Raw genomic sequence first — 54,884 nt, forward strand, 5'->3', positions numbered from 1 at the left:
GCGGGTCAAGCCGCCGGTGCTGCTGATCCATGGCGACCAGGACCCGATGGTGCCCTTTGAAAGCATGGGGATCGCGGGCGATGCGCTGCAAAAGGCGGGCTTTACCGTCTATGGCCATGTGATGAAGAACACCGGGCATGGCATTTCGCCCGACGGTCTGTCGGTGGCGCTGGCCTTTCTGAAGGAACGGTTCGCCGCGGGGTTGTAAGACTGGGGCCGGTTTCGCCCTTGGTTTCCCTGCGCTGCTATGCGCCATAGCCCGCGGGGGCGCGGCCGCCGCCGGACGGGTCAGGCCCAGATCGTGGGATCGGCGATCTCGATGGAGTTTCCGGCCGGATCGCGGAAATACAGCGACCGGCCACCTTGCGGCCAGATGAAATCGGCCTCGATCTCGACCCCCGACGCTTCCAGATGCGCGCGCCAGGCGTCGAACGTGCCCGGTTCCGCCGCCATGCAGAAATGCCCCGGACCGTCGCAGCCATGCGGCGGAACCGGCAGGCGGGCGTCGGGCCTGGGCGGCTCGCGCGTGGCGCTGGCGCAAAACACCAGCAGAACCTGCGCCCCGCAGCGAAAGAAGACGTGGCGGCCGGGCGCGCGGGCGATCTCGGCCAAGCCGATGACGCTGGTCCAGAACCGTGCGGCCTGGTCCAGGTCCTGGGCGTAAAGCGCCGATTCCAGCGTTCCGATCAGTTTGGGCGGTGTCGACATGCCGCCATCTTGCCTGCATTTGCGCGATGGGACCAGCCCGGCTTGACCTTGACCCCGGCCCGCGCGACAGCTTGCAGGTCGAAACAGGAACGGGCGGGAACGGCATGGCGTGGATCTATCTGGCCGTAGCGGGGCTTTTCGAGGTGGTCTGGGCCTTTTCCATGAAGCAATCCGACGGCTTTACCCGGCCGTGGCCGACCGCGATCACGATTGTCGGCATGGCCGCAAGCGTCTGGTTCCTGGCGCTGTCCATGAAGGTGCTGCCGCTTGGCACCGCCTATGTGATCTGGACCGGCATCGGCGCGATCGGCGCCTTTGCGCTGGGATTGGCGCTGCTTGGCGAATCGGCCGATCCGCTGCGGCTGCTCGCGGCCGGGCTGATCGTGGCCGGGCTGGTGCTGATGAAAATCGCCGCGCCGCAATGAGTTGTCATGCGCCTGTCATTGGCCGCGGCTATTTGTGCGCCCAGCATATATTCGGGGACTTGTCAGCCCGGTGCCGCGATATATAGTCGTTGCCATCTCTGACCCGTCCTGGGCAAGGCGGAGCGAGGGGCCGATGCTGGACGACCATGGCGAATTTCGAACCCAGTTCGTGCGCGAGCCTTCTTTCTTGCGCCACCATCCGGCATTGGTGCTGAACGCTGACTTCCGGCCGCTCAGCTATTATCCGCTGTCGCTATGGCCCTGGCAGGAGGCGGTGAAGGCGGTGGTCCTGGACCGGGTCCAGATCATCGCCGAATATGACGAGGTGGTGCGCAGTCAGCATCATGCCATACGCATCCCCTCGGTCGTGGTGCTGAAGGATTACATCAAACCCCAGAAGCGCGTGGCCTTCACGCGCTTCAATCTTTTTCTGCGGGACGAATTCTGCTGCCAGTATTGCGGGGCCAAGGGGGAGCTGACCTTTGACCATGTCGTGCCCCGCTCGCGCGGTGGGGGGACAAGCTGGGAAAACGTCGTCGCGGCCTGTTCGCCCTGCAACCTGAAAAAAGCCAACAAGTCGCTGCGCCATTCCGGGATGAAGCTGCGCCGGCCGCCGCTGCGGCCAACGCCCCAGGAAATGCATGCCATCGGCAGGCGCTTCCCGCCCAACCATCTGCATGAAAGCTGGATGGATTTCCTGTATTGGGATACGGAATTGATTGCCGATTGACCGGCCGATCGGGACCGGGCGGCCGGCCCGCCGGCCCCGATTTCCGCCGTCCGCGCCGGAAAATCGTCCAGGATGATCCCGTTGTGGCCAGATCGCGGCTTTCGGCAAAGTGTTGATAAATAATGGTTTCGCCAAATTTCCGCGGCGTCGCGCCGCTGAAAGGACCATGGTTCATTGCAGCGGACGCCGATGCCGGTTAAAGAAACCGTCAGGTTTGCGTGATGACATCAAGCCTGTTCATGCGCCGATTCGCATTCGGTCCGGCGCTGCGACCATCGCCCGCGCGCTTGGTGTTTTCCGCGTTTCGCGGCCATGCAGGGCGATCAACGAAAAGACAAGAAAGGATCTCGCATGTGGACACGTATTCAGACCGTGATTGACGGAAATACCGTTTCCGGTGACTGGACGATCTGCCGCAATGAGCTGCCGGTCGGGCGCGTCAGCCATGATCCCCAGCAAGCCGGGGTTCCGGCCTGGGCCTGGGCGCTGCTGGAAGACCCCAGCGCCGCCGGACGGGCCTGGACCGAGGAAGCTGCACTTTCCGCAATCAAGGCCAGCGCCGAAAAAGCCGGCGACGCGGCCGCCTGAACGCTGAAAAGGGGCGGCGATTGCGCCCCTTGGACCCTTTTCCCGCGCCCCCCGTCCAGGTGGCGCCGGAAGCCTAGCTTCGGTGATCGCGCATGGTCAGATGCGCGATCGCGGCAGCCACCAGCGCCAGAAGCCCAAGCGCGAACAGCGGAATGCCAGCCGCGCTGGCCGCCCAGACCGTCAGCCCTCCGGCCAGGATCACCACAAGGATCAGGATCAGGAAATGCGGCAATGGCATGGCGTCCTCCTGTCTTTCAATATGGACGCTCTGGCGACGGGGGAAAAGGCCCGGCCGCGCTTTTGCGCGCCGTCTTGCCCATGGACGCGGCGCCGGCACCGATCAGCCCGTTCGTTCTGGCAAATGTTCGCGGAATGTTCTAATCTGGCTGGATGAGCCTGCCGCCTCGAAATCCCGATGAGATTCTGCGCGCCCGCGGCGCCGACACCCGCCCGGCCGCGCGGTTCGAACCCTATGCGACCGAGCGCGAGGCCGACGGCTGGGACATTCCCGAAGAACAGGGATTGCTGCGCACCGAGGTCACGCCCGAACGCGCGCGCTCGATCATCACGCGCAACCGCTCGCCCGACATATCGTTCGACCGCTCGATCAACCCCTATCGCGGCTGCGAACATGGCTGCATCTATTGCTTCGCCCGGCCGAGCCATGCCTATCTGGGCCTGTCGCCGGGGCTGGATTTCGAAACCCGCATCACCGCCAAGCCCAACGCGCCCGAGCTGCTGGCGGCCGAGATCGGGCGGCGCGGCTATGCGGTCGCGCCCATCGCCTTTGGCACCAACACCGACCCCTACCAGCCGGTCGAGGCCAAGCTGGGCATCATGCGCGGCTGCTTGCAGGTGCTGCATGACTGGAACCACCCGGTCGGGCTGGTGACGCGCGGTGCGACGGTCATGCGCGATGTCGATCTTCTGGGGGCCATGGCGGCCAGGGGACAGGCGATGGCCGGGGTCTCGATCACCACGCTGGACGTGGAACTGGCACGGCAGATGGAGCCGCGCGCCCCGGCCCCCGCAACCCGGCTGCGCATGATCCAGGCACTTGCCGATGCCGGAGTGCCGGTGCGGGTCATGGTCGCGCCGGTGATCCCGGTGCTGACCGAACACGAGATGGAGCGGATCATGCAGGCCGCCCGCGATGCCGGGGCGCGGGCCGCCAGCATGATCCCCATCCGCCTGCCGCTAGAGGTCGCGCCCTTGTTCCGCGACTGGCTGGAACGCCACCATCCCGGCAAGGCGGCGCATGTCATGGCGCGCGTGCAGGCGATGCGCGGCGGGCGCGACAACGACCCGCGCTTTGGCAGCCGGATGCAGGGCGAGGGGCACGAGGCAGACCTGCTGCACCAGCGCTTTCGCCTGGCACGCAAGCGGCTGGGCCTTGACGGCCCGGTCGAGGCGCTGGATTGCAGCCGCTTTGCCCCGCCGCCCAAAGCAGGGGACCAGCTTTCGCTGTTTTGATTATTCGCCCGGCCCCATGGCCTGGGCGATGCGCGCCGAAATCCGCTCGGGCGAGGGGCGGGGGCCGCGCGGCGCGGCGACCAGCGCATCGCGCATGGCGGCCAGATGCGCGGGCGTGGTGCCGCAGCAGCCGCCGATGATGCGCACGCCCAGGTCACGCGCCAGCACGGCGAATTCCGCCATCACCTCGGGCGTGGCGTCATAGATCAGCCCGCCGTCCTGATAGCGCGGCACCCCGGCATTGGGCTTGGCGATCAGCGGACGCTCGTTGCCCGAGGCGGCGAACCCGGCCACGGCCAGCAGCAGCTCGGCCGGGCCGGTGCCGCAATTGGCGCCATAGGCCAGCGGCGGATGCGGCAGCCGCTCGACCAGCGCCGCCAGTTGCGGGGGCGTCACCCCCATCATGCTGCGCCCGCCCGGCTCGAAACTCATCATCCCGCACCAGGGCAGGCCCGCGGCCTGGGCGGCGCGCGAGGCGGCGCGCATCTCTTCGGCGGCGCTGATCGTCTCGACCCACAGCAGGTCGGCGCCGCCCTCTTTCAGCGCCTGTGCCTGCTGGGTGAACATGGCGGTGGCCTCGGCCTCGGTCAGCCGGCCCATGGGGGCCATGATCTCGCCGATGGGGCCGACCGAGCCGGCGACGACCACGGCGCGGCCGGCATCGGTCGCCGCCTCGCGCGCCAGCCGGGCTGCGGCGCGGTTCAGCGCGGCCACCCGGTCCTGCGCCTTGGCCAGCCGCAGCCGGCTGGCATTGGCGCCGAAGCTGTTGGTCAGGATGATGTCGGCGCCCGCGGCGATCATCTGCCGGTGCAGCGCCCGCACCCGGTCGGGATGGGTTTCGCACCACAGGTCCGGCGGCTGGCCCGGTGCCAGGCCCATGTTGTAAAGATTGGTCCCGGTCGCGCCATCGGCCAAGAGCCAGGGGCGTTCGCCGAGCATCCTCGACAGTTGGTCAGGCATGGCGTTTCCCGTTTTGCGGCAGGACGGGGGAAGCATAGCCCATCATGCCGGGAAGTCATTGAAGCATTCGCAAAACGCCGCGTTTCAGCGCGAGCGGATCATGCCCATGATGTCCTTGGTGCGTTCGACGATCGGCCGGGCGATGGCCTCGGCCTGGCCGGCGCCGCGGCCCAGGATGCGGTCGATCTCGGCCGGGTCGGCCATGAACTCGGTCATCCGCCGGGTGATCGGGGCCAAGGCCTCGACCGCGACCTCGGCCAGGGCCGGCTTGAAGGCGCCGAAGCCCTGGCCCTCGAACCGGGCCAGCACCTGGTCGGCCGTCTCGCCCGACAGCGCGGCATGGATGTTGACCAGGTTCCTGGCCTCTGGCCGGTCCTTCAGCCCCTCCATCGACCCCGGCAGCGGCTCGGCATCGGTGCGCGCCTTGCGGATCTTTTGCGCGATGGCATCGGCATCGTCGGTCAGGTTGATGCGGCTGGCATCCGAAGGGTCGGATTTCGACATCTTCCTGGACCCGTCGCGCAGGGACATGACGCGGGTCGCGGTGCCCTCGATCATCGGTTCGGTGATCGGGAAGAAATCGACGCCATAATCGTGGTTGAACTTGGCGGCGATGTCGCGGGTCAGTTCCAGGTGCTGCTTCTGATCCTCGCCCACCGGGACGGCGGTGGCGTGATAGGCCAGGATGTCGGCGGCCATCAGCGACGGATATGCCAACAGGCCCAGGCTGGAATTTTCGCTGTTCTTGCCGGCCTTGTCCTTGAACTGGGTCATGCGATACATCCAGCCCACCCGCGCCACGGTGTTGAAAAGCCAGGCCAGTTCGGCGTGTTGCGCGACCTGGCTTTGGTTGAACAGGACCGAGAGTTCGGGGTCCACGCCCGAGGCCATGAAGGCCGCCGCGACCTCGCGGGTGTTGTGGCGCAGCTTTTCGGGCTCCTGCCAGACGGTGATCGCGTGCAGGTCCACGACGCAATAGATCGTCTCGGCCCCCTTGCCCTGATAGTCGGCAAAACGTTTCAGCGCGCCCAGATAGTTCCCCAAGGTCAGCCCGCCCGAGGGCTGGATGCCGGAAAAGATGCGCTTGGCGAAGCTCGTGGTCATGGCACTACCTGCTTGGAAAATCCCGGTGGCTGGCTTACCTCTTGGCCCGTTCGGGCGCAACAGCCCACTGGAAAGGAGCCCTGATGCGTCCCGGCTATGATGAATCGCCCCTGAACCCCGTGCCCGCCGTGGTCTGGTTGATCGCCCTGCCGATGATCGCCAGCGAGGCGGTGTTCGGCCTGGCCCAGATGGGCTTTGTCAGCGGCGGGCAGGGGGCGGGGCTGGCCATGCGCCAGATCGCGGTCGAGCGCACCGCCTATATCCCCGAACTGGTGCTGCGGCTGTGGCAGATGCGGACCGTCCTTTTCGACCAAGGCTGGCGTATCCTGACCTATCCCTTCGTGCATCTGTCGCTGACCCACGCGCTGTTCGTGATCGTCTTTACCCTGGCCCTGGGCAACCTGATCGCCAGCCAATTCCGGCCCTGGGCGGTCGTGGCGCTGTTCTTTGGTTCGGCCATCGGCGGCGCGCTGGTCTATACGCTGGCCGCCGGGCTTTTGCCGCAGGTCCGGTTCCAGGCGCTGATCGGCGGCTATCCGGCGGTCTATGGCTTTGTCGGCGCCTTTACCTTCCTGCTTTGGACCCGGCTCGGGCAAGAGAACGCGAACCGGCTGCGCGCCTTCACCCTGATCGGCATGCTGCTGGCCTTTCAACTGGTCTTTGCCATCCTGTTCCAGGACGGCAGCCTGACCTGGATCGCCGAGATCTCCGGGTTTTGCTGCGGCTTTCTGTTGTCCTTCGTCTTGGTGCCGGGCGGGATCGGCCGGGTGATGCGCCAGATCCGTCAGCGCTGACGGCGCAGGCCCGCCCGCAGGTCCGAGGGGCGGAAGGCGCCAAGCGCCAAGGCCGCCCCGCCATAGGTTGCAAGCCCGCCCAGGACCAGCGCGGCCAGCGCCAGATAGCGGGTGCCGGGCTGTTCCAGCGCCGGCCCCAGGACCAGAATCAGCCCCCAGACCGCCGCGCCCATGATGGCGGCCGCGGCGCAGATGCGGGGCAGCCGGTGGCGCAGCCGCGCGTCCAGCGCGGCCGCCTCGCCAAAGGCGCGGGTGCCGCGCCATAGCTGCGCGGCCATGGTCCAGCCGGCGATGGTGGTGCCCCAGGCGGCGGCGGAAAAGCCGATAAAGGGCGCAAGACCCAGCGCCACCGCCGCATTGACCACCATCGACCAGACGGCAAAGCGGAACGGGGTGCGGGTATCCTCGCGCGCGAAATACAAGGGTTGCAGCACCTTTTGCAGCACGAATGCCGGCAGGCCCAGCCCATAGATCGCCAGCGCCAGCGCCGTCGGGCCCACATCGGCGGTCAGAAAGGCGCCGCGCCGGAACAGCACCGAGATCAGCGGATAGGCCGCGATCACCAGCGCCACGGCCGCCGGCACGGTCAGGAACAGGGCAAATTCCGCGGCGCGGTTATAGGCGTGGCGGCCGCCATCCGTGTCGCCGTTCTTCAGCCGGCGCGAGATGTCGGGCAGCAGCACGATGCCGATGGCGATGCCCACGACCCCCAGCGGCAATTGGTAAAGCCGGTCGGCATTGGTCAGCCAGGCGATGGCGCCGTCGAAGAACGAGCCGACCTGGCGGCCGACCAGCAGGTTGACCTGAACCACGCCGCCCGCCAGCACCGCGGGCGCCGCCACCGCCAGCAGCCGGCGCATGTCCGGCGACAGCCGCGGCCGGCGCAGCCGCAGCGCAAAGCCCATGCGCTTGGCCGCCCACCAGACCGCGGCAAGCTGGGCAATGCCGGAAACCGGGGTGGACCAGGCCATCGCCAGTCCCATGTCCCAGCCCCGCCAATCGGCCAGCAGCATGGCCGCGATCAGGATGAAGTTCATCAGCACCGGCGCGGCCGCCGCCGCCATGAAGCGCCCGCCCGCGTTCAGCAGCCCCGACAAAAGCGCGGTCAACGAGATGAACAGGATATAGGGAAAGCAGATGCGGCCATAGATCACCGCAAGCTGGAACCGCTCGTCACCCTGAAAACCCGCGGCCTGCATCAGCACCAGCCAGGGCATCGCCAGATGCGCAATCAGCGAGACGACCAGCACCACCGAGAACAGGCCCGAAAACGCCTCTTCGGCAAAGCCGCGCGGGTTTTCGCCGCTTTCCAGCCGCTTGGCGAACATCGGCACGAAGGCGGTGTTGAACGCCCCTTCGGCAAAGAAGCGGCGGAACATGTTGGGCAGGGTGAAGGCGACGATATAGGCCTGTGCCACCGGGCCGGTGCCCAGATAGGCGGCGATCATCACGTCGCGCACGAAGCCGACCACCCGGCTGGCCAGCGTCCATGCCCCGACCGAAAGGAAGCCGCGTATCAGTCTGATCGGTTGCATTCGCGTTCCTCAGTAGGCTGCGCCCAGCGGACGCTCGGCCCGTTCGGCGCGTTGGGCGCCGTCCTTGATCGCCTGGCGCAGCTTTTTCTCCAGCGTCTCGCGGCGGCCCGGCTGGTGCAGCTTCAGCCCGAACATGTCCTTGACGTAAAAGGTATCCACCACCTGCGCGCCAAAGGTGGCGATCACGGCGCTGGCGATCTGGATATGGTTCTCGGCCAGGGTCCGGGTCAGGTCGTAAAGCAGGCCGGGGCGGTCGCGGGTATCGACCTCGATCACCGTATAGACGTCGGATGCCTCGTTGTCGAAGGTGACATGGGTCGGAAAGCGAAAGGCCGCCTCGCGCTTTTTCGGCTTGTCGCGGCCGGCCAGGGCGTCGCGCGCGACGATCTCGCCGGCCAATGTGCGCTGGATCATGCTGCGCAGCCGCGGCAGCCGGTCGGCGGCATAGGGGTGGCCGTCCGCATCCTGCAACCAGAAGACCGCGGTGGCGAAGCCGTCCTTGGTGGTATAGGTGCGGGCATCGACGATATTGGCCCCGACCAGCGCCAAGGCGCCGGCCATGCGCGAAAAGATGCCGGGATGGTCGGCCAGCACAAAGGCGGTGCGGGTCGCATCGCGGTCGGTATCGGGATGCAGGTCGGTGCGGATCTGGTCGTCGGTCAGGTCCTTGAGCATCTGCGCAAAGACATATTGCGTATCCGTCGGCAGGCCCGGCCAGTAATTGTCGTAATGCCGCGCCAGTTCGGCCTTGATCGCCCTGGGCTCCCAGCCCTTGGCGGTCAGCAGGTGGCGCAGCGAGCGCTTGGCCTCGCCGATGCGCTTGTCGCGGTTCAGCTCTTCCAGGCCGTTTTCCAGCGCCTGCCGCGTTTCCTGGTGCAGCTTGCGCAGCAGCATCGCCTTCCAGTTGTTCCAGGTGCCGGGGCCGACGCCGCGGATGTCGCAGACGGTCAGCACCAGCAGCATGTCCAGCCGCTTGGTGGTCTTGACCGCCTTGGCAAAGGCGCGCAGCGTGCGCGGATCGGCGATGTCGCGCTTTTGCGCCACGTCCGACATCAGCAGGTGGTTGCGCACCAGCCACTCGATGGTCTCGATCTCGTCCGCGGGCAGGCCGAAGCGGGTGCAGACCCGCCGCGCCAGCCGCGCGCCCAGGATCGAATGGTCCTCGGCCCGGCCCTTGCCGATGTCATGCAGCAGCACCGCCAGGTAGATCACCCGCCGGTTCACCTTGCCCTTCATGATCTTGCTGACCACGGGCAGGTCCTCGGCATCCTCGCCGCGCTCGATGGCGGCAAGGGCTGCGACGCATTGGATCAGGTGCTCGTCCACCGTGTAATGGTGATAGACATTGAACTGCATCATCGCCACCACCGGCGCGAACTCGGGGATAAAGGCGCCCAGCACCCCCAATTCGTTCATCCGCCGCAGCGAGCGTTCGGGGTTGCCGTGCTTCAGCAGCAGGTCCAGGAAGATGCGCACCGCCTCGGGGTCGGACCGCATGCGGTCGTCGATCCGGTCCAGATTGGCCGCGACGGCGCGCATCGCGTCGGGATGGATCAGGATGCCGGTGCGCAACGCCTCTTCGAACAGGCGCAGGATGTTCAGCGGGTCGGACAGGAATTGCGCCTCGTCGCCATAGGTCAGCCGCCCGCGATCCACGCGAAAGCCGGCGCGGACCCGGCGGCGGCGCTGGAACAGGATGTTCATGATCGGCGCGCGATACAGGTGCCGGGCCTCCAGCGCGACAAGGAATACCCGCGTCAACTCGCCGACCTTGGTCGCGTGCAGGAAATAATCCTGCATGAAGATTTCGACCGCGCGCCGCCCGCCAAGGTCGCGATAGCCCATGCGGCCCGCCACCTCGACCTGCATGTCGAAGGTCAGCTTGTCGACCGGCCGGCCGGCGATCAGGTGCAGGTGGCAGCGCACCGCCCACAGGAAATCCTCGGCCTGCCAGAAGGTCAGGTGTTCCTCGCGGGTAAAGAATCCCAGGTCGACCAGTTCGACCGCGCGATCGACGCGGTGGATGTATTTCGCGATCCAGTACAGGGTTTGCAGGTCGCGCAACCCGCCCTTGCCCTCCTTGACGTTCGGCTCCAGCACATAGCGCTGGCCGCCTTGGCGGCGGTGGCGCTCGGTGCGCTCGGCCAGCTTGGCCTCGATGAATTCCGGCACGGTGCGGTCGAACAGTTCGGACCAAAGCTGGTCGCGCAGGATTTCCGCCGTCGCGGCATGGCCGCAGATCAGCCGGTGCTCCAGCAGGCTGGTGCGGATGGTGATGTCCCCGCCGCCCAGCCGCAGGCAGTCATCGACCGAGCGGGTGGACTGGCCCACCTTCAGCTTCAGGTCCCACAGCATGTAAAGCACGGATTCGGCCACGCTTTCGGCCCAGCCGCTGGTCTTCCACGGCGTCAGGAACAGCAGGTCCACATCGGATTGCGGCGCCATCTCGGCCCGGCCGTAGCCGCCGATGGCCAGCACCGCCAACCGCTCGGCATCGGTGGGATTGGGCAGCGGATGCAGGATGGTGGTGGCGACGTGATGGATGGCGATGACGGTGGCGTCGGTCAGGCTGGCGATGGCGCGCACCGTCTCGCGCGCGGCGCGGGGATGGGACATGAAGCCCGCGACGATGTCGGCCATGGCGGCGCGGCGCGCCTCGGCCAGGATGGCCACGGTGCGGGCGCGGATCTCGCGCGGGCCGGCGATGCCGTCCAGCGCCTGGGTCAGCGCCGGCAGAAAGGTTTCTGGGGTGAACAGCGAATGCGCCCCAGGCAGGGCCGGGGCGCTTTGCGGCAGGCTGTCGATGTCCTTGGCGCCCAAGATCAGAACCCGAAGCCGCCGAAGCTGCGCGGCGCCGGGTCCAGCACGACGACCTGCCCGCCGCGCACCGTGGCCACGGCCAGCGCGCGTTCGTTGGTGCCGTCGCGCTTAAGCCGGAATGCGCCCGAGATCCCGGCGAAACCGGCATTCTGCGTCAGCCCCGACGTGGTCAGCGCATTGGACTTGCCCGCCCGCACCAGTGCCGCGATGGCCGCGACCCCGTCATAGGCCAGCGAACCCAGCTCATGCGGCGTTTCGCCATACGCGGCGCGATAGCGCTGGTCGAACTGCGCCTTCATCGTGGTGTCGGGAATGGCGAACCAGCCGCCCTGCACGCCGCGCAGCTGCAACCGGGCCGAGGGCTGGTCCCAGCGCGTCAACCCCATCAGCTGCACCTGGGCCGAGGTCACGCCGGCATCGGCCAGGCTGTCGGTCAGATAGGGCAGCACCGCGCCCTGGTTTGCGGTCATGAACACCGCATCGACATTGCCCGACAGGGCCGCCTGGGTGATGTTGGGCAGGACGCCGTCGATGCCGGTCTTGGACAGCGGATGGACGGCGGTGCCGACCAGGGTGGCGCCATTCCTGCGGATCGCGCGCTCGATCGCGCGGGCGCCGACCTGGCCGGCGGTGTCGTCTTCGGCCACCATCATGATGCGGCGCTTGCCGTGTCCGACGCCATATCTCACCAGCCGGTCGGCCACGTTGTCGAAGGTATTGCCCAGCACGAAGACATTGCCGCCGGCGATGTCGGTATTGTTCGAGAATGACAGAACGTTCACGCCCTGCGACGCCATGGCGTTGCCCACCGCATTGGTGCTGTCGGCGAAAAGCGGGCCCAGGATGATGCGGGCGCCCTCGGCCACGGCCTGGTTGGCCATGACGGCCGCGGTTGCCGGATCCGAGCCGGATTCGTAGACGCGCAGGTCGATCCTGGCGCCGCGCGCATCCGCCGCCGCCATCCTGGCCGAATTGCTCAGCGAACGCGCCAGCCAGTCCAGGTCGGCGGCCCCGGTCCCCCCCGGCACCAGCAGCGCCACCTGGACCGGCTGCGCGGGGTCGATGCTCTGGCCGGTCTCGGGGCCGGTCGCTCCCATCCCGGCCGGCTGGCAGGCGGCAAGCGTCAGGGCGGAAAGCACGGCGCCGATGCGCGCAAGCGGGCGGCGCAGGTCAAAGGCGCCGCGGATCGTGTTCAGGACGGTCATGGCTTGATTCCCTGTTGGATCTAGGCTGGGGGTTTGATGGGGCAGGTTATTGGCATATTGGGGACATGGCAACTTGCCCCGGCAGCGAGAAAGGAACCGGCGATGGAGGATGGCGCAAGCAGCGGCGTGACCGGCGCCCGGCCGCTGGCCCTGAGCGTTTCGGCCGCGCCGCCCCAGCCGGGGCTTTACCTGGTGGCGACCCCGATCGGCACGGCGCGCGACATCACGCTGCGGGCGCTGGACGTGCTGAACGCGGCCGACGTGCTTGCGGCCGAGGATACCCGCAACCTGCGCCACCTGATGGATATTCATGGCATCCCGCTGCGCGGGCGGCGCATCCTTGCCTATCACGACCATAATGCCGACCGGCAGCGCCCGGCGATCATGGCTGTGCTGGCGCAGGGCAAATCCCTGGCCTATGCCTCGGATGCGGGCACGCCGCTGGTGGCCGATCCGGGGTACCGGCTGGCGCGGGACGCCGCCGAGGCAGGCTTCCCGGTCAGGGCGCTGCCCGGCCCGTCGGCCGCCCTGGCGGCGCTGTCGGTGTCGGGATTGCCAAGCGACAGGTTCCTGTTCGTGGGCTTTCCGCCGGCCGCGGCCGGGGCGCGCAGGACATGGATCGAAAGCTGGCGGCAGGTGGATGCGACGGTGATCGTCTTTGAAAGCCCCAGGCGCGTTAAGCAATTGTTGGAGAATTTGTGCGAGCTTGAGGCGAATCGGGTTACAGTGATTTGCAGGGAGCTGACGAAGAAATTCGAAGAGGTGATGCGCGGAACCGCTGCGGAACTGCTGGAACGGTTGCCAGAGGGCGGATTTCGCGGCGAGATCGTCGTGCTGTTCGGTCGGCCTGAACCGGTTGTGCCGGATGAAAACGGCTTGCGCGATGCCCTTGCGGCGTTGCTCGACGAACGTCCGGTCAAGGAGGCGGCAGCCGAAGTCGCGGCCCGCTTCCGGCGGCCCCGACGCGAGATCTATGCGCTGGCCTTGGCGATGAAAAAGGAACGGGAATGAAGTTCGAGCGGATTTCACAGGGGACAGCAGTCCCGGTCGCCACCGGACGGTCGCAGCGGGGCGCGGTGGCCTATTCGTCGGGCCGTTTCGCCGAGGAATCGGTGGCGCGGGAATATCGCCGCCGCGGCTACGAGGTAATGGCCGAGCGCTGGCGCGGCCGCGGCGGCGAGATCGACCTGATCCTGTTCAAGGACGACGAATATGCCTTTGTCGAGGTCAAGAAATCGCAAAGCCACGACCGCGCGGCAGAGCGGATCGGCCCGCGGCAGGTCCGGCGCATCTGCAATGCGGCGCTGGAATATTGCGGCCGTCTTCCGGCGGGGCTGCTGACCGCGATGCGCTTTGACGCGGCTCTCGTCGATCAGTTCGGACGGGTCGAGATCCTTGAGAATGCCTTTGGAGCGAACTGAAACCGCGGGTTCGGACAATGGATCGCCGGCCAGGTTCTGCAGCATCCGCCCACGTGGCTTCGAGGCGGAAGCAGGCTGAAAATCCCAGCCCTGCTGCGGAATGGCGGGCTTGCGTTTCCGGGGGGCGGGCATCCGGGCCATGCGATTCTTTCGGGCGGTGCAAGGCTCATCATCCTCGCGGCGCCCTGTCCGGCCGGAAGCCCTGCATGGCCTACCGGCCCAGGACTACCGCTTGCAAAGCCGTCCCGCGCGGGCGACAAAGCCCACCGACACAGTCCGGGGATGAGAGATGAGTCTTTACGTGGCCCTGCAAATGGACCCGATCGAGCAGGTTTCGATCGATGGCGACAGCACGTTCCGGCTGGGACTGGAGGCCGAGGCCCGCGGCCACCGGCTGTTTCAGTACACCGCCGACCGGCTAAGCTATTGCGAAGGCCGGGTCACGGCGCGCGGCCGTCCGGTCAGCCTGCGCCGCGAAGCGGGCGATCACGTAAGCTTCGGCGACTGGGCCGAGGTCGATCTGGCCGAGTTCGACGTGGTCTGGCTGCGCCAGGACCCGCCCTTTGACATGGGCTATATCACCACCACCCATCTGCTGGACCGGGTGCATCCGTCGACCTATGTGGTCAACGACCCGTTCTGGGTGCGCAACAGCCCCGAAAAGCTGCTTGTGCTGGATTTTCCCGACCTTACGCCGCCGACACTGATCACCCGTGACCTGGGCCAGATCCGCGCCTTTCGCGAAAGGCACGGCGATTTCATCCTGAAGCCGCTTTACGGCAATGGCGGGGTCGGCATCTTCCACATGCGGCCCGACGATCCGAACCTGTCTTCGCTGGTCGAGACCTTTCTGGCCAACAGCCGCGAGCCGATCATCGCGCAGAAATACCTGCCCGCCGTGGTCCGCGGCGACAAGCGCATCATCCTGGTCGATGGCGAGCCGGTCGGCGCGATCAACCGGGTGCCCGCCCAGGGCGAGGCGCGCTCGAACATGCATGTGGGCGGCCGCCCCGAGAAGATCGGCCTGACCGAGCGCGAATACGAGATCTGCGCCCGGATCGGCCCGACCTTGCGCGAAAAGGGCCTGATTTTCACCGGCATCGATGTGATCGACGGCTGGCTGACCGAGATCAACGTGACTTCGCCCACCGGCATCCAGGAGCTTGAGCGTTTCGACGGCATCAATGCAGCGGCGCTGATCTGGGATGCCATCGAGCGCCGGTTGGCCGAACGGGGTTAGCGGCCTGTTAGGCCGGAACCGGCGAATCGGAGCCCCGGTGGTTGTGCGGCCCGGCGAGGTTGCGGATGACACCCGACCCCGGCGGCTTTGCAGTGGCGATGCCGCGACGTCGCCGCCGGGCTGGGTTGCGGCTTTGCTGGCTCTCGGGCGGGCAGGCCCGTTGACCGGCACGGCAGCCGGGCGTCGGCAAGGCGAACCGGCATTTGGGCGAAGGGGCGGCCGCCGAGCGCGATCACGCCGTGCCGCCGCCGCCCAGACGCGAACGGACCGGCAGTTCCTATCCTAATTTTCTGTTGCGCAGATGCGGAGACACCCCCTCTGTCGAGGGAGCGTCGAGGCGCCCGCATGGGCGATTCCCGTCGATCAGCCGGTTCGCAAGAATGCGTCAATCCGGCCGGCCGAAGGGCAGGCGATAGGACAGCGCCTCGGCCAGGTGCGGCTGGCGGATGTCGGCGGCGCCGTCCAGGTCGGCAATGGTCCGCGCGCTGCGCAGGATGCGGTGATAGCCGCGCGGGGTCAGGCCCAGCCGGTCGGCCGCCAGCGCCAGCAGCGACCGGCATTCGCCGTCTAGCGGCGCGATCTCTTCCAGCAGCCGACCCGAGGCGTCGGCATTCACCCGCGCGGTTGCATGGCCGGCAAAGCGTGCGGCTTGCAGCGCGCGGGCGGCGGCGACGCGGGCGGCCACGCTGGCCGAGCTTTCGCCGGTCGCCGGCAGGCCCAGGTCCTCGATCGAAACCTGCGGCACCTCGATGCGCAGGTCGAAACGGTCCATCATCGGCCCCGAGATGCGGCCCAGATAGTCCGCCCCGCAGCGCGGCGCCTTGGAGCAGGCGCGGGCGGCGTCCGCAATCTCGCCGCAGCGGCAGGGATTGGCGGCCGCGACCAGCAGGAAGCGCGCCGGATAGCGGATATGGGCATTGGCGCGCGAGACGTGGATTTCCCCCGTCTCGATCGGTTCGCGCAGCGCGTCTATGACCCGGCGTTCGAATTCCGGCAACTCGTCCAGGAACAGCACGCCGTTATGCGCCAGGCTTGCCTGGCCGGGCCGGGCGTTGCGCCCGCCCCCGACCATGGCCGCCATCGACGCCGTATGATGCGGCTGGCAAAAGGGCGCCATGCGCGAAATGCCGCCTTCGGCCATAAGCCCGGCGACGGAATGAATGATCGAGGTCTCCAGCGCCTCTTGCGGGTCCAGCGGCGGCAGGATGCCGGGCAGGCGGGTCGCCAGCATGGACTTGCTGGCGCCGGGGGGGCCGACCATCAGCAGGTGATGCCGGCCGGCGGCGGCGATTTCCAGCGCCCGGCGGGCGCGTTCCTGACCCTTGACCTCGGCCAGGTCGGCTTCGAACACGGTCGCGGCCAGTTCGCCCGGCGCGGCGCGGGCCAGGGGCGCGCGGTCGGTCAGGTGATCGACCGCTTCGCGCAGGGTGCGCGGCGCAAAGACCGGCACCGCGCCGACCCAGGCTGCCTCGGCGGCGCAGGCGCGAGGCACCAGCAGGGCGCGGCTTTCCTCGGCTGCGGCCATGGCGGCGGGCAGGGCGCCCGCGACCGGCGACAGCCGCCCGTCCAGCGCCAGTTCCCCCAAGGCCACCACCCGTTCCAGCGCCTCGGCCGGGACGATTTCAAGCGCGGCCAGCACCGCGAGCGCGATGGGCAGGTCGAAATGCGAACCCTCCTTGGGCAGGTCGGCGGGCGACAGGTTCACCGTCACCCGCCGCGAGGGCATGGCGATGGACAGCGCGCCGAAGGCGGCCTTGACCCGCTCGCGCGCCTCGCTGACCGATTTGTCGGGCAGCCCGACGATGCCGAATCCCGGTAGTCCCGGCGAGACCGAACATTGCACCTCGACCAGCCGCGCCTCGACCCCGTCGAAGGCTACGGTATAGGCAATTGCCGCCATCGGTTCTCTCCGTGTCCGGCTTTCTGGATAAACTGCCGCATCTTAAAGAAGGGTTAACGGGCGCGGCTTGCTTGTTCCGCGCGGCACTTGCGCCTATGTGCAGGGCGAAGGACAAGGGGGCCAAAGGAAGCGACCATGCAAGGCAGCCGCATATTGCTGATCGTCGGCGGGGGCATCGCCGCGTTCAAGATCCCCGAGCTGATCCGCATGATCCGGCGCGAGGGCGGCGCGGTCGTGCCGGTGCTGACGCAGGGGGGGGCGCAATTCGTCACCCCGCTTACGCTTTCCGCCCTGGCCGAGGCGCCCTGCCATACCGAACTGTTCGATCTGACCCGCGAATCCGAAATGGGCCATATCCGGCTGTCGCGCGCCGCCGACCTGGTGGTGGTCGCGCCGGCCACGGCCGACCTTTTGGCGCGGATGGCGGCGGGGATGGCGGACGATCTGGCCACCACGCTGCTGCTTGCCACCGACAAGCCGGTGCTGGCGGCCCCGGCGATGAATGTGCGCATGTGGCAGCACCCGGCCACGCAGCGCAACCTGGACACGCTGGAAAACGACGGCATCCGCCTGGTCGGCCCGGACGAAGGCGACATGGCCTGCGGCGAATACGGCCCCGGCCGCATGGCCGAGCCCGAGGCGATCCTGGCGGCGATCCGTGCGGCACTTGGCCGCGACAAGCCGCTGCGCCTGCCGCCCGAGGCCGCGATCTCGTTGCCGGCGCGGCGGCTGGCCGGGCGGCATGTGATCGTCACCTCGGGCCCGACGCATGAGCCGATCGACCCGGTGCGCTATATCGCCAACCGCTCCAGCGGGGCGCAGGGCGCGGCCATCGCGGGCGCGCTGCGCGACCTGGGCGCGCGAGTCAGTTTCGTGACCGGCCCGGCCCAGGTGCCGCCCCCCGAAGGCGTCGAGGTGATTGCCGTGCAGACCGCGCGCGAGATGCGCGCGGCGGTCGAGGCCGCCTTGCCCGCCGACGCCGCCGTCATGGCCGCGGCGGTTGCGGATTGGCATGTCGCCAATGCCAGGGCGGGCAAGATCAAGAAAGACGGATCCGGGGCGCTGCCCGAACTGCAATTCGCCGAAAATCCCGACATCCTGGCCTGGATCAGCCAGCTTGGCCAGGATCGGCCGGCGCTGGTCGTGGGCTTTGCCGCCGAAACCGACGATGTGCTGGACAATGCCGCGCGCAAGCGCCAGCGCAAAGGCTGCGACTGGATCATCGCCAATGACGTCAGCCCCGAAACAGGGATCATGGGTGGGACAGAGAATGCGGTGACGCTGGTTTCCGGCGTCGGCGCGGAAAGCTGGCCGCGCCTGTCCAAGGCCGAGGTGGCGCGCCGGCTGGCCGCCCGCATCGCCGAGGCGCTGAACGGCGAAGGGCCGGCCGAGGCGCGGCCATGAGCCGGGTCTATCTGGACTGGAACGCCACCACGCCCCTGCGCGCCGAGGCGCGCGAGGCGATGCTGGCGGCGATGGAACTGGTCGGCAACCCTTCTTCGGTCCATGCCGAGGGGCGGGCGGCCAAATCCGCGATGGAACGCGCGCGCGAAGACATTGCCGCGGCGCTTGGCGCCGAGGGCGCGGACGTGATCTTTACCTCGGGCGCGACCGAGGCGGCGGCGCTGGTGCTTCAGGACCGTGGGCTGGCCTGTTCGCCGGTCGAGCATCCGGCCGTCCTGGCGTGGTGCGACCCGTTCTTGCCGGCCGATGCGGCGGGGTGCGTCACCGTGCCCGATCCCGGCCGGTCGGTGCTGCAACTGGCCAATTCCGAAACCGGCGTCATCCAGGATCTGCCCAAGGGGCTGGCGGTCAGCGACCTGACGCAAGCCTTCGGCAAGATCCCCCTGGCCTTCAACTGGCTGGGGATCGAGGCCGGCTTTGTCAGCGCCCACAAGCTGGGCGGGCCGCGCGGCATCGGCGCGCTGGTGGTCCGCCGCGGCACCGAGGTCGCGGCCCGCATCCGGGGCGGCGGGCAAGAGCAGGGGCGCCGCGCCGGGACCGAGAACCTGATCGGCATCATGGGCTTTGCGGCGGTCGCGAAAGCGGCGCAGAATGACCTGGATCAAGGAATTGGGGAAAAAGTGTCGCAACTTCGCGATTCCCTGATGGCCGCTCTGGAATCCCAGACAGAAATGGTTACATTTCCGGGGCGCGAGGCCCGCCGCCTGCCCAACACATTGTCGATCCTGACGCCGGGATGGCGCGGAGAGACGCAGGTGATGCAGATGGATCTGGCCGGATTTGCCGTCTCGGCAGGCTCGGCCTGTTCGTCGGGCAAGGTCCGGCCCAGTTCCGTTCTGACGGCCATGGGAATCGCGCCGGAATTGGCGGGCGACGCGATCCGCGTCTCGATCGGCCCGGCGACGGAGCCTCGGGACGTGATGCGTTTTGCGGATGCATGGCTGGCGGCGCATGGGCGCTGGCGGCAAAGGAATGATTGGCGGGCGACCGCGGGAAGGGTTTGAGATGACTGTAGAGATCGGCGAGACTATCGAAGTTCGCGAGGGCGTGGACCGCGAGACCGTCGAGACCGTCCAGAACATGGGGTCCTACAAATACGGCTGGGACACCGATATCGAGATGGAATATGCCCCCAAGGGCATCAACGAAGATATCGTCCGCCTGATTTCGGAAAAGAACGAAGAGCCGGAATGGATGACCGAATGGCGCTTGCAGGCGTTCCGCCGCTGGCAGACCATGACCGAACCGAAATGGGCGATGCTGAACTATCCTGAAATCGACTATCAGGACCAGTATTACTATGCCCGCCCCAAAAGCATGCAGGTCAAGCCCAAGTCGCTGGACGAGGTCGATCCCAAGCTGCTGGCGACCTATGAAAAGCTGGGCATCCCGCTGAAGGAACAGATGATCCTGGCCGGGATCGAGGGCGCCGAGGGCGCGCCCGCCGAAGGGCGCAAGGTCGCGGTGGATGCGGTCTTCGACAGCGTCAGCGTCGGCACCACCTTCAAGGACGAACTGGCCAAGGCCGGGGTCATCTTCTGCTCGATCTCGGAAGCCATCCGCGAACATCCCGAGCTGGTGCGGAAATATCTGGGCTCGGTCGTGCCGCAGACCGACAACTTCTTCGCCACGCTGAACTCGGCGGTGTTTTCGGACGGCAGCTTTGTCTATGTGCCGCCGGGGGTGCATTGCCCGATGGAGCTTTCGACCTATTTCCGCATGAATGCCGAGAATACCGGCCAGTTCGAGCGGACGTTGATCATCGCCGACAAGGGCTCCTACGTCAGCTACCTGGAAGGCTGCACCGCGCCCAAGCGCGACGTGGCGCAACTGCATGCGGCGGTGGTGGAAATCGTCGTGCTGGAGGATGCCGAGGTCAAGTATTCCACGGTGCAGAACTGGTTCCCCGGCGACGAGGAAGGCAGGGGCGGCATCTACAACTTCGTCACCAAGCGCGCCGATTGCCGCGAGGCGCGGGCCAAGGTGATGTGGACCCAGGTGGAAACCGGCAGCGCAATCACCTGGAAATACCCGTCCTGCATCCTGCGCGGCGACGAGAGCCAGGGCGAGTTCTATTCCATCGCCATCGCCAACAACTACCAGCAGGCCGATACCGGCACCAAGATGATCCATCTTGGCAAGAACACCCGCTCGCGTATCGTGTCCAAGGGGATTTCTGCGGGACAGGCGCAGAATACCTATCGCGGCATGGTGACGATGCACCCGCGCGCCAAGAACAGCCGCAACTATACGCAATGCGACAGCCTGCTGATCGGCGACAAATGCGGCGCCCATACCGTGCCCTATATCGAGGTCAAGAACACCTCGAGCCGCGTGGAACACGAGGCGACCACCAGCAAGGTCGACGACGACCAGCTGTTCTATTGCCGCTCGCGCGGGATGGACGAGGAAGAGGCCGTGGCCCTGGTGGTGAACGGCTTCTGCCGCGAGGTCTTGCAGGCCCTGCCGATGGAATTTGCCATGGAGGCGCAGTCTCTGGTCGCCATCAGCCTGGAAGGGTCGGTCGGATGATCGTCACCACCACCCCCGGCATCGAGGGCCGCCGCATCACCGCCTATCACGGCGTGGTGACGGGCGAGACCATCATCGGCGCCAATATCTTTCGCGACATCTTCGCCGGGATTCGCGACATCGTGGGCGGCCGCTCGGGCGCCTATGAATCCGCGCTGGCCTCGGCCCGCGAAACCGCCTTGTCCGAGATGCAGGACCGCGCCCGCCAGATGGGCGGCAATGCCGTGGTCGGCATCGATCTGGACTATGAAGTCATCAACAACATGCTGATGGTGTCCGCCTCGGGCACCGCCGTAAGTGTCGAATAGGAACGAACCATGCTGGAAATCAAGAATCTGCACGTCAAGCTTGAGGATGAGGACAAGCAGATCCTCAAAGGCGTCGATCTGACCGTCCCGGCTGGCGAGGTCCATGCCATCATGGGGCCGAACGGCTCGGGCAAATCCACGCTGTCCTATGTGCTGTCGGGCCGCGACGGCTATGCCGTCACCGCGGGCGAGGCGGCGCTGGACGGCCAGAGCCTGCTGGAAATGGAGCCCGAGCAGCGCGCGGCCGCCGGCCTGTTCCTGGCCTTTCAATACCCGGTCGAGATCCCCGGCGTCGGCAACATGACCTTCCTGCGCACCGCCGTGAACGCGCAGCGCAAGGCCCGCGGCGAGGAAGAACTGTCCGCGGCCGAGTTCCTGAAGCTGATCCGCCAAAAGGCGGCGACGCTGAAGATCGACAGCGAGATGCTGAAGCGCGCGGTCAATGTCGGCTTCTCGGGCGGCGAGAAAAAGCGTAACGAAATCCTGCAAATGGCCATGCTGGAGCCCAGCATGTGCATCCTGGACGAAACCGATTCCGGCCTGGACGTGGACGCGATGCGGCTGGTCGCCGATGGCGTGAACGCGCTGCGCAGGCCCGACCGCTCGTTCCTGGTCATCACCCATTACCAGCGGCTTCTGGACCATATCCGCCCCGATGTGGTGCATATCATGGCCGACGGCCGCATCGTGCGCAGCGGCGGCCCCGAACTGGCGCTGGAAGTGGAGCAGAACGGCTATGGCGATCTGCTGGCGGAGGTCGGGTAATGGCGGACACGGCTGTTCTTGTCGCGCAGGTGCCGACGGTCGAGGGCAAGGTTCGCCCCGGCCAGGCGGCGCTGGCGGCGCATCTTGACGCGTTGGACCTGCCGCGCGGCGGCTTTAGCCGCGCCGCGCGCCAGGATGCGGCGCAGCGGCTGGAGGCCATGGGCCTGCCCGGCGCGCGCGACGAATACTGGCGCTATACCGATCCGGCGCCCTTCAATGCCGCGCGGCCCGAGCCGCTGGAATTCGCGGCGGATGACGCGACGCTTTTCACCGCGATCGACCGGCTGCACCTGGTTTTCGTGGACGGGCGTTTCGACGCCGCCGCCTCGGATCCGCTGACGGCCGAAGGGGTCGAGATCGAAAGCCTTGCCGCGGCCGATGCCGGGGACGATCACTGGGCCTCGGGGCTTTACGGCCGGCTGGAAGCCGCCGGGCAGGTGCCGGTCAAGCGTCCCTTTGCGGCGCTGAACACGCTGGCCGCCGCCGACGGGCTGCTGATCCGCGTGACCGGCCAAGTGGCGCGGCCGGTCCATATCACCTATCGCCGCTCGGCGCTTGATGCGGATGTCCATCTGCATCACGTCGTCAAGCTGGAAGAGGGGGCCGAACTGACATTGCTGGAAAGCGGCGTGCTGGGTGCCCGCTCGAACGTGGTGATCGAGGCCGATCTGGCGCGCGGCGCCCGCCTGCACCATCTCAGCGCCAAGCGCGCCAAGGATCCCAAGCTGGGACTGGGCCATATTTTCGCCCGTGTCGGCGCCGAGGCGCTGTTCAAGTCCTTCACGCTTTCGGTCAACGGCGCGATGATGCGCAACGAGGCGGTGATCGACATTGCCGGCGACGATGCCGTGGCCCATATCGCCGCAGCGGTGCTGGGCGATGGCAATATCGGCCGCTTCCATCATGACGATACTGTCTTCGTCATCCATGGCGCCGAGCGTTGCGAAAGCCGGCAGGTGTTCAAGAAAGTGCTGAAGAACGGGGCCGAGGGCATCTTCCAGGGCAAGATCCTGGTCAAGCCCGGCGCGCAAAAGACCGACGGCTACCAGATCAGCCAGGGGCTTTTGCTGGACGAGGGCAGCCAGTTCCTGGCCAAGCCGGAACTCGAGATCTATGCCGACGACGTGAAATGCTCGCATGGCTCGACCACCGGGGCGCTGGATGAAACCGCGCTGTTCTACCTGCGCTCGCGCGGGGTGCCCAGGGAACGGGCCATCGTGCTTTTGGTGCTGTCCTTCCTGGCGGATGCGCTGGACGAGATCGAGGATACGCGGCTGCGCGAAGACATCCTCGGCCGGCTGGAAGACTGGCTGACCGAACGCGCGGGCAATCCGGGCAAGGCATGAGCCAGACCGGCATCGTTCCCCGCATCCTGGAAAGCTGGTGGGCGCCGGGCAGGGTGGTCGCATCCCTGCGCAGCATGCCCGACCGGGCGCTGATCGCGGTCCTGATGGCGGCGATGCTGATCTTTCTGATCGCGCAGGCGCCCGGCCATGCCCGCGCCGCGCAACTCCAGCCCGAGGTGCCGCTGGCCGCGCGCATGGGCGGTGCGATCCTGGGGGTCATGTTCATGATGCCGCTGATGGCCTATGCGGTGGCGGCGCTGGTCTCGGCGCTGTCGCGGCTGACGCCCTGGCCGGTCGCGCCGCTCGATTCGCGGCTGGCGCTGTTCTGGGCGCTGCTGGCCGCGGCGCCGGCCATGCTGTTGGCCGGGCTGACGGCGGGGCTTGTGGGGCCCGGCGCGCCCCTGGCCCTGACCCGTGCGGTGGCGGGCCTGGGCTTCCTGGTGATATGGGGCGCGGGTTTGCGCGCATTGGCAGGGACGCGATGAAGGCCGGCGATCTTGGCGAGATGATGGTCCTGACCCTGCGCGATCCCGATCGGGCGCTGGACGTGCTGCGCGGGCTGGACCTGCCGATGGCGGCGCGCTGGATGGTGCTGCTGCTGGCCGTCACCCTGTCGACCCTGCTGGCCGGGCTGTCGCTGCTGCTGTTCCCGATCGAGGTGGACAACCCCGTCTCGCGCATGCTGTCCGAACCGCTGACGCTGGCCGGCATCCAGTTCGGCGCCATGGTGATGTCGGCGCTGTTCGTGGCCCAGATCGGCCGGCTGTTCGGCGGCCAGGGCGATTTTCCCGATGCGCTTTTGGCCATCGGCTGGGTCGAGCTGATGCTGGTCGGCTTGCAGGCGGTGCAGGTCGTCATGATGGTCGTGTTCCCCGCCACGGCCACGCTGCTGTCCATGGTGGCATTCGGACTGTTCCTTTACCTTGCCGTCACCATGACCAAGGCCCTGCACGGCTTTACCAGCACGCCCAAGGTGGTCCTGGGCCTGATCGGCAGCCTATTCCTGCTTGGCTTCGTGCTGTCGCTGATCGCGGCGGCATTCGGCATCGTTCCCGAGGTGGCCCCATGAGCTTTGACGTCGACAAGGTCCGCGCCGATTTCCCGATCCTGTCGCGACAGGTGAACGGCCGGCCGCTGGTCTATCTGGACAACGGCGCCTCGGCGCAAAAGCCGCGGGCGGTGATCGACGCCGTCACCCGCGCCTATGAGGCGGAATATGCCAATGTCCACCGTGGCTTGCATTACCTGTCCAACCTTGCGACCGAGAATTACGAGCGTGTGCGCGTCATCATCGCCCGCTTCCTGAACGCCCCGCGCGAGGACGAGGTGATCTTTACCTCGGGCGCGACCGAGGGCATCAACCTGGTTTCCTATGGCTGGGCCGCGCCCCGCTTGCAGGCGGGCGACGAGATCGTGCTGTCGGTGCTGGAGCATCACGCCAATATCGTGCCCTGGCACTTCCTGCGCGAACGCCAGGGCGTCCGGCTGAAATGGGTTGAGCCGGAACCCGACGGGTCGCTGCCGGCCGAAAAGGTGCTGGCGGCGGTGGGGCCGCGCACCCGGCTGATCGCCGTCACCCATATGTCGAACGTGACCGGCACCGTGGTCGATGTCGGCGCCATCGCCCGCGGGACCGACGTGCCGGTGCTGGCCGACGGGTCGCAGGCGGCGGTGCATATGCCGGTGGACCTGTCCACGCTTGGCGTCGATTTCTACTGCATCACCGGGCACAAGCTTTATGGCCCCTCGGGCTCGGGCGCGATCTGGATCCGGGCCGGGCGCCAGGCCGAGATGCGCCCCTTCATGGGCGGCGGCGACATGATCCGCACCGTCACCCGCGAGGCGGTGGACTATGCAGACCCGCCCTTGCGCTTCGAAGCCGGCACGCCCGGCATCGCCAACCAGATCGGCCTGGGCGCGGCGCTGGAATACCTGATGGGCCTGGGGATGGAGAACATCGCCGCGCATGAGCGCGACTTGCGCGACTATGCCCGCGAGCGGCTGCGCAGCCTGAACTGGCTGGCGGTCCAGGGCGATGCGCCGGACAAGGGTGCGATCTTTTCCATGACCATGCAGGGCGCGCATGCGCATGACATCTCGACCATCCTGGACAAGCGCGGCATCGCCGTGCGGGCGGGCACGCATTGCGCCATGCCGCTGCTGGATCACCTGGGTGTCAGCGCCACGGCACGGGCCAGCTTTGCCATGTACAATACCCGCGCCGAGGTCGATGCGCTGGTCGACGGCCTGGCCTTTTGCCGCGAGCTTTTTGCCTGAATCAGGACCTTTGAACCCGGCCGCCGGCCGGGCGGCGCCGTGACCCATGCGCGGGGTGAAACATCCTCGCCAGGGTCCGCATCGCTAGCGGGTCGCTAAGGGGCGTTGGACGCGTCCGCGCGCCTTCGGGATGGCCGGCTGACGCTGCCCGTGCATGGCAGGCAATGCAAGGACATTGTCCGCACCGTGCAGACTTAGGCGCTGTCAACAATAGGGTGGAAGATGGCGCACCCGACAGGATTCGAACCTGTGACCTTCGCCTTCGGAGGGCGACACTCTATCCAGCTGAGCTACGGGTGCTTCAGGCCGGTCCATAACCGATCGGACCGGCCCTCGCAATGGCAAAATCGCCTACGCCTTCAGCCGGCCAGGCTCTTCTGCCGCAAGATAGGCTTCCTGTTCCGGCGTCAGGTCGATGTCCTCGAATCCTGTCACCATCGGCTTCACATGTTCACGAAAGCCGTGGCCGATGGTCAGCAGATAGACATGCGCAACCACGAAAGCCGCGATGGCAAAGGCGGCCAGGATGTGGATGTTGGCCACCGCCCAGATCGCCCAGCCCGAGGGGTCGAGATGGTCCCAGAACGTATAGCCCAGATAGGCGATACCGCTAAGAAACACCGCCGGGAACAGCAGCACCTTCAACGCCAGATAGGCCAGCGCCTGCAAGGGGTTGTGCCGGCGGCGCAGCACCTTGCGATAGGGATGGTCCTCGCCGCGGAACACCCCCCAGGCATAGAAGCGCGCGACCTGCCACAGCCCGGCGCGGCGCGGCGCGAATTGCCGCCACGCGCCGGTGGTCATCAGCCAGAAGGCGGTAAAGACCCAAAGCAGCATCAGCGCCACCGCGACGATGGAATGGATCGTCACCGCGGTGCCAAAGGTCAGCACCCCGTGCAGCCCCATGATCCTGAGCCCGGTGAACAGCAGGATCAGGATCGAGGTCGCCTGGCTCCAATGCCAGAGCCGGTTGAAGCGGGTATAGACCAGAACCTTGCGCTCAGCCATGATGGTTCCCCTTGTCCTTCCTGCCCAGCAGGCGCAAAAGCCCGTGTCCGGCCACGCCGGCCACCGCCATCGCCAGGATCGCCAGCCCCAGGATGCCGCCCGGCGGCAGGCCGGTGCCGGGAATGTAAAGCCCGGTGATCCCCGCCATGCGTCCCTGCGGACGGTGGCAGGCGCCGCATTTCAGCGCATCATCGGCAGGCGCCACCATATGGGTGATCGGCCAGTACATGCGCGTATCGACAAAGTCGAACTTGCCGGAATAGCCGGTGCCCATGTAGTCGGCCGCCACTTGCAGGGCCTTGCTCCAGTCGAAATTGGTCCAGAAGGCCGTGTCGGTCTGGGGCCCATAGACCTGGCTGTGCAGCAGCACATTGCGTTCGGTGTCGAAAGCCTGGCGGCCGATCATCTGCTTGAAGGGCCAGATCCGCGCATCCGGGTCGCTTGCCGAACCTTCCAGCCGGTTGATCTCGACCGGCAGCGACGGGTCGAAGACCGTGTCGGCGGTGGTATATTCGACCGTGCCGTTGAACCAGCCATAGAATGGCACCACGTTCTCGGCCCATTCGAAATTGCCCTTGGTGGACAGATAGGTGTGCAGGTGCTGGCCGTCGGACTGGGTGAACCCGTCTTCCGAGAAGGGCTTGCCGTCCTTGAGCTTGCCGGCGGTCGACCAGTCCCACAGCGTCTTGGTCGCGACGCCGCCGCGGGCAAAGGACGGAATATGGCAGGTCTGGCAGGCGACGCGGTCGGTATGGTCGTTCAGCTTCATCCCCGCGGGCGTCGCGGCATGGGGCCGGTTGCCATGGCAGCTTTCGCAGGTCGCGGTATCGCGCGGCTGGCCCAGCAGATGGGCATCGACGATATCCTTGGCCTCGACATCATAGCGGGAACCGGCGACGCGGTGATCCTCGGTGACATGGCAGGTCTGGCAGGTGAAATTGCCGCCTTCGGGCGACATATGCACATCGGTCGCCAGGTCGGGCCGCACCAGCGCCGAGGACAGGTCGCCATGCTTCACATTGTCGCCGCCGCCGCCGTAGAAATGGCAGTTGCCGCAATTTTCGCGGCCCGGCTCGCCGACGGATTGCGCCGCCTTTGCCAGGTCCACGGGCTTGGCATCGGCGCCGGTGATGGTCTTGGCCCCGGCGCGCACCGGGTCAAGCGGCGGATGCCCGGCCAGGTCGTCCTGCTTGGCATATTGCCCCGAACGGTCGTGGCAGGCCAGGCAGTCCACCCGCGTCGGATCGGCGGGCGGCGGCTCGCGCACGTCGGTCCAGCCATAGCCGGCATGGCACGAGGTGCATCGCGCCTCGTTCGAGCCGACATTGCCGCAAAACGAGTTTATGACATTGGCCTTGCCAAGCTTTTGCCCGGTCTCGGGATGGGTATAATCCCAGGACCAGTGCAGGGTGTGCATCACCTGGTCCCCGGCCTCGGTATGGCAGGACAGGCAGGCTTGCGTCACCTCGGGCCCCGAGGAGAAGGGTCCCTTCAGCGCCGGAAATTTCGAATGGTCGGCCGTGGTGCCGCCTCCTGGTATCGCAGGCGGCTCTTGAGCCTGCGCCGGTGCGGCAGCGATCACGACCCAGATGGCCCATGCGACGAAGCGCATGGCCCGGTGTCTTGGTGGCATATGCCCTCTTCCTCCCATGGATCGGCCGGTTCGCGGACGGCCGAAGAGAGCGCGCTTCCTGCCCCAAGACTAACAACGCGGCGCCCAGCCCGCCAGAAACAAAATGACGCATGGGCAGGGATGGAAAAGCGAGCCGCCGGCGCTGTCGGCATCTGTCACCCGGTGCCGCATGTGAATGACGCGATTCCAGCGGACCGTATAGGTGTCGCCGATGCCGCCCGCTTCATGGACGAAGCTTGGCTTCGGGGTCAAAGGCCAAAAGCCGCAGCGCGTTAAGCGTGACCAGCACCGTCGCCCCGGTATCCGCCAGGATCGCGATCCACAGTCCGGTGATCCCCAGGATGGTCGTGACCAGGAACACGGCCTTGAGGCCAAGCGCGATGGCGACGTTTTGCCGGATATTCGCCATGGCCGCGCGGGCCAGCCGGATCTGCGCGGCGATGTCGGTCACGCGGTTGCGCAGGATCGCCGCGTCTGCGGTTTCCAGCGCCACATCGGTGCCCGCCCCCATCGCCACGCCCACATGGGCCGCGGCAAGCGCCGGGGCGTCGTTGATCCCGTCGCCGACCATCATGACCCGGCCCTTGCCGGCCATATCGCGCAGCGCCGCGACCTTGTCCTCGGGCATCAGTTCGGCGCGGTGGGCGATGCCTAGGCTGCCCGCGATGGCGGCGGCGGTGCTGGCATTGTCGCCGGTCAGCATGACCGCAGCGATGCCCAGCCCGCCAAGCTGGCGCATCGCCTCGGCCGCGTCCGCTCGGGGTTCGTCGCGCAGCGCGATCAGCCCCAAAAGCCGCCCCGGCCGAAAGACCGCCGCGACGGTCTTGCCCTCGGCCTCTAGCCGGGCGGCGGCTTGGCGCGCCTTGTCGTCCAGCACGCCGCGGCCTTGCGCAAAGCGGGGCGAGGCGACCCAGGCCGGTTCGCCCTTGACCAGCGCCTCGGCCCCGTGGCCGGGAATGGCGCGGGCGGCGGTGGCGGCGGGCCCCGCGATGTCGCGCTGTTGCGCGCAGGCCAGGATCGCTTGCGCCAGCGGGTGGCTCGACCCCGTCTCGACCGCGGCGGCAAGGGCAAGAAGCTCGGCCTCGCTTCCTGAAATGGGGACAAGATCGGTCACGCGCGGGCGGCCTTCGGTCAGCGTTCCGGTCTTGTCAAAGGCCACATGCGTGGTCGCGGCGGCCGCCTCGATCACCGCGCCGCCCTTCATCAACAGCCCGCGCCGCGCGCCCGCGGACAGGGCCGAGGCGATCGAGGCCGGGACCGAGATGACCAGGGCACAGGGGCAGCCGATCAGCAAAAGCGCCAGCGCCCGATAGATCCAGGTGCCCCAGTCCTGGCCAAGCGCCAGCGGCGGGATGACGGCCACCAGCAAGGCGGCCCCGACGACCGCCGGCATATAGACCCGGCTGAAGCGGTCGATGAAGCGTTCGGTCGGCGCGCGGGCGCTTTCGGCCTGTTCGACCAGGCGGATGATGCGGGCGATGGTGTTGTCCTTGGCCGCGCTGGTGACGGTCACGTGCAGCGCCGCTTCGGTATTGATCGAGCCGGCGAAGACCGGGTCGCCCGGCTGCTTGAGCCTGGGCATGCTTTCGCCGGTGACAGGGCTTTCATCCACTCCCGAAACGCCGCGCAGGACCGTGCCATCCGCCGGAACCCGGTCGCCGGGGCGGACAAGCACCACCTGGCCGATTGCAAGGATGTCGGCTGCGACCTCGCGCGTCTTGCCGTCCACCTCCAGCAGCGCCGTTCGCGGCACCAGCCGCGCCAGCGCGCGAATGCCCTGGCGCGCCTTGTTCGCGGCCATGCCCTCCAGCATCTCGCCCACGGCGAACAGAAAGACCACCAGCGCCGCCTCTTGGGCGGCACCGATGAAAAGCGCGCCCACTGCGGCGATGCTCATCAGCATCTCGATGGTGAAAGGCATTCCGGCGGTCGCGGCATGAAGGGCGCGGCGCGCGATGGGCGCGACCCCGATCACGGTCGCGGCGATAAAGCCCCAGCGCGCCGGCCCGTCCCCGGCCAGAAGGCTGACGGCAAAGGCGGCAAGGAACAGCAGGCCGGTGCCGATGACCAGCCGCGCCTTGCCGCTGCGATGCCAGGGGGGCAAGGATCCAGGGTCGGACGCCTGGGCGCCATGGGCCTGTGCCTCCGCCCCTGGACCCGCAATGGCTGCGGCGGAACTGGGCTTGGGCACGATCCCGTAGCCAAGCGCCCGCACCACCGATTCGACCCGCTCGCGCGTCGTCTTGCCTTCGTCCAGAACCAGGGACAGGCGCTCTGCCATCAGGGCCACATCCACCCGGCTTACGCCCGGCAGACGCTCGACCGCCGTTCTGACCTTGCCGGCGCAAGAGCCGCAATCCATGCCGCTCACCGTCCATTCGACGCATGTTTCCTTCGTCATCGCCATCTCATCCTGCCGCGCAAGCCGCGGGCTCTTGTTACCGTGGTCTTGCTTACCTAATGTCTCCAGCAACTAGAGGTTCAAGAGGTATCTCATGCTGACCATCGGAAAACTGGGGGCGGCGGCCGGTGTGAAGGTGCCGACCATCCGGTATTATGAACAGATCGGGCTTTTGCCCCCGCCGGAACGCAGCGCCGGCAACCAGCGCCTTTACGGCCGCACGGCGCTTGACCGGCTGGCCTTTATCCGCCACGCCCGCGACCTGGGTTTCCCGCTAGAGGCGATCCGCGACCTTCTTAGCCTTTCGGACCGGCCCGACCAGCCCTGTGCCGCGGCGGACATCATCGCCAAACAGCAACTTGCCGCGGTCGAGGCGCGGATTGCCCGGCTGGAGGCGCTGAAATCGGAACTGGAGCGGATGGTCAGCCAATGCGCGCAGGGGACCATTGCGAACTGCCGGGTGATCGAGGCGCTGAGCGACCATTCGTCATGCGCGCCGGGCAGCCACAAGCCGGGCGCGCATTCCCAAGACGACAAGCGCACCACGCCCGGCGCCGGCAGGTGATCCGGGGTCAGGCGGGCTGCCGCTGCGGCGCGGCAGGCAGCGGAAAGACCCGGTCATAGATGATGTTGAAGATGAAATTATAGATCAGATAGAACGCCACGATGAACAGGTCGAGCAGCAATGTCTGCCACAGCGTCATGCCCAGATACCAGGCCATCGGCGGCAACAGCATGACCAGCAGGCCAAGCTCGAACAGCAGGCTGTGCAGCAGCCGGTGCCGCAGCGCCTTGCGGGCATGGCCGTGAAGCCGGCGCAGCGCATGGTCGAAGCCCAGGTTGAAAAGAAAGGTCCAGACCGTGGCCAGCGTTGCGGCGCCGATGCCGACCACGCCCATGTCGAGCAGCGGCTTGTCGTAAAGCCAGGCGGTCGCCGGGGTGATGATCGCAAGCCCGATGGCTTCGAACATCAGCGCATGCCGCACGCGGTCGGGAAAACTGCGCATTGTCACCGTGATTCATCCGTTGATTTCATTGCGCCGTTTCTATCTTGATTCTTCCGGAAGCCAAGTTAGCTTCCATCTGAAAAAAAGATGGATCAATGAGCGTCACGCTGGAACAGTTGCAAGCCTTTGTCGCCGCCGCCGAACACGGCTCGTTCTCGGCCGCGGGCAGGGCATTGCGCAAGGCGCAATCGGCGATCAGCACCCAGGTCGCGAACCTGGAAGATGACCTTGGCCTGGCGCTGTTCAGCCGCACGGGCCGCAACCCGGTGCTGACCGCGGCGGGCGAAAGGCTGCTGGCCGAGGCGCGGGTGGTCCTGGATCGCCGCGAACACCTGATCGGCGTCGCCGCCAGTTTCGAGGCCCATGTCGAACACAGGCTGGTCGTCGCCATCGACGAGCTTTATCCCGAACAGGCCTTGGGGACGCTTTTCGCCGCGTTCGCTGCGCATTTCCCCCATGTCGAACTGGAACTGCTGTTTCCCATGCTAGAGGATGTCAGCCGCCTGGTGCTGGACGGCAAGGCCGATATCGGCGTGATGTGGCGCCAGGAAGTGCTGCCGACCGAGATCGCCTTTCACACCCTGGGCTGGGTGCCGCTGCAACTGGTCTGCGGCAAGGACCACCCGCTTGCGCGCGGCGTGGTCGACTGGGAGGAGCTGAAGCGGCATCGCCAGTTGATGGTGGCGGCGCGCAGCGAGGGGCCGGAAAAGCAGCGGCTGCGCAGCGCCGCCGAGGTGTGGTGGGTCGAAAGCCATTGGATCATCCTGCAAATGGTCCGGCAGGGCATCGGCTGGGCATTGGTGCCCGACCACATCATCCGCAGCTCTCCGGTCCGCGACGATCTGGTCACGCCGCCGCTGCAATTCGATGGTGCGGACTGGCCGGTGGCGCTGGAACTGGTCTGGCACAAGCAGCGCCCCAGCGGCCCGGCGGCGCGCTGGCTGCGCGAACGCTTTGCCGCCCTGCGGATCAGCGGCCTGCCGCGCTAGGCATGGCGGGCGGCGCGGACGCGCTGCCCATCGGCTTGCGGATCAGGCCAGTTCCAGGTTCAGCGCCTTTTCAAACGCGCCGCGATACAGCCCCGACAATTCCGCCAGCGGCGCGCTATCGCCGCCAAGGGTCACGGATTTGCCGCCAAAGCGGCCGATCACCGCCAGGGGCACGCCCGCAGCCCGCGCCGCCTCGGCCAGTTTTTCGGCATCCGCGGCGGTGCAGGCGACCAGGTAGCGCGCCTGATCCTCGCCAAAAAGCTGGGCGATATCGGCGCTGTCCAGCGTGACGCCCAGGCCCGCCGCCTCGGCCAGTTCAAAGGCGGCCAGCGCCAGCCCGCCATCCGACAGGTCGGTCGCGGCCCGGACCAGCTTGCCCTGCGCGCGCAGGAATTCGCCGTTGCGGCGTTCGGCCGCCAGGTCCACCGGCGGGGCATCGCCCGCCTCGATGCCGAAGGCCTCGGCCGCCAGGGCGGATTGGCCCAGATGGCCGCGGGTCTCGCCGATGATCAGCGCCAGGTCCCCCTCGGCCGGCAGGCCGGCGATCAGGTCGTCCAGGTCCGCGATCAGCCCGACGCCGCCGATGGTGGGCGTGGGCAGGATGCCCTTGCCGTCGGTTTCGTTGTAAAGCGAGACGTTGCCCGAAACGATGGGGAAATCCAGCGCCGCGCAGGCCGCGCCGATGCCTTTGATGGCGCCGACGAACTGGCCCATGATCTCGGGCTTTTCCGGGTTGCCGAAGTTCAGGTTGTCGGTGGTGGCCAGCGGCAGGGCGCCGCAGGCGGTCAGGTTGCGGTAAGCCTCGGCCACCGCCTGCTTGCCGCCTTCAAAGGGGTTCGCCCGGACATAGCGCGGCGTCACGTCGCTGGTAAAGGCCAGCGCCTTTTTCGTGCCATGAACCCGCACCACGCCGGCGCCCAGGCCGGGGCGGCGCACGGTATCGGCGCCGACTTGAGCGTCGTATTGTTCCCAGACCCAGCCTTTATGGGCATGGTTGGGGCTGCCGATCAGCGCCTTCAGCGCCGCGATCGGGGCGATGGCGGGCAGGGCGGGCATGTCGCCCGCGGCCGGCGTTTCCACCCAGGGGCGGTCGTATTCTGGCGCGCTGGACGACAGCTTGGAAAGCGGCAGGTCGGCCTTGACCTCATTGCCGTGCAGGATCAGGAAGCGGTCTTCGGCGACGGTCTCGCCGACGATGGCGAAATCCAGGTCCCATTTCTCGAAGATCGCCCGCGCCTCGGCCTCTTTCTCGGGCTTCAGCACCATCAGCATCCGCTCCTGGCTTTCCGAGAGCATCATTTCATAGGCGCTCATGCCGGTTTCGCGCTGCGGGACGTGGTCCAGCACCAGCTTGATGCCTAGGCCGCCCTTGTCGCCCATCTCGACCGCCGAGCAGGTCAGCCCGGCCGCGCCCATGTCCTGGATCGAGATCACGCTGTCGGTCTGCATCAGTTCCAGGCAGGCTTCCAGCAGGCATTTCTCGGTAAAGGGGTCGCCGACCTGCACGGTGGGGCGCTTTTCCTCGATGGTGTCGTCGAATTCGGCACTGGCCATGGTGGCGCCGCCGACGCCGTCGCGGCCGGTCTTGGCGCCCAGATAGACCACCGGCATGCCCACGCCCGAGGCGGCGGAATAGAAGATCTTGTCGCTGTCGGCCAGGCCCGCGGCAAAGGCGTTCACCAGGCAATTGCCGTCATAGCTGCGATGAAAGCGCACCTCTCCGCCGACATTCGGGACGCCAAAGGCATTGCCATAGGCGCCGATCCCCTCGACCACGCCCTTGACCAGATGCGCGGTCTTGGGATGGTCCGGCCGGCCAAAGGACAGCGCGTCCATGGCGGCGATGGGGCGGGCGCCCATGGTGAAGACGTCGCGCAGGATGCCGCCGACGCCGGTCGCGGCGCCCTGATGCGGCTCGATATAGCTGGGGTGGTTGTGGCTTTCCATCTTGAAGACCACGGCCTGCCCGTCGCCGATGTCCACGACGCCCGCATTCTCGCCCGGACCGCAGATCACTTGCGGACCCGTGGTCGGCAGGGTGCGCAGCCATTTCTTGGAGGACTTGTAGGAACAATGCTCGTTCCACATGGCCGAGAAGATGCCGAGTTCGGTAAAGCTCGGCTCGCGCCCGATGATCTCGAGGATGCGCTGGTATTCGTCGGGCTTGAGCCCGTGCGCGGCGATCAGGTCCTCGGTGATCTGCGGTTCGTTCATGTCTGGCGCCTTTCCCCCGGTTTGCGGCCTTTTAAGCGCCGCCGCCCGTTTAGGAAAGAGCCCCTGCGCGAGGCATGGAAAAACCCGGCACGCGATGCCCCACGGCGACAAAAAAAAGCCGGGCATGAAGCCCGGCTCAAGTCCAACAGGGAGGTGAAGGTGATGTGAGTTTCCTCAGCCCATCGCCTTCGAAGCCCGAGATATGTGCAGTCAGCCAGCGGTTCAAGGCTCATTTCCCCGGCAAAGGGCATGGCCGATATGCGTTATGCGAATGCCTTGGGCAAAATCGCCCGGCCCCTGCCTGGTCAGCGGTCAGCCCTCGGACGGGTCGGCGACCTGCTCTTCGGACTGCTGGCGGCGCAGCGACTGGATTTCCTCCAGCACGAAGTCGCGAAAGGCCGCGACGCGGCGCGAGGCGCGCAGCTCTTCGGGAAAGGCCAGGAAAACCGGAACCTCGCTGGACTGGATATCCGGCAAGACGCGGGTCAGGTTCAGGAAATCCCCAGACAGGTAGTCGGGCAGCACGCCGATCCCGACATGGTTCAGCACGCCTTGCAGAACCCCGAAATAGTTGTTCACCATCAGGGTGGAACTGATGTTGCGCGCCAGCAGCATCTGCGACAACACGGCGCCCGAACTGACCTGCGGCGTCTGCGGGTTCTGGCAGATCAGCCGGTGCGGCCCCAGATCGTCCAGCGTTTCCGGCACGCCCGCCTTGGCCAGATATTCGGGGGTGGCATAAAGCCGCATGCGGATGTTCAGAAGCCGGCGGCGGATCAGATCCTGCTGGTTCGGTTCCTTCATGCGGATGGCCACGTCGGCTTCGCGCATGGGCAGGTCCAGCACCCGCTCTTCCAGCATCAGGTCGATCTTCAGGTCGGGATAGCGGTCGTAAAGCTTGGCCAGCCGCGGCACCAGCCACATGCTGCCAAAGCCGGTGGTCGTCGTGACCTTGAGTTCGCCGAAGACGTTTTCCTCGCTGTCGCGGATGCGGGCCGCGGTGGTGTCAAGCTTGCGCACCATGGAAGAGGTCGCCTCGAACAGCAGTTCCCCCTGTTCGGTCAGGATCAGCCCGCGGGCGTGGCGGTGAAAAAGCGTGGTGCCCAGCGAATCCTCCAGCGCGCGGATCTGGCGGCTGACGGCGGACTGGGACAGGTGCAAAACATCGCCCGCGTGGGTCAGGCTGCCCGCGTCGGCGACGGCGTGAAATATTCTTAATTTATCCCAGTCCATAACATGCTTTCTTGCGGCATCAGCCATGCAATCCGTGCAACCCTTATCACAGAAGATAGGCGGAACAAGCCTGCAAAACGTCCATAAAACCCGATATCGGTCAAACCTGCTTACCTGTGTTGCAGCCGCGGCGGCGCAGGGTGCAAAAGCGCGCAGCAGGACGTGGCGTCACCACCGCCAAGGGCGATTCGCACCGGGTTTTCCGTCACGGTATTTTGAAGCGGGCGGGTCGCCGCGGCGGCGCTGTGCCGCAGCCCGAGAAGTGACATAAATCATGGCATTCCGGCTGGACGCGTTCTAGAAAGGCAAGGCGCGGGCAGGAGGTCGGTCATGGCAGTGGGCATATTCGATTCGGGTCTGGGCGGTCTGACGGTTCTGGCCGCGGTCGCCGCCCGCATGCCCGATGTGCCGCTGGTCTATCTGGGCGACAATGCCCATGCGCCCTATGGGGTGCGCGACGCCGACGACATCTTCGGCCTGACCTGCGCCGGGGTCGAGCGGCTTTGGGCGGAAGGTTGCGACCTGGTGATCCTGGCCTGCAACACCGCCTCGGCCGCCGCGCTCAAGCGCATGCAGGAAACCTGGCTGCCGGCCGACAAACGGGTGCTGGGGGTCTTTGTGCCGATGATCGAGGCGTTGACCGAACGCCGCTGGGGCGACAATTCCGCCCCGCGCGAGGTTGCGGTCAAGCATGTGGCGCTGTTTGCGACGCCCGCGACCGTGGCCAGCCGGGCATTCCAGCGCGAACTGGCCTTTCGCGCCATCGGCGTCGATGTCGAGGCCCAGCCCTGCGGCGGGGTGGTCGACGCCATAGAGATGGGCGACGAAATCCTGGCCGAGGCGCTTGTGACCAGCCATGTCGAGGCATTGCTGCGCCGCATGCCGCATCCCGAGGCGGCGATCCTGGGTTGCACTCATTATCCGCTGGTCCAGGCCGCCTTCCAAAAGGCGCTGGGGCCGCAGGTCGCGGTCTATTCGCAGCCCGACCTGGTGGCCGAAAGCCTGGAGGACTATCTTGCCCGCCATCCCCGGATGCTGGGCGCAGGCCAGGTGTCGCGCTTTCTGACCACTGGCGATCCCGAGCGGGTATCGGGCAAGGCCACGCAATTCCTCCGCCATCCGATCAAGTTCGAAAGTGCTTGAAGCAGGAAAGCTTGAACCATGAAAACGCTAAAGAAAAAACGCAGAATCCAGATCATCATCGCCGCCGCCCTCGCGCTTGTCATGGCCGTCGGCCTGATCGGCTATGGGTTCCGCGACGGGATCAACTTCTATCGCTCGCCCAGCCAGATGGCGGAAAGCCCGCCCCAGGACGGCGAGGTCTTCCGCCTGGGCGGGCTGGTCGAGGACGGGACCCTGGTGCGTGGCGCCAGCGAAACCGTGACCTTCACCGTGACCGATGGCGGCGCCGCCGTGCCGGTGCGGTTTACCGGCGTCCTGCCCGACCTGTTCACCGAAGGCCAGGGCATGATCGGCACCGGCAGCATGGAAGGAGAGGTTTTCGTCGCCACGGAGATTCTGGCCAAGCATGATGAAAACTACATGCCGCGCGAGGTGATGGATTCGCTCAAGGAACATGGGGTCTATCAGGAACCCACCACCTGATGCGGATCGCCCCCTTGCACCGTTCGCCCGGTTAACCGCCGGTTAACCCGCTTTCTCCAGCCTTGGGCCGTGTCATGGACCTGGGGGCTGGAATGAAGACGGTAGAACAGATCGCGGCCGAGATCGTCGCGCGCGAAGGGGGCTACGTGAACGACCCCGACGATCCCGGCGGGGCCACGAATTTCGGCGTGACGCTGGCGACGCTGCAACGGCTGGGCATCGACAAGACGGGCGACGGCCGCCTCGATGTCGCCGATATCCGGGCGCTAAGCCGCACCGATGCCGAGCGCATCTTTGTCGAGCATTACTTCCGCCGCCCGCGGCTGGCCGAACTGCCGGTTTCGGTTCAGGCATCGGTCTTTGACATGTATGTGAATGCCGGCGCCAATGCGGTGAAGATCCTGCAACGGCTGGTCACGCGCATGGGCTTTGCGGCCGCCGATGACGGGGCGGTCGGGCCGCGCACTATCCAGGCGGCGGGACGCGCAGAGGCCGCCGCCCCCGGCCATTTCGCCGATGCCTACGGGATTGCCCGGCGCAATTACTATTATGCGTTGGGGGACGGGCGCCCCGCCAGCCGCAAATATGCGCGCACGCAATCGGGGGCCAAGGGCGGCTGGATTTTGCGGGCTGAAGCCTTCATCTCGCCCCGCTATCACCTGTCGGCGGCCGAGCATCGCGCGAGGGTTGTGGCATGGGGCTGATGGATCGCTTTCTGGGCGCCGGAACCGCAGTGACCACCATGGCCAATGCCGCCAGCGGCGTGGCCGAGGTGTTTCGCGAGAATGCGACCCGCCGGATGGAACTGGACGAGGAAGCCTATGCCCGCGCCATCGGCCAGTTGACGGGCGAATTCGCCGCCCAGTCCTGCGGCTGGTTCGATGGGATGATGAACGGGCTGAACCGTTTGCCGCGGCCGTTGATGACGCTGGGGACGGTCGGGCTGTTCGTCTATGCCATGGCCGACCCCCAGGGCTTCGGCCTGCGGATGCAGAACCTGAACCTGGTGCCCGAACCGCTGTGGTGGCTTCTGGGGGCCATCATCAGCTTTTATTTCGGCGCGCGCGAGGCGCATTATTTCCGCAGCCGGCCGGTCTTGCGCAAACAGCCCGCCGCCGCCGCCGAGGACGCAGCGCCGGCTGCATGGCCGCCGCTGGGGCCTGGCGACCCGTTCGACGACAATGCGGCGCTGCGCGACTGGGCCGGGCAAGGCGCCTCCAGATAGCGACGCTGTGACAATCTGGCAGGCGCGGGGGGCTGGTTAGCCGCCCGCGCCGCTGCTATCCTGCGGCCGAGCCAACCGGAGGAAGCCCATGATCGCTGAACTTGGCCATTTCGCACTGATTCTTGCCTTTGTCGTGGCCATCTTCCAGATGATCGTGCCGATGATCGGCGCCGCCAAGGGCTGGAGCGGCTGGATAGAGGCCGCGCGCCCCGCGGCGCTGGCGCAGTTCGGCCTGGTGGCGATTTCCTTCGCGGCGCTGACCATCGCCTTCATGACCTCGGATTTCTCGGTCTCGCTGGTCTATGAGAATTCGCATACCAGCAAGCCGATGATCTACAAGATCAGCGGCGTCTGGGGCAACCACGAGGGCTCGATGCTGCTGTGGGTGCTGATCGTGGCGCTATTCGGTGCCATGGCCGCGGTGTTCGACGCCAACCTGCCGCCCAAGCTGCGCGCGCGGGTGCTGGCGGTGCAGGGCTCGATCGGCGTGGCCTTCCTGGCTTTCAGCATCTTTACCTCGAACCCCTTCCTGCGCATGGCGAGCCCGCCGTTCAACGGGCGCGACCTGAACCCGCTGCTGCAAGATCCCGGCCTCGCCTTCCATCCGCCCTTCCTTTACCTGGGCTATGTCGGGCTTTCGATGGCCTTCAGCTTTGCCGTGGCCGCCCTGATCGAAGGGCGGGTCGATGCCGCCTGGGCGCGCTGGGTCCGTCCCTGGACCCTGGCCGCCTGGGTCTTCCTGACCATCGGCATCGCGCTGGGTTCCTGGTGGGCCTATTACGAACTGGGCTGGGGCGGGTTCTGGTTCTGGGACCCGGTGGAAAACGCCAGCTTCATGCCCTGGCTGATCGCCGCCGCGCTGCTGCATTCCGCCATCGTCGTCGAAAAGCGCGAGGTGCTGAAAAGCTGGACGATCCTTCTGGCGATAATGGCCTTCGGCTTTTCGCTGATCGGCACATTCATCGTCCGCTCGGGCGTCATCACCTCGGTCCACAGCTTTGCCAGCGATCCGCAGCGGGGCGTGTTCATCCTGGCGATCCTGGCCTTTTTCGTCGGCGGGGCGCTGGTGCTTTACACCTTCCGCGCCGCCTCGATGCAGGCGCGCGGCGCCTTTGCCCCGGTCTCGCGGGAAGGGGCCTTGGTGGTGAACAACCTGCTGCTGGCGGTCTCGACCTTCGTGGTGTTCATCGGCACGGTCTGGCCCCTGGTGGCCGAGATGCTGTGGGACCGCAAGCTGTCGGTCGGCGCGCCGTTCTTTGAACAAGCCTTCACGCCCTTCATGGTGGCGCTGGCGATCATCCTGCCGGTCGGCGCCATCCTGCCGTGGAAGCGCGGCAGGTTCCGGCGCGCGCTTTATCCGCTGCGCGGCGCGCTGGTCTTTGCCGGCGCGATCATGGCGCTGGTCTTTGCCGTCTCGACCGGGCATTCGGCCTTGGCGGTGATCGGCGCGGGGCTGGGCGCCTGGCTGATCGCCGGGGCCGCCGTCGACCTGTGGCTGCGCACCGGCAGTTCGGGCCTGTCGCGCCTGCGGCGGCTGCCGCGCGCCGATTGGGGCAAGGCCGTGGCGCATGGCGGGCTGGGCGTGACCTTCATCGGCATCAGCCTGCTGATGGCCTGGCAGGTCGAGGATATTCGCGTCGCGCGGATCGGCGAGCCGTTCACCGTCGCCGGTTACGAGATTACCTTGGAAAGCGTCGACGAACAGCCCGGCCCGAACTACAACGCCATCATCGCCACGATGGCGGTCAGCCAGGGCGGCAAGCAGATCGCGCTGCTGCACCCCGAAAAGCGGGTCTATCCGGTGCAATCCATGCCCACGACCGAGGCGGCGATCCAGAACGGCCTGTTCCGCGACCTCTATCTGGTGATCGGCGACGAACAGCAGGGCGGCGGCTGGGCGGTGCGGACCTATATCAAGCCCTTCGCGAGCTGGATCTGGCTGGGCTCGGCCCTGATGGCGCTTGGGGGCTTCATCAGCCTGTCGGACCGTCGCTATCGGGTCGCCGCGGGCGCGCGCCAGGTCCGGGCGCCCAGCCCGCAGCCGGCGGAGTAAGCCATGCGCGCCCTGATCCTGTGCCTGTCGCTGCTGCTGGCCTTTCCCGCCTTTGCCGTCCAGCCCGACGAGGTGCTGTCCGACCCGGCGCTGGAGGCGCGGGCGCGGGACCTGTCCAAGGTCCTGCGCTGTCCGGTCTGCCAGGGCGAAACCATCGACGAATCGAATGCCGCGATCAGCCGCGACCTGCGGCTGTATCTGCGCGAGCGGCTGGTCGCTGGCGACAGCGATACCGAGGCGGTGCAGGCCATCGCCGACCGCTTCGGGGAATATGTGCTGTTCGAGCCGCCGGCGCGGGGCGCCAACTGGCTGCTTTACCTGGCCGGGCCGGGGATGGCGCTGCTTGCCCTGTTCCTGGGCTGGCGCTTCATACGCTCTCGCGGGTTGAGCGAAGAAGGCCCGGCAAGGCTCAGCGACGAGGAAAAGGCCCGGCTGGACCATATCCTGCGCGATTGACGCAGGGTCGGGCCTTTCCTGTTACCTCGTACCCCGGCAGGCTGGGCGAAAGCACCGGCAGGGGGTAGGGATGAGCTTTCAGACCATCGAATTCACTTATGCGGACGGGATTGCCCGGCTGGCGCTGAACCGGCCGGATGTGGTGAACGCGCTGAACCGCACCATGCGGGCCGAGATCGTCGCGGCATTGGCGGAGTTGCCGCAGGGCACGCGTTGCCTGGTGCTGACCGGCAACGGGCGCGGCTTCTGCTCGGGCCAGGACCTGACGGATGCCGGCGGCGATTTCGACGTGGAAACCATCCTGCGCAATGAATACGAGCCGATGCTGGCCGCGATTTCGGACGCGCCGGTGCCGGTGATCGCCGCGGTAAACGGCATCGCGGCGGGGGCGGGGGCCAATCTCGCGCTGGCGGCCGACGTGGTCATTGCCGCGCAATCGGCCAGTTTCGTCCAGGCCTTCAGCCGCATCGGGCTGATCCCGGATGCGGGCGGGACCTTCATCGTGCCGCGCTCGGTCGGGGTGGCGCGCGCCATGGGGATGATGCTTTTCGCCGAGCGCATTCCGGCGGCCAAGGCCGTGGAATGGGGGCTGATCTGGGAAGCCGTGCCCGATGGCGATTTCGCGGCGACGGTCACGGCGCGGGCGCGCAGCCTGGCAGAGGGGCCGACCGCCGCTTTCCTGGCCATCCGCCAGGCGTTGCGCGCGTCGGGCAGCAACGACATGGCCGAACAACTGCGGCTGGAGGCGCGGCTGCAAGGCCGGATGGCCCGCACCCGTGACTTTGCCGAGGGCGTCGCGGCCTTCCTGGAAAAGCGGGCTCCGCGCTTTCGGGGGGACTGAGCCTAGGTGATGCGGATGAAGCGGGGCGTCATCTGGCGATTGTCGAAAAACGGCACCGAGCCGGGCGGCGCCAGCGGCCCTTCGCCCGCCGCCGCCACCAGGCCCGCGACCTCGGCCAGAACCACCTCGGTGATGAAGGGCAGGTCCAGCGCCCGGGCCTGGGTCAGGGGCACCCAATGCAGGTGCGAAAGCTCGTCGCAGGCGGCGCTGAAATCGTTGCGGTCGCCATGCAGCCGCTCGGCATCCAGCAGCAGGAAGCGCGCGTCGAAACGGCGCGGGGGACCCGGCGGGGTGATGGCGCGGAACAGATAGATCATCGCCGTGGGGTCGGGCGCCATCCCGGCCCCGGCGTAATGGTCCCAGCCGGCCGGCGCCGCGCCGGGCGTGTCGGTCAGAAGCCCGGTTTCCTCGGCCAGTTCGCGCAGGGCGGCGGCGGCCAGCGCCAGCGGCGACACGGTCGAGCCGGGGCGCGGTTCGGCCGCCAGAAGCGCCGACATCCGCCGCGGCAATTCCCCCGCCAGCCGGGCCTGGGCATCGGCCGCGTCCACCGCCCCGCCTGGAAAGACGTATTTCGACGGCATGAAGGCAGCCGCGGCGCCCCTTTGCCCCATCAGCACCGAAGGCCCGCCGGCGGCATTACGGTCCAGCACGACGATCGAGGCCGCATCGCGGATCGGCAGATCCGCGGTTTCACGGTCCCTGGCCAGGGTGCCGGTCCCCGCGCTCACGGTGCGGCGGTCTCGGCCATTGCCGGCTCGGATCCAAAGCCGTGCATGCGCCGCGCCCATTGAAAGCCGATCAGCCCGCCCTTGATCGCCGGCAGCAGCAGAAGCGACAGCACCACCGCGCCCAGGCTGAAGCCGATCAGCATGGACATTGCCGAGGGCCGATACATCATGAAGATCGCCAGCAGGAACGGCGCCCCAAGATGCGACACCAGCAGGATGGTCAGATAGGCCGGGCCGTCATCGGCGCGCTGGTGGTGCAGTTCCTCGCCGCAATGGCGGCAGGCGGGGCTGACCGACAGATAGCCCTGAAACAGCCGGCCCTTGCCGCAACAAGGGCAGCGCCCGCGGGCGCCGCGCATCATCGCGGGCTTGACCGGGCGTTCGGGCTGGGCTTTGTCGGAATAGGCGTGGGACATTGACGCGTTCCTTTCCTGTTCCACCCTTATCTAGGCGATGCCGACCGCAAAGAAAAGCAAGGCTTGGGTCTGGGATCTGCGCGGCAAAGTGTCGCAGCGGCAATTATGCCGCGATTTCCGGTGCCGCGACGACGATGCGGTTGCGGCCGGCGGATTTGGCGCTGAGCAGGGCGCGGTCGGCGCCGGCCAGCAGCGCCTGGGGGTCCAGCGGCGGCAGGTGCGGCCCGCCGCGGCCAACGGCGACCCCGACCGAGATGGTCACGCCCAGTTCCGTCCTGGCGCAGCCTTGCGGCAGGCTGATCGGCGCGGACATGACCGCGCGGCGCAGATCCTCGGCCACCAGGCGGGCGGCTCGGGGCGGGCAATCGGGCAGCACCGCCAGGAACTCTTCGCCGCCGATGCGGGCCAGCAGCGCGCCTTCGGGCAGGGCGGCGGCCATGCGGGCGGCCACCTCGGCCAGCACGGCGTCGCCGGCGGCATGGCCATGCCTGTCGTTCACCTGCTTGAAGCGGTCCAGGTCCAGCAGCATCACCGCCAGATCGGCCTGGCTTTCCTGCGCCGCGGCGGCCAGCCCGGCCAGCCGGGGCAGGGCGAAGCGGCGGTTGTGCAGCCCGGTCAGCGGGTCGGTCATCGCCCAGCGCATGTGGCGCAGGGTCTCGTGCCGGCGGCGGTCGGCCTCTTGCTTGCGGGCAAGCTGGGCTTGCAGCCGCATCGCCGTTTCGGGCGCGGCATCGGCACGGGCCAGATCCCAGTTCAGCACGTCGCCCGCGCCCAGATCCAGCGCCACCGGCATCATGTCTGCCCGGCCGGGGCGCAGGGCGATGACCACCGCCGCCTCGCGCGTGCCCGGCCGAGAGCGCAGTTCCGACAGCAGCCTTAGCCCGTCGCCCGGCTGCTGGATGTCCGCGGCGATCAGATACAGGTCGGCGCCGTGATGAGATACGGCTTCGGCCAGCGCCTGTTCGGGTTCGCGCACCGAGATCGAGAAATCCACCCGGTCGCGCAGGGCGTGGCGCCAGCCAAGCGCGGTTGCGGGCTGGTCGGCGACAAAGACCGCGCGCGGGCGATCGGCGGGCGCAAAGCCCGCCGGCGCTTCGGCAAGGCCGGGCGCAGGCTGGTCCAGCCCGCCATATTCGTTCCGCATCAGCCCGCGAATGCGCGCCAGCAGCGCCAGTTCGTCGCTTGCGCTGTCGATCAGCGCCGTCGCCCCGGCGGCCAGCGCCGCGATGCGTCCGGCGCCGCTGGCCTGGACCAGCACCGGCAGGTCGGCGCCGCAGGGCAGGGCGCGCAGCGCCGCACAAAGCGCCGCCGCCGCCATATCGGGCAGGCTGTCGCCGATCAGCACGATCTGGGGATGGGTCTGGCGCGCGATCCGCAACGCCTCGGCCCCGGTGGTGGCGGTCGCGACCTCGTAGCAGGCCGAGGCCAGCCGCACCTTGAGGGTGATGCGATTCGTCGGCACGCCGTCGACGACAAGAATGCGCCCTGCCATGGTTATGCCTGCTTTACACCCGGAGCCCAAGGCAGCATCTTCCGCGGGAATAGTTAACAAATCCTTTCCGGCCCCGAAGAAAATCGCCGCGGCCTGCAAGAATGCGAGAGAGAAATGACACCGAACGAGGCGCGCGACATCGCCGATGCGGGCTTTGCCCATATCGCCGGGGATACGGAACTGGTGGGCGCGCTGCTGGCGCAATCGGGCAGCGACGTGGCGGGGCTGCGCGCCATGGCGGCGCGGCCGGAATTTGCCGTCTTCGTGCTGGATTTCCTGCTGGAACACGACCAGCGGGTGCTGGATTTCGCCCAGGCCGCGCGGATCGCGCCGCAGCGGGTGCAATTGGCGCGCGCCGTGCTGGGCGGGGGCGACCCCTGGTAGGGGCCGCCGCTGCGGTCAGGCCACCTCGGCAAAGACCTTGTCGAGCGCCTTTTCCAGTTTCTCGAACATCTCGTCCATCTGCGCCTCGGTCAGGATAAAGGGCGGGCACAGCACGATGGACTGGCCCAGCGGCCGGCAGATCAGCCCCAGGTCGGTGCAGGTGTTGGCGATGCGCTCGCTGACCGAAAGATCGGCGTCGAAGGGGGTCTTGGTCGGCTTGTCCTTGACCGCCTCCAGCGCCCACATGAAGCCGATGCCGCGATATTCGCCGATATTCGCGCGGTCGGCGATGCGCTTCAGCCCCTCTTCGAAACGGGGGGCAAGGCGGCGCACGTTCTCGGCCAGCCCCTCGTTCATCACCACGTCGATGGCCTTCAGCGCGATGGCGCAGCCGACCGGGTGGCCCGAGGCGGTGAAGCCGTGCGGGAACTCCTCGATCGCCTCGACGGCGGCTTCCAGGCGCTTGCCGAGATCGGGGCCGAGGATCACCGCGCCCATCGGGAAGAAGCCCGCCGTCAGGTTCTTGGACGAGATGATCGCATCGGGCATGAAGTCATAGGTCAGGCAGCCCCAGGTGTTGCCGGTGCGCCCGAAGCCGCAGATCACCTCGTCCGAGATCACCGGGATGTCGTGCTTGCGCAGGATCGGCAGCATGGCCTTGAAATAGCCGCGTGCCGGCGGGATCACGCCGCCCGCGCCCATCACCGGCTCGGCGAAGAAGCCGGCGATGGTGTCGGCGCCCTCGCGCTCGATGGTGTCTTCAAGCTCGCGGGCCAGGCGGGCGACGAACTGTTCCTCGGTCTCGCCCTCTTCGCCATAGCGCCAGTAATGCGGGCAGGTCAGGTGGATGAAGCCGGGCAGCGGCAGGCCGAAGACCGAATTATAGGGCTTGCCTGTCATGCTGGCCGAAACCGCGGTCACGCCGTGATAGGCGTTCCAGCGCGTCAGGATCTTGCGCTTTTGCGGCTTGCCCTCGGCGGCATGCAGGAACCACAGCATCTTGACCATGGTGTCGTTCGCTTCCGAGCCGGAATTGGTGTAGAAGACCCGGCCGCTTTCGAAGGGCGAGACCTCGACCAGCTTTTCCGACAGCATCACCGTCTGGTCGGACATGCGGCCGAAAAAGGCGTGATAGCCGGGAAAGCGGTCGTATTGCGCCTTGGCGGCCTGGATCAGGCCCTGGTGGTCAAAGCCCGCGACCATGTTCCACAGCCCCGAATTGGCATCCAGGTAGCGCCGGCCATGCACGTCGACGACATAGGGCCCCTCGCCATGGGTCACGACGACGGTGCCGCGCTGATGGACCGAGGGCATGTCGGTGAAGCCATAAAGCGAATAGGTCTCGGCGCGGGCTTCCCAGCTTTGCGGTTGGTTCATGACGTCAGCCTCCATCTGCTTTGGGCGAAAGGCTAGCCGGGCGCCGGGGGCGGTTCAATGGGGCGCCGCGCGGCATCGGGCCAAGTGCCGGGATGGGTCGGGGACGCTTGGCGAATTGCCGGTGCGGGCGGTGGAAATGCCGGCGCGAATGGGCGGGCTTCGCGCTGGTGGCAGCCTTGCATGAGTATTTGCGAAACGGTGAAGATGTGCCGCGGCGCCTAGCGGGGCCAGAGGCGCAGGCGGATCCCGTCCCGGCTGCGCAGCGTCAGCCGCACGATCGGCTGCGGGCGTTCCCCGCCGGGCGCCAGGCGATAGGCGCGCAGCAGGGCGGAAAGGATCAGTGGCCCTTCGACCATGGCGAAGCCCGCGCCGGGGCAGGCGCGAGGGCCGGCCGAGAAGGGGATGAAGGCGTCGCGCTGGCAGGCCTTGCCGTTTTCGGTTTCCCAGCGGGCGGGGTCGAAGCGGTCGGGATCGTCCCAAAGCCGCTGGTGCCGGTGCAGGTGCCAGGGCGAGATCACCAGCTGCGCGCCCTTGGGCGCCTTGCGGCCGCGCAGGGTTTCGGGCCGGCGGCATTGCCGCACGGTCATGGCGACGGGCGGATAGAGCCGCAGCGCCTCGCGGAAGACGGCGCGGGCCAGCGGCAGGTTGCGCATGGCGGCGAAATCGGGCGCGAGATTCTGATGCGCCTCTTGCGCCAGCCGGTCTTGCCAGTCCGGGCTTTCGGCCAGCAGGTAGAGCGCCCAGGCCAGCGCCGAGGCGGCGGTTTCATGCCCGGCCAGGAAGAAGGTCGCGACCTCGTCGATCATCTCGGCCTCGGTGAAGATGCGGCCGGTCTGCGGGTCGGGGGTGGTCATGATCTTGGTCGCCAGATCCGCGGGCGCGGTGCCGGCGGCGATCTGCCGGGCGCGGGCTGCGACCAGTTGGCCGATCAGGCCGCGGATGCGCTGCGCGCTGCGGCGCACCCGGCGGCTGTGGATGCGGGCCCAGCGGGGCAGCCCCATCAGTCCGCCAAGGTTCACCATCGGCTGGGCATCCTGGTGGTCCTGGAAGGCGCGGAACACCTGCGCGGCGATCCCGTCCTGGATCGGGATGGAAAACAGGGTGCGGAAGATCACGTCGGCGGCGATATGGCTGGTCTGCGGTTCGATGTCGATCTGGGTGCCGTCGGCCACGGGCTCCAGCCGCGCGACGCCGGCCTGGGCTGCGTCCCACATCGCCGGAAAGGCCTGGCGCAGGCGGCCGCCCTGGAATGCGGGGTCGATGATGCGGCGCTGGTGCAGCCAGGTTTCGCCGTTCGAGATGAAGCTCGAATGGCCCAAGAGCGGCTGTAATCCCGCCGCCATGCGCGGCGACTTGGGAAAGTCCATCGGCCGCCTTTTCAGGATCAGATCGACCAGCGCCGGGTCGTTGCAGGTAAAGCTGTGGACGAAGGGGCCGCGGAATTCGGCCATCCAGGCGCGATAAAGCCGGTCGGATTGCGCCGACAGGATGTCGCGGCGGAAATCGCGGATGAAGCGGCAGACCGACGCCTTTCCCGGCCGCGCCGGCGGCTTGGGCGGGATCATGGCGCGCACCGGCGGTTGACCGGCCGGGCGATGCGGCCGGGCGAATGGCTGCGGCCGGCGAAGCGCCGGCCCAGCGTCAGCGGCCCGGCGGTGATCGCGAAATAATCGTAATCCCCCGGCCGGTCGAAGGCGCAGAGATATTGGAAATGCAGCCGGAACCAGCGCCCGCGCAGCGCGCGCCGCTTTTGCGGCGAAAGCGTCTGGGTGAAGGCGGCGGAAAGCACCAGCGGATGGCGGCGGTCCGGCGGCTCGACCCCCGAGACCGCGACCGGGTCGCACAGGCCGAAAGAGCAGGCATCGCCCGGCGCGGTCACATCCACCCAATCCAGTTCTGCGCGCGCCGAAAGATAGCGCAGGTCGGCGCAGAGCCGGTCCGCGCGGGGCAGGAAGGACGCCATCGGGACGACATGGCCCAGCGACAGGTAGGAAAGCCGCGGCCCCTGCGCCGGCACCCGGCCCGAGCGGATCAGGTCGGCCAGGACCGAGACGCCCAGATAGGCGCCGGAACTGTGGCCGACGACCAGCACCTCGTCCCAGTCGTCCGCCAGCACCGCGGCGATGCGGTCGGCGAAATGCGCCAGCCGCGCCTCTAGCGCCGGGGGATAGGCGCCGCCATGCCGGGCGGTAAAGGCATAGTCGTGCATCAGATACCAGGCAAAGATCCTGCCGTCGATGCGCCGCCACAGATGCAGCCCGGCCCAGGTCAGCGCCAGCGCGGCCGGCCCGCCCAGCCACCAGCCAAGCCCGCTGAGCCGCCCCAGCACCCAGCCGATGAGCGCCCCGAAAAGCGCCGAGGCCAGCAGTTGCGCCAACAGCACCGCGACCGGATAAAGCGCCGCGATCACCGGCCCGCGCCGCAGCCGCATCAGCCGCATGAGCGCGCCCGAGCCGATATAGGTCCAGGCCGTGCGCAAAAGCTGGCCATAGGTCGCAAGGATGCCCCGGCCCATCGAGCCCTGCACGATATCGGCCCAGACCAGCACCTCGAACTCGGCCTGGGTCGCGGTGCCGTCGAAATCGCCGGCGACGCCCCAGCCAAAGCCCGTGCGGTCGCGGCGCGGGCCGAAGCTTAGCCCATAGCCGGAAATGCGCGCCTGTTCGGCGCCCTCGCGCCGGTAAAGCTCGCGATAGCGGCGGGGCGGGATCGGGTCATAGCCCGGAATGTAAAGAACGCGGCGGCGAAAGGGGCGGGTCATGGAAAATAAGCTGTTTGCGCCGGCACAATAGCCCATCCGCGCGGCCCCGCAAGTCAGGTCGCGGCCCAGCGTGCCTCTAGCCTTTCAATGGCGGTGATGCGTGCCTGGGCGGGTGGGTGCGACAGCAGCCATGCCGGCGCGCCGCCGCCGCCGGCGCCCGCCAGCCGGTCCAGCTTGCGAAACAGGCTTTTCTGCGGCTCGGTGCCGAAGCCCGCCTTGACCATCAGCGCGCTGGCAAAGGCGTCGGCCTCGAACTCGTCCTGGCGCGACAGGCGCGCCGCGATGGCGCTGGCGGCGATATTGGCGATCCAGACGCCGATGCCGGGCAGGAAGCGGCCCAGCACGCCCGCCAGCACCATGCGCACCACGTTCTGGCCGGCGAAATCCACCATGCGCCGCCGGGTATGGCCATGGGCGACATGGCCCAGCTCATGCGCGATGACCGATGCCAGTTCGGCCTCGGTCACGTCGCCCTGGTCCAGCCGGTCCAGGAAGCCGCGGGTCAGGAAGATGCGGCCGTCGGGCGCGGCCAGCCCGTTCACATGGCCGACCTCGTAGACATGGGCCTGGACGCCGGGCAGGTCCATGGCCCGGCCCAGCCGCTCCAGCATCGGCAGCAGCCGGGGGTGGCGCAGGGGCGTGGATTTTTCGTTCAACTCGGCCCGCAGCCGCCATGCGGAAAAGAACCACATCGCGGCGGCATAAAGCAGGATCAGCAGGATCGGCGTGAATTTCAGCATAAGCGCAATATGGGCAAGGCGCGGCGCTTAGCCAAGGATTCGCATGGCCTGGCCCAGCCCTTCCAGCGTCAGGGGCTGCATCCGGTCCTCGAATATCTCGCGGATCATGTCGATCGAGCGGGTATGACCCCAATGCGCGCGGGGCACCGGGTTCAGCCAGACATGGTCGGGCCAGGTCTCGCGCAGGCGGTTGAGCCAGGTTTCGCCCGATTCGGGGTTCCAGTGCTCGTTCGCGCCGCCGGGGATCGCGATCTCATAGGGCGACATCGAGGCATCGCCGACGAAGATCGCCTTGTAGTCGCGGCCGAAGCGGTTGATGACCTCCCATGTGGGGGTCGTTTCGGTCCAGCGGCGGTGGTTGTCCTTCCACAGCGCCTCGTAGACGCAGTTGTGGAAATAGAAATGCTCCAGGTGCTTGAACTCGGCGCGGGTGGCCGAGAACAGTTCGTCCACCAGCCGGGAATGGTCGTCCATGCTGCCGCCGGCGTCCAGGAACAGCAGCACTTTCACGGCATTGTGCCGCTCGGGCCGGGTCTGGACGTCGATATAGCCGTGCTCGGCGCTGGCGCGGATGGTGCCGGGCAGGTCCAGTTCCTCGGCCGCGCCGTGGCGTGCCCATTGCCGCAGCCGCTTCAGCGCCACCTTGATGTTGCGGGTGCCCAGTTCCACCGAATCGTCGAAATCGCGGAACTCGCGCTTGTCCCAGACCTTGACCGCGCGGCGGTGGCGGCTTTCGGCCTGGCCGATGCGCACGCCTTCGGGGTTGTAGCCATAGGCGCCAAAGGGCGAGGTGCCGGCGGTGCCGATCCACTTGTTGCCGCCCTGGTGGCGGCCCTGCTGTTCGGCCAGCCGCTCGCGCAGGCGCTTCATCAGTTCGTCAAAGGAACCGGCACCCTGGACGGCGGCGCGTTCCTCGGGGGTCAGCAGCTTTTCGGCCAGCTTTTCCAGCCATTCCGGGGGGATCGAGACCTCGTTCACCAGCGCCTCGACCGGGATCTGGTCAAGGCCGGCGAAGGCTTCGGCGAATGCGCGGTCGAATCGGTCGATATGCGCCTCATCCTTGACCAGCGTGGCGCGGGCGAGGTGATAGAACCCTTCGGGCGACCAGTCCGTCAGCCCGGCTTGCAGCCCGCCCAGCAGGTCCAGGTATTCCCGCAGGCTGGCCGGAACCCCATGGCGGCGCAGGCTGTCGAGAAAGGGCCGGAACATCAGCCCAACCGGCTGAGAACTATGGTCAGGAACATTCCCAGGACGCCAAGCGCCAGGGCATGTGCGACGGCATATTGCAGCTTGTCGGCGCGGCTGCCCCCGGCTTTCGCCGCGCGCCTCCAGCCGATCGCTGCGCCAAGGATGAATGCGGCGATCACGATCATGGGACAGGGCATAGCCCGCCCCCGCGCCCCTGTCGAGGGGCAGGCCCTTGAACGCCCGCCGCGCGCAGGTTACTTTCGGACCAACTTGATATCGGAGGGCGTGACGATGGCGCCCAGGCGTCCTGCGGGTGCGGACGCGTTCCCGACAAAAACGGTCGAGCCGTTCGCCACCCGCGCGGCCGAGGACAAGCCGCTTTATGCGGCCCTGGATCTTGGCACGAATAGCTGCCGGATGCTGATTGCCCGCCCGGCGGGCAGCCAGTTCCAGGTGGTCGACAGTTTCTCGAAGCCGGTCCAGCTTGGGCACGGCCTTGAGGCGTCAGGCAGGCTGTCGCGCCCTTCGATGGCGCGGACGGTGCATGCCTTGCAGGTGTGCCGGCGCAAGCTGGAGGCGCATAAGGTCGTGCATATGCGCCTTGTCGCCACCGAAGCCTGCCGGCGGGCCAGGAACAGCCGCGACTTCATGCGCCTGATCCGGCGCGAGACCGGCCTGCCGGTCGAAATCATCGACGCCGAGGAAGAGGCGCGGCTTGCGGTGATTTCCTGCGCGCCGCTGGTCAGCCAGCGCACCGAGCAGCTTTTGGTGGTCGATATCGGCGGCGGCTCGACCGAACTGGTCTGGATCGACCTGGAAAATGTCGATCCAAAGGAACGCTCGCGCGCCATCATGCGGCTGGGCAACGGTTTCGGCGTTCCCCAACCCGACGGCGCGCGGGTGGTGGACTGGATCAGCGTGCCGCTGGGCGTGGCCACGCTGCGCGACCAGTTCGAGGATGTCGAGGACGACCAGGGCCGCTTTGCCCTGATGTCCTGGCATTTCGAAGAGATGCTGGCGGATTTCGCCCCCTATGCGCTGGCCCAGACCATGCGCGAGGGGTTCCAGATCATCGGCACCTCGGGCACCGTGACCACGGTGGCGGCCAGCCATTTGGGCCTGCGCCGCTATGACCGCACCAAGGTGGACGGGCTGACCATGACCACCGCCCAGATCGACCGGGTGATCCGCGACTACCTGGCGCTTGGCCCCGAGGGGCGGCGCGCCGATCCGCGCATCGGCCGCGAACGCCATGCGCTGATCATGTCGGGGGCGGCGATCCTGCAAACGCTGATGCGGGTCTGGCCGACGACGCGGCTGTCGGTGGCCGATCGCGGCCTGCGCGAGGGGCTGCTTTACGCGCAGATGGTCAAGGACGGGGTTCTGGCCCCGGATGGAATGAACGGGGTGGCTTGAAGATGAGCGAAGACAAGAAGCCGGGCGCGGGGCGCAAAAGCTCTGGCCGCGGCCAGCGCGACCTGCGGGTGCGGGTGAAATCGGCCAAGGGGCGCAAGCTGTCCAGTACGCTGTGGCTGGAGCGGCAGTTGAACGATCCCTATGTCGCGCGCGCCCGGCGCGAGGGCTATCGCGGCCGCGCCGCCTACAAGATCCTGGAACTGGACGACAAGTATCGCTTTTTGCTGCCCGGCGCGCGGGTGGTCGATCTGGGCTGTGCGCCCGGCGGCTGGTGCCAGGTGGCGGTGTCGCGGGTGAACGCGCTTGGCGACAAGCCGGGCAAAAGGGTCGGCCGGGTTCTGGGCGTGGACCTGCAAGAGGTCGATCCGATTCCGGGGGCCGAGATCCACCAGCTTGATTTCCTGTCCGACGGCGCCGACGAACAGGTCAAGTCCTGGCTGGGCGGGGGGGCCGATGTGGTGATGTCGGACATGGCGGCGGCGTCCTCGGGGCACAAGGGCACCGACCATCTGCGCATCGTGGCGCTGGTCGAGGCGGCGGCGCAACTGGCCTTCGACGTGCTGGAACCGGGCGGCACCTTCGTCGCCAAGGTCCTGGCCGGCGGCGCCGAGACCGAGATGCAGGCGATGCTCAAGCGCAATTTCCGCAAGGTGGCGAATGTGAAACCGCCGGCCAGCCGCTCGGATTCCTCGGAGAAATTCGTGGTGGCGCAGGGGTTTCGCGGCCGCGATGACGCCGCGGACGGGCAGGACGCCGGATAGGGCCGGCGCGCGCGCCGATGCCTGATCGGGGCCGGGCGGTCCTTTCCGGCGATGGGCGCGCCTTTGCTGTTCCCTTTCGGCCCGGCTTGCGCCTAGTCTCTGCCCGAACAAGGGGAGAGTTTCCATGTCCGAGAATTGGGGTTTCGACACCACCGCCATCCATGCCGGCAGCGCGCCGGACCCGGCGACCGGGGCGCGGCAGGTGCCGATCTATCAGACCACGGCCTATGTCTTTCAGGATGCTGGCCACGCGGCCCGGCTGTTCGGCCTGCAAGAGGTCGGCTATATCTATTCCCGCCTGACCAACCCCACCGTCGCCGCGCTTCAGGCCCGCGTGGCCGAGCTGGAGGGCGGGGCCGGCGCGGTCTGCTGTTCCTCGGGCCATGCGGCGCAGATCATGGCGCTGTTCCCGCTGATGGGGCCGGGCAAGAACCTGATTGCCTCGACCCGGCTTTATGGCGGCACCGTCACCCAGTTCAGCCAGACCATCAAGCGCTTCGGCTGGTCGTGCAAATTCGTCGATCTGGACGATCCCCAGGCGCTGCGGGCCGCGGTGGACGACGACACCCGCGCCATCTTCTGCGAATCGATCAGCAATCCGGGCGGCTATCCCACCGATATCCCCGCCATCGCCAAGGTGGCCGACGAGGTCGGCTTGCCGCTGATCGTGGACAATACGCTGGCGACGCCCTGGATCTGCAAGCCGATCGAGATGGGCGCGACGCTGGTCGTCCACAGCCTGACCAAATACATGACCGGCAACGGAACGGTCATGGGCGGCGCCATCGTCGATTCGGGCCGCTTCGACTGGTCGGCATCGGACAAGTTCCCCAGCCTGTCCCAGCCCGAGCCCGCCTATCACGGGCTGAACTTCCACAAGACCTTTGGCACGCTGGCCTTTACCTTTCACGGCATCGCCATCGGGCTGCGCGACCTGGGCATGACCATGAACCCGCAGGCCGCGCATTATACGCTGATGGGAATCGAGACGCTGGGCCTGCGCATGGCCCGTCATGTCGAGAACGCGCAAAAGGTCGCGGAATGGCTAGAAAACGATCCGCGCGTCACCTCGGTCAGCTATGCGGGGCTTGCTTCGTCGCCGTGGAATGCCACCGTGCAGCGCGTCTATCCCAAGGGGGCGGGGGCGCTGTTCAGCTTTGGCATCCGGGGCGGATATGACGCGGCGGTCAAGCTGGTCGACAGTCTCAAGCTGTTCAGCCATGTGGCGAACCTGGGAGATGCGCGGTCGCTGGTGATCCATTCGGCCTCGACCACCCACAGCCAGTTGACCGACGAACAGAAGATCGCGGCCGGGGCCGGCCCGGATGTGGTGCGGTTGTCCATCGGGATCGAGGATGCCG

The 54,884-nt window shown here is 67.4% G+C and carries 54 protein-coding genes and 1 tRNA gene (2 of these 55 running past the window's edge); 31 read left to right on the plus strand and 24 right to left on the minus strand.

Features of this window, described 5'->3' with window-relative positions; all coding sequences use genetic code 11:
• Positions 1–208: the end of an alpha/beta hydrolase gene (locus F3H32_RS00490; RefSeq protein ID WP_149763428.1), read on the plus strand. It extends 452 nt beyond the left edge of the window; only the last 208 of its 660 coding nucleotides appear in the window; its start codon lies beyond the left edge, outside the window; its stop codon occupies positions 206–208.
• Positions 209–288: 80 nt separating this feature from the next.
• On the opposite strand, the gene F3H32_RS00495 is transcribed toward F3H32_RS00490, so the two are convergent.
• Positions 289–708, minus strand: a complete 420-nt coding sequence (locus F3H32_RS00495) for a VOC family protein (RefSeq protein WP_149763430.1) — start codon at positions 706–708, stop codon at positions 289–291.
• A 26-nt stretch (positions 709–734) separates the two neighbouring features.
• On the opposite strand from F3H32_RS00495, the gene F3H32_RS00500 reads away from it, so the two are divergent.
• From F3H32_RS00500 to F3H32_RS00510, 3 genes are all read left to right on the plus strand, one after another.
• Positions 735–1,133, plus strand: a complete 399-nt coding sequence (locus tag F3H32_RS00500) for a DMT family transporter (RefSeq protein ID WP_394349601.1) — start codon at positions 735–737, stop codon at positions 1,131–1,133.
• A 133-nt stretch (positions 1,134–1,266) separates the two neighbouring features.
• Positions 1,267–1,863, plus strand: coding sequence for an HNH endonuclease (locus tag F3H32_RS00505; RefSeq protein WP_149763434.1), 597 nt, complete (start codon positions 1,267–1,269; stop codon positions 1,861–1,863).
• A 312-nt stretch (positions 1,864–2,175) separates the two neighbouring features.
• A complete protein-coding gene (locus tag F3H32_RS00510; protein ID WP_223191303.1) occupies positions 2,176–2,451 on the plus strand; it encodes a hypothetical protein in 276 nt (91 codons plus the stop codon).
• 73 nt (positions 2,452–2,524) lie between these two features.
• Here the strand turns inward: F3H32_RS00510 and F3H32_RS17630 are convergent, their stop codons facing one another.
• A complete protein-coding gene (locus F3H32_RS17630; RefSeq protein WP_188128546.1) occupies positions 2,525–2,689 on the minus strand; it encodes a hypothetical protein in 165 nt (54 codons plus the stop codon).
• Between the two features lie 152 nt (positions 2,690–2,841).
• Between F3H32_RS17630 and F3H32_RS00515 the strand changes: the two genes are divergently transcribed.
• Positions 2,842–3,924, plus strand: a complete 1,083-nt coding sequence (locus F3H32_RS00515; RefSeq protein ID WP_149763436.1) for a PA0069 family radical SAM protein — start codon at positions 2,842–2,844, stop codon at positions 3,922–3,924.
• Here F3H32_RS00515 and bmt read toward each other — a convergent pair whose 3' ends face one another.
• Both bmt and trpS read right to left on the minus strand, forming a co-directional pair.
• Entirely contained in the window at positions 3,925–4,884 is a 960-nt protein-coding gene (bmt, locus tag F3H32_RS00520; protein WP_149763438.1) for a betaine--homocysteine S-methyltransferase, read from the minus strand. It lies immediately after the preceding gene.
• Between the two features lie 84 nt (positions 4,885–4,968).
• Positions 4,969–5,988, minus strand: a complete 1,020-nt coding sequence (gene trpS, locus F3H32_RS00525; protein ID WP_149763440.1) for a tryptophan--tRNA ligase — start codon at positions 5,986–5,988, stop codon at positions 4,969–4,971.
• An 83-nt stretch (positions 5,989–6,071) separates the two neighbouring features.
• Between trpS and F3H32_RS00530 the strand changes: the two genes are divergently transcribed.
• Positions 6,072–6,782 carry a rhomboid family intramembrane serine protease gene (locus F3H32_RS00530; protein ID WP_149763441.1) on the plus strand — a complete coding sequence of 237 codons (711 nt, stop codon included), beginning with the start codon at positions 6,072–6,074 and terminating at the stop codon, positions 6,780–6,782.
• On the opposite strand, the gene murJ is transcribed toward F3H32_RS00530, so the two are convergent.
• The 3 genes from murJ to F3H32_RS00545 are packed head-to-tail and all read right to left on the minus strand — an operon-like array spanning position 6,773 to position 12,342.
• Positions 6,773–8,317, minus strand: a complete 1,545-nt coding sequence (murJ, locus tag F3H32_RS00535; RefSeq protein WP_149763443.1) for a murein biosynthesis integral membrane protein MurJ — start codon at positions 8,315–8,317, stop codon at positions 6,773–6,775. The two genes, F3H32_RS00530 and murJ, sit on opposite strands and share 10 nt — an antisense overlap.
• Positions 8,318–8,326: 9 nt before the next feature.
• Positions 8,327–11,137, minus strand: a complete 2,811-nt coding sequence (locus F3H32_RS00540; RefSeq protein WP_149763445.1) for a [protein-PII] uridylyltransferase — start codon at positions 11,135–11,137, stop codon at positions 8,327–8,329.
• A 2-nt stretch (positions 11,138–11,139) separates the two neighbouring features.
• The gene (locus tag F3H32_RS00545) at positions 11,140–12,342 is read right to left on the minus strand and encodes a penicillin-binding protein activator (protein WP_149763447.1); all 1,203 of its coding nucleotides are present in this window, start codon (positions 12,340–12,342) and stop codon (positions 11,140–11,142) included.
• 102 nt (positions 12,343–12,444) lie between these two features.
• Between F3H32_RS00545 and rsmI the strand changes: the two genes are divergently transcribed.
• The 3 genes from rsmI to gshB all read left to right on the plus strand — a co-directional run bounded on the left by rsmI (position 12,445) and on the right by gshB (position 15,003).
• Positions 12,445–13,353 (plus strand): 16S rRNA (cytidine(1402)-2'-O)-methyltransferase, encoded by a 909-nt coding sequence (gene rsmI / locus F3H32_RS00550; RefSeq protein ID WP_149763449.1) that lies wholly within the window; start codon positions 12,445–12,447, stop codon positions 13,351–13,353.
• Entirely contained in the window at positions 13,350–13,763 is a 414-nt protein-coding gene (locus tag F3H32_RS00555; RefSeq protein WP_149763451.1) for a YraN family protein, read from the plus strand. Before rsmI ends, F3H32_RS00555 begins: the two co-directional genes overlap by 4 nt.
• A 289-nt stretch (positions 13,764–14,052) precedes the next feature.
• Entirely contained in the window at positions 14,053–15,003 is a 951-nt protein-coding gene (gshB, locus tag F3H32_RS00560) for a glutathione synthase (protein WP_149763453.1), read from the plus strand.
• A 385-nt stretch (positions 15,004–15,388) separates the two neighbouring features.
• Here gshB and F3H32_RS00565 read toward each other — a convergent pair whose 3' ends face one another.
• Positions 15,389–16,903: a YifB family Mg chelatase-like AAA ATPase gene (locus F3H32_RS00565; protein WP_149763455.1), complete on the minus strand. Its 1,515-nt coding sequence runs from the start codon at positions 16,901–16,903 to the stop codon at positions 15,389–15,391.
• Between the two features lie 135 nt (positions 16,904–17,038).
• Here F3H32_RS00565 and coaBC point away from each other — a divergent pair, with 135 nt between their 5' ends.
• The 9 genes from coaBC to F3H32_RS00610 are packed head-to-tail and all read left to right on the plus strand — an operon-like array spanning position 17,039 to position 25,595.
• On the plus strand, positions 17,039–18,307 hold the full coding sequence (gene coaBC, locus F3H32_RS00570; RefSeq protein ID WP_149763457.1) for a bifunctional phosphopantothenoylcysteine decarboxylase/phosphopantothenate--cysteine ligase CoaBC: 1,269 nt from the start codon (positions 17,039–17,041) through the stop codon (positions 18,305–18,307).
• Positions 18,304–19,371 (plus strand): cysteine desulfurase family protein, encoded by a 1,068-nt coding sequence (locus F3H32_RS00575; protein ID WP_149763459.1) that lies wholly within the window; start codon positions 18,304–18,306, stop codon positions 19,369–19,371. Before coaBC ends, F3H32_RS00575 begins: the two co-directional genes overlap by 4 nt.
• A gap of 1 nt (position 19,372) precedes the next feature.
• Entirely contained in the window at positions 19,373–20,899 is a 1,527-nt protein-coding gene (sufB, locus tag F3H32_RS00580) for a Fe-S cluster assembly protein SufB (RefSeq protein ID WP_149763461.1), read from the plus strand.
• A complete protein-coding gene (locus tag F3H32_RS00585) occupies positions 20,896–21,207 on the plus strand; it encodes a heavy metal-binding domain-containing protein (RefSeq protein ID WP_115755474.1) in 312 nt (103 codons plus the stop codon). Before sufB ends, F3H32_RS00585 begins: the two co-directional genes overlap by 4 nt.
• A gap of 9 nt (positions 21,208–21,216) precedes the next feature.
• Positions 21,217–21,972: a Fe-S cluster assembly ATPase SufC gene (gene sufC / locus F3H32_RS00590; RefSeq protein ID WP_149763462.1), complete on the plus strand. Its 756-nt coding sequence runs from the start codon at positions 21,217–21,219 to the stop codon at positions 21,970–21,972.
• Entirely contained in the window at positions 21,972–23,318 is a 1,347-nt protein-coding gene (locus F3H32_RS00595) for a SufB/SufD family protein (protein WP_149763464.1), read from the plus strand. Before sufC ends, F3H32_RS00595 begins: the two co-directional genes overlap by 1 nt.
• On the plus strand, positions 23,315–23,803 hold the full coding sequence (locus F3H32_RS00600) for a hypothetical protein (RefSeq protein WP_149763466.1): 489 nt from the start codon (positions 23,315–23,317) through the stop codon (positions 23,801–23,803). The genes F3H32_RS00595 and F3H32_RS00600 overlap by 4 nt, the downstream gene beginning before the upstream one ends.
• Positions 23,800–24,387 (plus strand): YIP1 family protein, encoded by a 588-nt coding sequence (locus tag F3H32_RS00605; protein ID WP_115755470.1) that lies wholly within the window; start codon positions 23,800–23,802, stop codon positions 24,385–24,387. The genes F3H32_RS00600 and F3H32_RS00605 overlap by 4 nt, the downstream gene beginning before the upstream one ends.
• A complete protein-coding gene (locus tag F3H32_RS00610; RefSeq protein WP_149763468.1) occupies positions 24,384–25,595 on the plus strand; it encodes a cysteine desulfurase in 1,212 nt (403 codons plus the stop codon). The genes F3H32_RS00605 and F3H32_RS00610 overlap by 4 nt, the downstream gene beginning before the upstream one ends.
• A 223-nt stretch (positions 25,596–25,818) precedes the next feature.
• Here F3H32_RS00610 and F3H32_RS00615 read toward each other — a convergent pair.
• The 4 genes from F3H32_RS00615 to F3H32_RS00630 form a co-directional block, all read right to left on the minus strand.
• Positions 25,819–25,895, minus strand: a tRNA-Arg gene (locus tag F3H32_RS00615).
• 51 nt (positions 25,896–25,946) lie between these two features.
• Positions 25,947–26,603, minus strand: a complete 657-nt coding sequence (locus F3H32_RS00620; RefSeq protein ID WP_115755468.1) for a cytochrome b/b6 domain-containing protein — start codon at positions 26,601–26,603, stop codon at positions 25,947–25,949.
• Positions 26,596–28,236: a tetrathionate reductase family octaheme c-type cytochrome gene (locus F3H32_RS00625; protein WP_149763470.1), complete on the minus strand. Its 1,641-nt coding sequence runs from the start codon at positions 28,234–28,236 to the stop codon at positions 26,596–26,598. Before F3H32_RS00625 ends, F3H32_RS00620 begins: the two co-directional genes overlap by 8 nt.
• Before the next feature lie 223 nt (positions 28,237–28,459).
• Positions 28,460–30,637 (minus strand): heavy metal translocating P-type ATPase, encoded by a 2,178-nt coding sequence (locus tag F3H32_RS00630; RefSeq protein ID WP_149763472.1) that lies wholly within the window; start codon positions 30,635–30,637, stop codon positions 28,460–28,462.
• A gap of 94 nt (positions 30,638–30,731) precedes the next feature.
• Here F3H32_RS00630 and F3H32_RS00635 point away from each other — a divergent pair, with 94 nt between their 5' ends.
• Positions 30,732–31,202 (plus strand): MerR family transcriptional regulator, encoded by a 471-nt coding sequence (locus F3H32_RS00635; protein ID WP_149763474.1) that lies wholly within the window; start codon positions 30,732–30,734, stop codon positions 31,200–31,202.
• Between the two features lie 7 nt (positions 31,203–31,209).
• Here the strand turns inward: F3H32_RS00635 and F3H32_RS00640 are convergent, their stop codons facing one another.
• Positions 31,210–31,644, minus strand: coding sequence for a PACE efflux transporter (locus F3H32_RS00640; RefSeq protein WP_223191314.1), 435 nt, complete (start codon positions 31,642–31,644; stop codon positions 31,210–31,212).
• A gap of 95 nt (positions 31,645–31,739) precedes the next feature.
• On the opposite strand from F3H32_RS00640, the gene F3H32_RS00645 reads away from it, so the two are divergent.
• Entirely contained in the window at positions 31,740–32,633 is an 894-nt protein-coding gene (locus F3H32_RS00645; RefSeq protein WP_149763477.1) for a LysR family transcriptional regulator, read from the plus strand.
• Between the two features lie 42 nt (positions 32,634–32,675).
• On the opposite strand, the gene purL is transcribed toward F3H32_RS00645, so the two are convergent.
• On the minus strand, positions 32,676–34,847 hold the full coding sequence (purL, locus tag F3H32_RS00650; RefSeq protein WP_149763479.1) for a phosphoribosylformylglycinamidine synthase subunit PurL: 2,172 nt from the start codon (positions 34,845–34,847) through the stop codon (positions 32,676–32,678).
• Between the two features lie 312 nt (positions 34,848–35,159).
• Positions 35,160–36,080, minus strand: coding sequence for a LysR family transcriptional regulator (locus tag F3H32_RS00655; RefSeq protein WP_115755688.1), 921 nt, complete (start codon positions 36,078–36,080; stop codon positions 35,160–35,162).
• 330 nt (positions 36,081–36,410) lie between these two features.
• Between F3H32_RS00655 and F3H32_RS00660 the strand changes: the two genes are divergently transcribed.
• The 7 genes from F3H32_RS00660 (at position 36,411) to F3H32_RS00690 (ending at position 42,260) form a co-directional block, all read left to right on the plus strand.
• Positions 36,411–37,223, plus strand: coding sequence for a glutamate racemase (locus tag F3H32_RS00660; protein WP_149763481.1), 813 nt, complete (start codon positions 36,411–36,413; stop codon positions 37,221–37,223).
• Positions 37,224–37,241: 18 nt separating this feature from the next.
• On the plus strand, positions 37,242–37,685 hold the full coding sequence (gene ccmE, locus F3H32_RS00665; protein ID WP_149763483.1) for a cytochrome c maturation protein CcmE: 444 nt from the start codon (positions 37,242–37,244) through the stop codon (positions 37,683–37,685).
• A 92-nt stretch (positions 37,686–37,777) separates the two neighbouring features.
• Positions 37,778–38,389, plus strand: coding sequence for a holin-associated N-acetylmuramidase (locus tag F3H32_RS00670; protein WP_149763485.1), 612 nt, complete (start codon positions 37,778–37,780; stop codon positions 38,387–38,389).
• Positions 38,380–38,910, plus strand: a complete 531-nt coding sequence (locus F3H32_RS00675) for a holin family protein (protein WP_149763487.1) — start codon at positions 38,380–38,382, stop codon at positions 38,908–38,910. Before F3H32_RS00670 ends, F3H32_RS00675 begins: the two co-directional genes overlap by 10 nt.
• Positions 38,911–38,998: 88 nt before the next feature.
• Positions 38,999–40,963, plus strand: a complete 1,965-nt coding sequence (locus F3H32_RS00680; RefSeq protein WP_149763489.1) for a heme lyase CcmF/NrfE family subunit — start codon at positions 38,999–39,001, stop codon at positions 40,961–40,963.
• 3 nt (positions 40,964–40,966) lie between these two features.
• Positions 40,967–41,419 carry a cytochrome c-type biogenesis protein gene (locus tag F3H32_RS00685; protein ID WP_115755693.1) on the plus strand — a complete coding sequence of 151 codons (453 nt, stop codon included), beginning with the start codon at positions 40,967–40,969 and terminating at the stop codon, positions 41,417–41,419.
• Between the two features lie 70 nt (positions 41,420–41,489).
• Positions 41,490–42,260, plus strand: coding sequence for an enoyl-CoA hydratase-related protein (locus F3H32_RS00690; RefSeq protein ID WP_149763490.1), 771 nt, complete (start codon positions 41,490–41,492; stop codon positions 42,258–42,260).
• Between the two features lie 2 nt (positions 42,261–42,262).
• On the opposite strand, the gene F3H32_RS00695 is transcribed toward F3H32_RS00690, so the two are convergent.
• The 3 genes from F3H32_RS00695 to F3H32_RS00705 all read right to left on the minus strand — a co-directional run bounded on the left by F3H32_RS00695 (position 42,263) and on the right by F3H32_RS00705 (position 44,896).
• The gene (locus F3H32_RS00695; RefSeq protein WP_149763492.1) at positions 42,263–42,988 is read right to left on the minus strand and encodes an NUDIX hydrolase; all 726 of its coding nucleotides are present in this window, start codon (positions 42,986–42,988) and stop codon (positions 42,263–42,265) included.
• Entirely contained in the window at positions 42,985–43,404 is a 420-nt protein-coding gene (locus tag F3H32_RS00700) for a DUF983 domain-containing protein (protein WP_149763494.1), read from the minus strand. The genes F3H32_RS00695 and F3H32_RS00700 overlap by 4 nt, the downstream gene beginning before the upstream one ends.
• A 103-nt stretch (positions 43,405–43,507) precedes the next feature.
• On the minus strand, positions 43,508–44,896 hold the full coding sequence (locus F3H32_RS00705) for a diguanylate cyclase domain-containing protein (RefSeq protein WP_149763496.1): 1,389 nt from the start codon (positions 44,894–44,896) through the stop codon (positions 43,508–43,510).
• 114 nt (positions 44,897–45,010) lie between these two features.
• On the opposite strand from F3H32_RS00705, the gene F3H32_RS00710 reads away from it, so the two are divergent.
• Positions 45,011–45,280: a DUF3572 domain-containing protein gene (locus tag F3H32_RS00710; protein ID WP_115755695.1), complete on the plus strand. Its 270-nt coding sequence runs from the start codon at positions 45,011–45,013 to the stop codon at positions 45,278–45,280.
• Between the two features lie 15 nt (positions 45,281–45,295).
• Here F3H32_RS00710 and F3H32_RS00715 read toward each other — a convergent pair whose 3' ends face one another.
• From F3H32_RS00715 to F3H32_RS17635, 6 genes are all read right to left on the minus strand, one after another.
• Positions 45,296–46,657: an aminotransferase gene (locus F3H32_RS00715; protein ID WP_149763498.1), complete on the minus strand. Its 1,362-nt coding sequence runs from the start codon at positions 46,655–46,657 to the stop codon at positions 45,296–45,298.
• Between the two features lie 218 nt (positions 46,658–46,875).
• Positions 46,876–48,222, minus strand: a complete 1,347-nt coding sequence (locus F3H32_RS00720) for a cytochrome P450 (protein ID WP_149763500.1) — start codon at positions 48,220–48,222, stop codon at positions 46,876–46,878.
• Entirely contained in the window at positions 48,219–49,418 is a 1,200-nt protein-coding gene (locus tag F3H32_RS00725) for a hypothetical protein (RefSeq protein WP_149763502.1), read from the minus strand. Before F3H32_RS00725 ends, F3H32_RS00720 begins: the two co-directional genes overlap by 4 nt.
• Positions 49,419–49,471: 53 nt before the next feature.
• Complete coding sequence (locus F3H32_RS00730) at positions 49,472–50,158, minus strand: M48 family metallopeptidase (protein ID WP_149763504.1); 687 nt, start codon at positions 50,156–50,158, stop codon at positions 49,472–49,474.
• Positions 50,159–50,185: 27 nt separating this feature from the next.
• On the minus strand, positions 50,186–51,367 hold the full coding sequence (locus tag F3H32_RS00735; RefSeq protein WP_149763506.1) for a vWA domain-containing protein: 1,182 nt from the start codon (positions 51,365–51,367) through the stop codon (positions 50,186–50,188).
• Entirely contained in the window at positions 51,367–51,531 is a 165-nt protein-coding gene (locus F3H32_RS17635; protein ID WP_188128548.1) for a hypothetical protein, read from the minus strand. The genes F3H32_RS00735 and F3H32_RS17635 overlap by 1 nt, the downstream gene beginning before the upstream one ends.
• A gap of 106 nt (positions 51,532–51,637) precedes the next feature.
• On the opposite strand from F3H32_RS17635, the gene F3H32_RS00740 reads away from it, so the two are divergent.
• The 3 genes from F3H32_RS00740 to F3H32_RS00750 form a co-directional block, all read left to right on the plus strand.
• Complete coding sequence (locus tag F3H32_RS00740; RefSeq protein WP_149763508.1) at positions 51,638–52,762, plus strand: Ppx/GppA phosphatase family protein; 1,125 nt, start codon at positions 51,638–51,640, stop codon at positions 52,760–52,762.
• Positions 52,763–52,764: 2 nt separating this feature from the next.
• A complete protein-coding gene (locus tag F3H32_RS00745) occupies positions 52,765–53,523 on the plus strand; it encodes an RlmE family RNA methyltransferase (protein ID WP_149763510.1) in 759 nt (252 codons plus the stop codon).
• Positions 53,524–53,647: 124 nt separating this feature from the next.
• On the plus strand, positions 53,648–54,884 hold the 5' portion of the coding sequence (locus F3H32_RS00750; protein ID WP_149763512.1) for an O-acetylhomoserine aminocarboxypropyltransferase/cysteine synthase family protein. The gene runs 50 nt beyond the window's last position; only the first 1,237 of its 1,287 coding nucleotides appear in the window; the start codon lies at positions 53,648–53,650; the stop codon falls past the right edge of the window.

Origin of the sequence: Paracoccus thiocyanatus, assembly GCF_900156255.1 — a bacterium.
GTDB lineage: Bacteria > Pseudomonadota > Alphaproteobacteria > Rhodobacterales > Rhodobacteraceae > Paracoccus > Paracoccus thiocyanatus.

Coding starts and splice junctions, on each gene's coding strand:
- F3H32_RS00680 (WP_149763489.1), top strand. CDS start 38,999: ATGATCGCTGAACTTGGCCATTTCGCACTGATTCTTGCCTTTGTCGTG.
- F3H32_RS00625 (WP_149763470.1), bottom strand. CDS start 28,236: ATGCCACCAAGACACCGGGCCATGCGCTTCGTCGCATGGGCCATCTGG.
- sufC (WP_149763462.1), top strand. CDS start 21,217: ATGCTGGAAATCAAGAATCTGCACGTCAAGCTTGAGGATGAGGACAAG.
- F3H32_RS17635 (WP_188128548.1), bottom strand. CDS start 51,531: ATGATCGTGATCGCCGCATTCATCCTTGGCGCAGCGATCGGCTGGAGG.
- F3H32_RS00505 (WP_149763434.1), top strand. CDS start 1,267: ATGCTGGACGACCATGGCGAATTTCGAACCCAGTTCGTGCGCGAGCCT.
- F3H32_RS00685 (WP_115755693.1), top strand. CDS start 40,967: ATGCGCGCCCTGATCCTGTGCCTGTCGCTGCTGCTGGCCTTTCCCGCC.
- rsmI (WP_149763449.1), top strand. CDS start 12,445: ATGGAGGATGGCGCAAGCAGCGGCGTGACCGGCGCCCGGCCGCTGGCC.
- F3H32_RS00720 (WP_149763500.1), bottom strand. CDS start 48,222: ATGATCCCGCCCAAGCCGCCGGCGCGGCCGGGAAAGGCGTCGGTCTGC.
- F3H32_RS00530 (WP_149763441.1), top strand. CDS start 6,072: ATGCGTCCCGGCTATGATGAATCGCCCCTGAACCCCGTGCCCGCCGTG.
- F3H32_RS00510 (WP_223191303.1), top strand. CDS start 2,176: ATGCAGGGCGATCAACGAAAAGACAAGAAAGGATCTCGCATGTGGACA.
- F3H32_RS00575 (WP_149763459.1), top strand. CDS start 18,304: ATGAGCCGGGTCTATCTGGACTGGAACGCCACCACGCCCCTGCGCGCC.
- gshB (WP_149763453.1), top strand. CDS start 14,053: ATGAGTCTTTACGTGGCCCTGCAAATGGACCCGATCGAGCAGGTTTCG.
- F3H32_RS00740 (WP_149763508.1), top strand. CDS start 51,638: ATGGCGCCCAGGCGTCCTGCGGGTGCGGACGCGTTCCCGACAAAAACG.
- F3H32_RS00670 (WP_149763485.1), top strand. CDS start 37,778: ATGAAGACGGTAGAACAGATCGCGGCCGAGATCGTCGCGCGCGAAGGG.
- F3H32_RS00635 (WP_149763474.1), top strand. CDS start 30,732: ATGCTGACCATCGGAAAACTGGGGGCGGCGGCCGGTGTGAAGGTGCCG.
- F3H32_RS00745 (WP_149763510.1), top strand. CDS start 52,765: ATGAGCGAAGACAAGAAGCCGGGCGCGGGGCGCAAAAGCTCTGGCCGC.
- F3H32_RS00565 (WP_149763455.1), bottom strand. CDS start 16,903: ATGGCGGCAATTGCCTATACCGTAGCCTTCGACGGGGTCGAGGCGCGG.
- purL (WP_149763479.1), bottom strand. CDS start 34,847: ATGAACGAACCGCAGATCACCGAGGACCTGATCGCCGCGCACGGGCTC.
- F3H32_RS00690 (WP_149763490.1), top strand. CDS start 41,490: ATGAGCTTTCAGACCATCGAATTCACTTATGCGGACGGGATTGCCCGG.
- F3H32_RS00605 (WP_115755470.1), top strand. CDS start 23,800: ATGAAGGCCGGCGATCTTGGCGAGATGATGGTCCTGACCCTGCGCGAT.
- F3H32_RS00660 (WP_149763481.1), top strand. CDS start 36,411: ATGGCAGTGGGCATATTCGATTCGGGTCTGGGCGGTCTGACGGTTCTG.
- F3H32_RS00705 (WP_149763496.1), bottom strand. CDS start 44,896: ATGGCAGGGCGCATTCTTGTCGTCGACGGCGTGCCGACGAATCGCATC.
- F3H32_RS00640 (WP_223191314.1), bottom strand. CDS start 31,644: ATGCGCAGTTTTCCCGACCGCGTGCGGCATGCGCTGATGTTCGAAGCC.
- F3H32_RS00600 (WP_149763466.1), top strand. CDS start 23,315: ATGAGCCAGACCGGCATCGTTCCCCGCATCCTGGAAAGCTGGTGGGCG.
- F3H32_RS00675 (WP_149763487.1), top strand. CDS start 38,380: ATGGGGCTGATGGATCGCTTTCTGGGCGCCGGAACCGCAGTGACCACC.
- F3H32_RS00545 (WP_149763447.1), bottom strand. CDS start 12,342: ATGACCGTCCTGAACACGATCCGCGGCGCCTTTGACCTGCGCCGCCCG.
- F3H32_RS00710 (WP_115755695.1), top strand. CDS start 45,011: ATGACACCGAACGAGGCGCGCGACATCGCCGATGCGGGCTTTGCCCAT.
- F3H32_RS00585 (WP_115755474.1), top strand. CDS start 20,896: ATGATCGTCACCACCACCCCCGGCATCGAGGGCCGCCGCATCACCGCC.
- F3H32_RS00725 (WP_149763502.1), bottom strand. CDS start 49,418: ATGACCCGCCCCTTTCGCCGCCGCGTTCTTTACATTCCGGGCTATGAC.
- F3H32_RS00655 (WP_115755688.1), bottom strand. CDS start 36,080: ATGGACTGGGATAAATTAAGAATATTTCACGCCGTCGCCGACGCGGGC.
- F3H32_RS00495 (WP_149763430.1), bottom strand. CDS start 708: ATGTCGACACCGCCCAAACTGATCGGAACGCTGGAATCGGCGCTTTAC.
- F3H32_RS00715 (WP_149763498.1), bottom strand. CDS start 46,657: ATGAACCAACCGCAAAGCTGGGAAGCCCGCGCCGAGACCTATTCGCTT.
- F3H32_RS00630 (WP_149763472.1), bottom strand. CDS start 30,637: ATGACGAAGGAAACATGCGTCGAATGGACGGTGAGCGGCATGGATTGC.
- F3H32_RS00730 (WP_149763504.1), bottom strand. CDS start 50,158: ATGCTGAAATTCACGCCGATCCTGCTGATCCTGCTTTATGCCGCCGCG.
- ccmE (WP_149763483.1), top strand. CDS start 37,242: ATGAAAACGCTAAAGAAAAAACGCAGAATCCAGATCATCATCGCCGCC.
- F3H32_RS00500 (WP_394349601.1), top strand. CDS start 735: ATGGGACCAGCCCGGCTTGACCTTGACCCCGGCCCGCGCGACAGCTTG.
- bmt (WP_149763438.1), bottom strand. CDS start 4,884: ATGCCTGACCAACTGTCGAGGATGCTCGGCGAACGCCCCTGGCTCTTG.
- F3H32_RS00620 (WP_115755468.1), bottom strand. CDS start 26,603: ATGGCTGAGCGCAAGGTTCTGGTCTATACCCGCTTCAACCGGCTCTGG.
- F3H32_RS00595 (WP_149763464.1), top strand. CDS start 21,972: ATGGCGGACACGGCTGTTCTTGTCGCGCAGGTGCCGACGGTCGAGGGC.
- F3H32_RS00700 (WP_149763494.1), bottom strand. CDS start 43,404: ATGTCCCACGCCTATTCCGACAAAGCCCAGCCCGAACGCCCGGTCAAG.
- F3H32_RS00735 (WP_149763506.1), bottom strand. CDS start 51,367: ATGTTCCGGCCCTTTCTCGACAGCCTGCGCCGCCATGGGGTTCCGGCC.
- F3H32_RS00515 (WP_149763436.1), top strand. CDS start 2,842: ATGAGCCTGCCGCCTCGAAATCCCGATGAGATTCTGCGCGCCCGCGGC.
- murJ (WP_149763443.1), bottom strand. CDS start 8,317: ATGCAACCGATCAGACTGATACGCGGCTTCCTTTCGGTCGGGGCATGG.
- coaBC (WP_149763457.1), top strand. CDS start 17,039: ATGCAAGGCAGCCGCATATTGCTGATCGTCGGCGGGGGCATCGCCGCG.
- F3H32_RS00610 (WP_149763468.1), top strand. CDS start 24,384: ATGAGCTTTGACGTCGACAAGGTCCGCGCCGATTTCCCGATCCTGTCG.
- F3H32_RS00555 (WP_149763451.1), top strand. CDS start 13,350: ATGAAGTTCGAGCGGATTTCACAGGGGACAGCAGTCCCGGTCGCCACC.
- F3H32_RS00645 (WP_149763477.1), top strand. CDS start 31,740: ATGAGCGTCACGCTGGAACAGTTGCAAGCCTTTGTCGCCGCCGCCGAA.
- sufB (WP_149763461.1), top strand. CDS start 19,373: ATGACTGTAGAGATCGGCGAGACTATCGAAGTTCGCGAGGGCGTGGAC.
- trpS (WP_149763440.1), bottom strand. CDS start 5,988: ATGACCACGAGCTTCGCCAAGCGCATCTTTTCCGGCATCCAGCCCTCG.
- F3H32_RS17630 (WP_188128546.1), bottom strand. CDS start 2,689: ATGCCATTGCCGCATTTCCTGATCCTGATCCTTGTGGTGATCCTGGCC.